The 54,558-nt window shown below is 68.3% G+C and carries 55 protein-coding genes (1 of these 55 only partly in view); 33 read left to right on the plus strand and 22 right to left on the minus strand.

The window, feature by feature from the left end; genetic code table 11:
* Positions 1 to 145: 145 nt before the first annotated feature.
* The 3 genes from FHR04_RS15400 to FHR04_RS15410 all read right to left on the minus strand — a co-directional run bounded on the left by FHR04_RS15400 (position 146) and on the right by FHR04_RS15410 (position 4,220).
* Positions 146 to 982, minus strand: a complete 837-nt coding sequence (locus tag FHR04_RS15400; protein ID WP_170213980.1) for an aminoglycoside 6-adenylyltransferase — start codon at positions 980 to 982, stop codon at positions 146 to 148.
* Between the two features lie 72 nt (positions 983 to 1,054).
* Positions 1,055 to 2,857, minus strand: coding sequence for a DEAD/DEAH box helicase (locus tag FHR04_RS15405; protein ID WP_039684150.1), 1,803 nt, complete (start codon positions 2,855 to 2,857; stop codon positions 1,055 to 1,057).
* Positions 2,858 to 3,107: 250 nt separating this feature from the next.
* Positions 3,108 to 4,220, minus strand: a complete 1,113-nt coding sequence (locus FHR04_RS15410) for a GTP pyrophosphokinase (protein WP_139404193.1) — start codon at positions 4,218 to 4,220, stop codon at positions 3,108 to 3,110.
* A gap of 76 nt (positions 4,221 to 4,296) precedes the next feature.
* On the opposite strand from FHR04_RS15410, the gene FHR04_RS15415 reads away from it, so the two are divergent.
* The 6 genes from FHR04_RS15415 (at position 4,297) to FHR04_RS15440 (ending at position 9,571) form a co-directional block, all read left to right on the plus strand.
* The gene (locus FHR04_RS15415) at positions 4,297 to 6,216 is read left to right on the plus strand and encodes an N-acetylmuramoyl-L-alanine amidase family protein (RefSeq protein WP_139404194.1); all 1,920 of its coding nucleotides are present in this window, start codon (positions 4,297 to 4,299) and stop codon (positions 6,214 to 6,216) included.
* Positions 6,217 to 6,304: 88 nt separating this feature from the next.
* Complete coding sequence (locus FHR04_RS15420; protein ID WP_139404195.1) at positions 6,305 to 6,883, plus strand: hypothetical protein; 579 nt, start codon at positions 6,305 to 6,307, stop codon at positions 6,881 to 6,883.
* Between the two features lie 58 nt (positions 6,884 to 6,941).
* Positions 6,942 to 7,286 carry an inorganic diphosphatase gene (locus FHR04_RS15425; protein WP_139404196.1) on the plus strand — a complete coding sequence of 115 codons (345 nt, stop codon included), beginning with the start codon at positions 6,942 to 6,944 and terminating at the stop codon, positions 7,284 to 7,286.
* A gap of 10 nt (positions 7,287 to 7,296) precedes the next feature.
* Complete coding sequence (locus tag FHR04_RS15430) at positions 7,297 to 7,998, plus strand: SDR family oxidoreductase (protein WP_139404197.1); 702 nt, start codon at positions 7,297 to 7,299, stop codon at positions 7,996 to 7,998.
* A complete protein-coding gene (locus FHR04_RS15435) occupies positions 7,995 to 8,945 on the plus strand; it encodes an NAD(P)/FAD-dependent oxidoreductase (protein ID WP_139404198.1) in 951 nt (316 codons plus the stop codon). Before FHR04_RS15430 ends, FHR04_RS15435 begins: the two co-directional genes overlap by 4 nt.
* A gap of 8 nt (positions 8,946 to 8,953) precedes the next feature.
* Positions 8,954 to 9,571 (plus strand): HAD family hydrolase, encoded by a 618-nt coding sequence (locus tag FHR04_RS15440; RefSeq protein WP_260170266.1) that lies wholly within the window; start codon positions 8,954 to 8,956, stop codon positions 9,569 to 9,571.
* Positions 9,572 to 9,583: 12 nt separating this feature from the next.
* Here the strand turns inward: FHR04_RS15440 and FHR04_RS15445 are convergent, their stop codons facing one another.
* Positions 9,584 to 10,723, minus strand: a complete 1,140-nt coding sequence (locus tag FHR04_RS15445) for an HD-GYP domain-containing protein (RefSeq protein WP_139404200.1) — start codon at positions 10,721 to 10,723, stop codon at positions 9,584 to 9,586.
* A 146-nt stretch (positions 10,724 to 10,869) separates the two neighbouring features.
* Entirely contained in the window at positions 10,870 to 12,096 is a 1,227-nt protein-coding gene (gene glyA / locus FHR04_RS15450; protein ID WP_139404201.1) for a serine hydroxymethyltransferase, read from the minus strand.
* Between the two features lie 351 nt (positions 12,097 to 12,447).
* Between glyA and pheS the strand changes: the two genes are divergently transcribed.
* From pheS to FHR04_RS15475, 5 genes are read left to right on the plus strand one after another with little or no spacing between them, the layout of a single operon-like run.
* Positions 12,448 to 13,479: a phenylalanine--tRNA ligase subunit alpha gene (gene pheS, locus FHR04_RS15455; protein WP_039684131.1), complete on the plus strand. Its 1,032-nt coding sequence runs from the start codon at positions 12,448 to 12,450 to the stop codon at positions 13,477 to 13,479.
* 2 nt (positions 13,480 to 13,481) lie between these two features.
* Entirely contained in the window at positions 13,482 to 13,940 is a 459-nt protein-coding gene (locus tag FHR04_RS15460) for a hypothetical protein (protein ID WP_139404202.1), read from the plus strand.
* The gene (locus FHR04_RS15465) at positions 13,937 to 14,443 is read left to right on the plus strand and encodes an NUDIX hydrolase (protein ID WP_139404203.1); all 507 of its coding nucleotides are present in this window, start codon (positions 13,937 to 13,939) and stop codon (positions 14,441 to 14,443) included. Before FHR04_RS15460 ends, FHR04_RS15465 begins: the two co-directional genes overlap by 4 nt.
* Positions 14,440 to 14,847, plus strand: coding sequence for an NUDIX hydrolase (locus tag FHR04_RS15470; protein ID WP_039684124.1), 408 nt, complete (start codon positions 14,440 to 14,442; stop codon positions 14,845 to 14,847). Before FHR04_RS15465 ends, FHR04_RS15470 begins: the two co-directional genes overlap by 4 nt.
* A 40-nt stretch (positions 14,848 to 14,887) precedes the next feature.
* Entirely contained in the window at positions 14,888 to 17,347 is a 2,460-nt protein-coding gene (locus FHR04_RS15475; protein WP_139404204.1) for a phenylalanine--tRNA ligase subunit beta, read from the plus strand.
* A 24-nt stretch (positions 17,348 to 17,371) separates the two neighbouring features.
* On the opposite strand, the gene FHR04_RS15480 is transcribed toward FHR04_RS15475, so the two are convergent.
* Both FHR04_RS15480 and FHR04_RS15485 read right to left on the minus strand, forming a co-directional pair.
* Entirely contained in the window at positions 17,372 to 18,352 is a 981-nt protein-coding gene (locus FHR04_RS15480) for an NUDIX domain-containing protein (protein WP_170213981.1), read from the minus strand.
* A gap of 10 nt (positions 18,353 to 18,362) precedes the next feature.
* Entirely contained in the window at positions 18,363 to 19,079 is a 717-nt protein-coding gene (locus FHR04_RS15485; RefSeq protein ID WP_139404206.1) for a hypothetical protein, read from the minus strand.
* Positions 19,080 to 19,109: 30 nt separating this feature from the next.
* On the opposite strand from FHR04_RS15485, the gene FHR04_RS15490 reads away from it, so the two are divergent.
* The gene (locus FHR04_RS15490) at positions 19,110 to 20,366 is read left to right on the plus strand and encodes an MFS transporter (RefSeq protein ID WP_139404207.1); all 1,257 of its coding nucleotides are present in this window, start codon (positions 19,110 to 19,112) and stop codon (positions 20,364 to 20,366) included.
* On the opposite strand, the gene FHR04_RS15495 is transcribed toward FHR04_RS15490, so the two are convergent.
* Positions 20,303 to 21,220 carry an alpha/beta fold hydrolase gene (locus tag FHR04_RS15495; protein WP_139404244.1) on the minus strand — a complete coding sequence of 306 codons (918 nt, stop codon included), beginning with the start codon at positions 21,218 to 21,220 and terminating at the stop codon, positions 20,303 to 20,305. The genes FHR04_RS15490 and FHR04_RS15495 overlap by 64 nt on opposite strands.
* A gap of 92 nt (positions 21,221 to 21,312) precedes the next feature.
* On the opposite strand from FHR04_RS15495, the gene FHR04_RS15500 reads away from it, so the two are divergent.
* The 3 genes from FHR04_RS15500 (at position 21,313) to FHR04_RS15510 (ending at position 23,704) form a co-directional block, all read left to right on the plus strand.
* Positions 21,313 to 21,612 (plus strand): hypothetical protein, encoded by a 300-nt coding sequence (locus FHR04_RS15500; RefSeq protein WP_139404208.1) that lies wholly within the window; start codon positions 21,313 to 21,315, stop codon positions 21,610 to 21,612.
* Positions 21,613 to 21,827: 215 nt separating this feature from the next.
* Entirely contained in the window at positions 21,828 to 22,496 is a 669-nt protein-coding gene (locus tag FHR04_RS15505) for a response regulator transcription factor (RefSeq protein ID WP_039684114.1), read from the plus strand.
* Between the two features lie 122 nt (positions 22,497 to 22,618).
* Positions 22,619 to 23,704: a hypothetical protein gene (locus FHR04_RS15510; RefSeq protein WP_249039156.1), complete on the plus strand. Its 1,086-nt coding sequence runs from the start codon at positions 22,619 to 22,621 to the stop codon at positions 23,702 to 23,704.
* A gap of 154 nt (positions 23,705 to 23,858) precedes the next feature.
* On the opposite strand, the gene FHR04_RS15515 is transcribed toward FHR04_RS15510, so the two are convergent.
* Positions 23,859 to 24,278, minus strand: a complete 420-nt coding sequence (locus tag FHR04_RS15515; RefSeq protein ID WP_039684110.1) for a hypothetical protein — start codon at positions 24,276 to 24,278, stop codon at positions 23,859 to 23,861.
* Positions 24,279 to 24,629: 351 nt separating this feature from the next.
* Between FHR04_RS15515 and FHR04_RS15520 the strand changes: the two genes are divergently transcribed.
* The 5 genes from FHR04_RS15520 to FHR04_RS15540 all read left to right on the plus strand — a co-directional run bounded on the left by FHR04_RS15520 (position 24,630) and on the right by FHR04_RS15540 (position 28,338).
* Positions 24,630 to 24,836: a hypothetical protein gene (locus FHR04_RS15520; RefSeq protein ID WP_139404209.1), complete on the plus strand. Its 207-nt coding sequence runs from the start codon at positions 24,630 to 24,632 to the stop codon at positions 24,834 to 24,836.
* 64 nt (positions 24,837 to 24,900) lie between these two features.
* Complete coding sequence (def, locus tag FHR04_RS15525) at positions 24,901 to 25,584, plus strand: peptide deformylase (protein ID WP_139404210.1); 684 nt, start codon at positions 24,901 to 24,903, stop codon at positions 25,582 to 25,584.
* Positions 25,577 to 26,554, plus strand: a complete 978-nt coding sequence (fmt, locus tag FHR04_RS15530; protein ID WP_249039157.1) for a methionyl-tRNA formyltransferase — start codon at positions 25,577 to 25,579, stop codon at positions 26,552 to 26,554. The genes def and fmt overlap by 8 nt, the downstream gene beginning before the upstream one ends.
* Positions 26,555 to 26,628: 74 nt before the next feature.
* Positions 26,629 to 27,453, plus strand: a complete 825-nt coding sequence (dkgB, locus tag FHR04_RS15535) for a 2,5-didehydrogluconate reductase DkgB (RefSeq protein ID WP_139404211.1) — start codon at positions 26,629 to 26,631, stop codon at positions 27,451 to 27,453.
* 42 nt (positions 27,454 to 27,495) lie between these two features.
* The gene (locus FHR04_RS15540) at positions 27,496 to 28,338 is read left to right on the plus strand and encodes a phosphotransferase family protein (RefSeq protein ID WP_139404212.1); all 843 of its coding nucleotides are present in this window, start codon (positions 27,496 to 27,498) and stop codon (positions 28,336 to 28,338) included.
* A 47-nt stretch (positions 28,339 to 28,385) separates the two neighbouring features.
* On the opposite strand, the gene FHR04_RS15545 is transcribed toward FHR04_RS15540, so the two are convergent.
* Positions 28,386 to 29,327: a YtxH domain-containing protein gene (locus FHR04_RS15545; protein ID WP_139404213.1), complete on the minus strand. Its 942-nt coding sequence runs from the start codon at positions 29,325 to 29,327 to the stop codon at positions 28,386 to 28,388.
* 57 nt (positions 29,328 to 29,384) lie between these two features.
* Positions 29,385 to 29,774, minus strand: coding sequence for a hypothetical protein (locus FHR04_RS15550; protein ID WP_249039158.1), 390 nt, complete (start codon positions 29,772 to 29,774; stop codon positions 29,385 to 29,387).
* Between the two features lie 83 nt (positions 29,775 to 29,857).
* Between FHR04_RS15550 and FHR04_RS15555 the strand changes: the two genes are divergently transcribed.
* Positions 29,858 to 30,841, plus strand: coding sequence for a DUF1517 domain-containing protein (locus FHR04_RS15555; RefSeq protein WP_139404214.1), 984 nt, complete (start codon positions 29,858 to 29,860; stop codon positions 30,839 to 30,841).
* Between the two features lie 121 nt (positions 30,842 to 30,962).
* A complete protein-coding gene (locus tag FHR04_RS15560; RefSeq protein WP_139404215.1) occupies positions 30,963 to 31,289 on the plus strand; it encodes an HNH endonuclease in 327 nt (108 codons plus the stop codon).
* A gap of 16 nt (positions 31,290 to 31,305) precedes the next feature.
* On the opposite strand, the gene FHR04_RS15565 is transcribed toward FHR04_RS15560, so the two are convergent.
* Positions 31,306 to 32,001 (minus strand): c-type cytochrome, encoded by a 696-nt coding sequence (locus FHR04_RS15565; protein ID WP_139404216.1) that lies wholly within the window; start codon positions 31,999 to 32,001, stop codon positions 31,306 to 31,308.
* Between the two features lie 99 nt (positions 32,002 to 32,100).
* Positions 32,101 to 32,937 (minus strand): phosphatase PAP2 family protein, encoded by an 837-nt coding sequence (locus tag FHR04_RS15570; protein WP_139404217.1) that lies wholly within the window; start codon positions 32,935 to 32,937, stop codon positions 32,101 to 32,103.
* Positions 32,938 to 33,091: 154 nt separating this feature from the next.
* On the opposite strand from FHR04_RS15570, the gene FHR04_RS15575 reads away from it, so the two are divergent.
* The 5 genes from FHR04_RS15575 to FHR04_RS15595 all read left to right on the plus strand — a co-directional run bounded on the left by FHR04_RS15575 (position 33,092) and on the right by FHR04_RS15595 (position 39,163).
* The gene (locus FHR04_RS15575) at positions 33,092 to 34,750 is read left to right on the plus strand and encodes an ABC transporter ATP-binding protein (RefSeq protein ID WP_139404218.1); all 1,659 of its coding nucleotides are present in this window, start codon (positions 33,092 to 33,094) and stop codon (positions 34,748 to 34,750) included.
* Between the two features lie 103 nt (positions 34,751 to 34,853).
* Positions 34,854 to 36,038 (plus strand): MalY/PatB family protein, encoded by a 1,185-nt coding sequence (locus FHR04_RS15580; RefSeq protein WP_139404219.1) that lies wholly within the window; start codon positions 34,854 to 34,856, stop codon positions 36,036 to 36,038.
* Positions 36,039 to 36,163: 125 nt separating this feature from the next.
* Positions 36,164 to 37,522 carry a glycogen synthase gene (locus tag FHR04_RS15585; protein ID WP_139404220.1) on the plus strand — a complete coding sequence of 453 codons (1,359 nt, stop codon included), beginning with the start codon at positions 36,164 to 36,166 and terminating at the stop codon, positions 37,520 to 37,522.
* A 4-nt stretch (positions 37,523 to 37,526) separates the two neighbouring features.
* On the plus strand, positions 37,527 to 38,354 hold the full coding sequence (locus FHR04_RS15590; protein ID WP_249039159.1) for a hypothetical protein: 828 nt from the start codon (positions 37,527 to 37,529) through the stop codon (positions 38,352 to 38,354).
* Between the two features lie 59 nt (positions 38,355 to 38,413).
* Entirely contained in the window at positions 38,414 to 39,163 is a 750-nt protein-coding gene (locus FHR04_RS15595) for an RNA methyltransferase (protein WP_139404221.1), read from the plus strand.
* A gap of 53 nt (positions 39,164 to 39,216) precedes the next feature.
* On the opposite strand, the gene FHR04_RS15600 is transcribed toward FHR04_RS15595, so the two are convergent.
* From FHR04_RS15600 to FHR04_RS15610, 3 genes are read right to left on the minus strand one after another with little or no spacing between them, the layout of a single operon-like run.
* Positions 39,217 to 39,618, minus strand: coding sequence for an inorganic diphosphatase (locus FHR04_RS15600; RefSeq protein WP_249039160.1), 402 nt, complete (start codon positions 39,616 to 39,618; stop codon positions 39,217 to 39,219).
* A gap of 8 nt (positions 39,619 to 39,626) precedes the next feature.
* Entirely contained in the window at positions 39,627 to 40,022 is a 396-nt protein-coding gene (locus FHR04_RS15605) for a hypothetical protein (RefSeq protein WP_139404223.1), read from the minus strand.
* 54 nt (positions 40,023 to 40,076) lie between these two features.
* Positions 40,077 to 40,949 carry an alpha/beta hydrolase gene (locus FHR04_RS15610; RefSeq protein ID WP_139404224.1) on the minus strand — a complete coding sequence of 291 codons (873 nt, stop codon included), beginning with the start codon at positions 40,947 to 40,949 and terminating at the stop codon, positions 40,077 to 40,079.
* A 145-nt stretch (positions 40,950 to 41,094) separates the two neighbouring features.
* Here FHR04_RS15610 and FHR04_RS15615 point away from each other — a divergent pair, with 145 nt between their 5' ends.
* Positions 41,095 to 42,618 (plus strand): lycopene cyclase family protein, encoded by a 1,524-nt coding sequence (locus tag FHR04_RS15615; RefSeq protein WP_139404225.1) that lies wholly within the window; start codon positions 41,095 to 41,097, stop codon positions 42,616 to 42,618.
* Positions 42,619 to 42,721: 103 nt separating this feature from the next.
* Positions 42,722 to 43,387 carry an L-serine ammonia-lyase, iron-sulfur-dependent subunit beta gene (sdaAB, locus tag FHR04_RS15620; protein ID WP_139404226.1) on the plus strand — a complete coding sequence of 222 codons (666 nt, stop codon included), beginning with the start codon at positions 42,722 to 42,724 and terminating at the stop codon, positions 43,385 to 43,387.
* Between the two features lie 38 nt (positions 43,388 to 43,425).
* Here the strand turns inward: sdaAB and FHR04_RS15625 are convergent, their stop codons facing one another.
* On the minus strand, positions 43,426 to 44,163 hold the full coding sequence (locus FHR04_RS15625) for an IclR family transcriptional regulator (RefSeq protein ID WP_139404227.1): 738 nt from the start codon (positions 44,161 to 44,163) through the stop codon (positions 43,426 to 43,428).
* 207 nt (positions 44,164 to 44,370) lie between these two features.
* Here FHR04_RS15625 and hutU point away from each other — a divergent pair, with 207 nt between their 5' ends.
* The 4 genes from hutU to hutH are packed head-to-tail and all read left to right on the plus strand — an operon-like array spanning position 44,371 to position 49,664.
* Positions 44,371 to 46,068, plus strand: a complete 1,698-nt coding sequence (hutU, locus tag FHR04_RS15630) for a urocanate hydratase (protein ID WP_139404228.1) — start codon at positions 44,371 to 44,373, stop codon at positions 46,066 to 46,068.
* The gene (locus tag FHR04_RS15635) at positions 46,065 to 46,976 is read left to right on the plus strand and encodes an arginase family protein (protein WP_139404229.1); all 912 of its coding nucleotides are present in this window, start codon (positions 46,065 to 46,067) and stop codon (positions 46,974 to 46,976) included. The genes hutU and FHR04_RS15635 overlap by 4 nt, the downstream gene beginning before the upstream one ends.
* Positions 46,969 to 48,168 (plus strand): imidazolonepropionase, encoded by a 1,200-nt coding sequence (gene hutI / locus FHR04_RS15640; RefSeq protein WP_139404230.1) that lies wholly within the window; start codon positions 46,969 to 46,971, stop codon positions 48,166 to 48,168. Before FHR04_RS15635 ends, hutI begins: the two co-directional genes overlap by 8 nt.
* Positions 48,165 to 49,664, plus strand: coding sequence for a histidine ammonia-lyase (gene hutH, locus FHR04_RS15645; protein ID WP_139404231.1), 1,500 nt, complete (start codon positions 48,165 to 48,167; stop codon positions 49,662 to 49,664). The genes hutI and hutH overlap by 4 nt, the downstream gene beginning before the upstream one ends.
* A gap of 63 nt (positions 49,665 to 49,727) precedes the next feature.
* Here hutH and FHR04_RS15650 read toward each other — a convergent pair whose 3' ends face one another.
* The 5 genes from FHR04_RS15650 to FHR04_RS15670 all read right to left on the minus strand — a co-directional run.
* On the minus strand, positions 49,728 to 50,819 hold the full coding sequence (locus FHR04_RS15650) for a bifunctional 3-deoxy-7-phosphoheptulonate synthase/chorismate mutase (protein WP_170213982.1): 1,092 nt from the start codon (positions 50,817 to 50,819) through the stop codon (positions 49,728 to 49,730).
* Between the two features lie 45 nt (positions 50,820 to 50,864).
* Positions 50,865 to 51,302, minus strand: a complete 438-nt coding sequence (locus FHR04_RS15655) for a globin domain-containing protein (protein WP_139404233.1) — start codon at positions 51,300 to 51,302, stop codon at positions 50,865 to 50,867.
* 73 nt (positions 51,303 to 51,375) lie between these two features.
* A complete protein-coding gene (locus FHR04_RS15660; RefSeq protein WP_039684084.1) occupies positions 51,376 to 52,149 on the minus strand; it encodes an ABC transporter permease in 774 nt (257 codons plus the stop codon).
* Positions 52,150 to 52,204: 55 nt separating this feature from the next.
* Positions 52,205 to 53,143, minus strand: a complete 939-nt coding sequence (locus FHR04_RS15665) for an ABC transporter ATP-binding protein (protein ID WP_039684083.1) — start codon at positions 53,141 to 53,143, stop codon at positions 52,205 to 52,207.
* A 106-nt stretch (positions 53,144 to 53,249) separates the two neighbouring features.
* A protein-coding gene (locus FHR04_RS15670) for a superoxide dismutase family protein (protein ID WP_139404234.1) crosses the window boundary here: on the minus strand, positions 53,250 to 54,558 show its 3' portion. Its footprint extends 116 nt past the window's final position; only the last 1,309 of its 1,425 coding nucleotides appear in the window; the start codon falls outside the window, past its right edge — the gene reads right to left on this strand; it ends in the stop codon at positions 53,250 to 53,252.

Here is a 54,558-nt window from a genome sequence, read left to right on the forward strand (position 1 = left end):
ATCGGCGGGTTTTGGAGTCGTCACACACCCAAAACACCGCCGTTTATCCTGCCGATTCGCAACCTGTCACACGTTCAGGGATTTCCCGTCCAGCACAGCCTCAACTCGAAGATGTCCGGTACAGAGGAGTTGGTCATCAGACCGCTCAGGGGATGACTGAGAGTTGTAAGGCAGTCAATTCCTGATGGACATAGGCGAGCGCCCTTTCTTCCAGAAGTTCTGGATACTCGAAGCAGAAAGCGTCTGCGGCGCGGCGGCCTTCCCGCCGAACCAGCTCTGCCAGTCGTAAGTGGGCGTCGGCCAGCGCCTGCTCGGTCAGGCTGTCCGGCAGGATCAGCGCTTCCAGTTCGGCCCGCAGATGCTCGGGCAAGAAGGGATTGAGATGCTTGACGCCCCGGTCACGAACGGCACCTGAAGCAGTCACCAGCAGTTCCGTCACCAGTCCCAGCTCCACCGCCAGCCCTTGCACGGCCACCAGCCGTTCGCGGCGTCCCAATACCGCAGGCAGCAGACTGATGCAACGCCAGAATTCACGGATCAGGCCAAGCAACCGCTGTGCCGTCGCCTCTGCGCTCGGTGCGGCTGTGGGCGGCTTGGCTGTCAGCGTGCCGGGGTGTTCAAACAGAACCTGAACGGCCCCTGGGTCAACCTCAACCTGCTCGCCCCCGTGCGCCCAGAGATCAATCCGTAAGCTGTCGACGGTCATGGCATTGATCATCTGGCCGCCGAACAGGGTGTTGAACAGCACCAGCGGGCGAAGCTGGCCTAACCACGCTGCGGCCTGCGCCCGGAACGCGGCCACCTCGTCTTCAGGCAGCAGAACGTGGAGGTCGACATCCGAGAACCGGTCTGCATTGCCCCGGCCCAGGCTGCCTTCCAGCCACGCGGCGCGCAGGCGGGAATCCTGCCGTACCGAGTCTGTCAGACCGCTGAGAAACGCGGCCCGCTGGGTGGGATCATCCGTGCCGGAGGTTGAGGTCATACCCGTGAGTCTAGTCCTGACATCAAAAAACGCCCCCACCATCAGGCAGGGGCACTTCTCAATCCACTTGGATCAGCGGTTGTTTACGAACTCGCGGTCGGCGAAATCCTCGCGGCGGGGTTGAGCGTTGCCGCCACGGTCATCGCGGTCACGGCTCCAGCGGCCCTGGCCGCCGCCACGGTTGCCGCCGCCCTGGCCCTGGTAGCCACCGCCACCCTGGTTGCTGCGTCCGCCGTAGCCGCCGCCCTGTCCACGGTAGCCGCCCTCGTCGCGCCCGCCGCGTCCACGGCCTCCGCCCTGGTAGCCGCCATCCCGGCGCTCGCGGGTGGGCTGCTCGAACAGTTCGGGCAGTTCCTTAGCCACTTCGATCTGAATGTCGCCTTCCAGCGGGTTGGCGGCCATCAGCTTGGCCAGGAATTCGGTGGGGATGTCGGCCACGGTGCCGCCGCGCCACTGGCGCACCTTGCCCAGACGGCGGGTGTCCACGTCGCCGTTGCGGGCCAGCAGGGCCACGGTGCGGGCCACGCTCAATCTCTCGCCGTGAATCAGGATGGTGGTCAGACCTTCCTCACCGCTCAGCAGGCTGGCGGCCTTGGCGGGTTCGGTCACGCCGCTGATCTTGGCGAGGGCGCGGGCCAGCGCTTCCAGGCCCAGTTCGCTGAACAGCATCTCGGCCTGTTCCTGGAACCCGGCGGCTACGGTGGGATCCACCTTGCGGATCATGTCGGCCCCGGCGCGGGCGCTGGCGGCGGCCACCTCGGCGGGGGTGGGGATGGGGCGCTCGATGAAGCGCACGCCGGTCACGCGCTCCAGGCCGGACATCTCGCGGTTCTCGCGGTCGCCGTACATGATGATGGCGGTGCCGGTGCGGCCCGCGCGGCCGGTGCGGCCCGAACGGTGGATGTAGCTGTCGGGATCCTGGGGCAGGTGGTACTGCACCACCAGATCAACCTCGGGGATGTCCAGGCCACGGGCGGCCACGTCGGTCGCCACCAGCACGCTGGCGCGGCCGCTGCGGAAGGAACCCAGGGCACGCTCGCGCTGGCTCTGGGCCAGGTCGCCGTGCAGCGCCTCGGCTTCCAGGCCACGGTGGATCAACTCGTTGGCCAGTTCGTCGGCCTCGCGCTTGGTGCGGGTGAAGACGATGGCCTTTTCGGGGTTGTAGACGGTCAGCAGGTCGGCCAGCACGCGGGTGCGGCTGCGGCCCACCCGCACCTTGAGGTGCTCGACAGTCTGCGCGGCCTGGTTCTTGCCGGAACCCACCATGTCCACCAGCACGGGATCAGTCATGTACTTCTGGCTCAGGCGACGGACTTCGGGGCTGATGGTCGCGCTGAACAGCAGGGTCTGGCGGTCGGCGGGCGCGTTCTGCAAGATGGTCTCGATCGCCTCGGCAAAGCCCACGCTCAGCATCTCGTCGGCCTCGTCCAGCACGGCGAACTGAATGCCGCTCAAGTCGATGTTGCCGCGTTCCAGGTGGTCGATCAGGCGGCCGGGGGTGCCGACAATCACGTCGACGCCACGGCGCAGCGCGTTTTCCTGGGGGGCGTAGGCCGCGCCGCCATAGACGGTCACGGTGGTCAGGTCAACACCGGTCTTGCTGAATTCTTCCGCCACCTGCTTGGCCAGCTCGCGGGTGGGGGTGATCACGATGGCGCGGGGCAGACGGCCACGCTCGCGGCTGCCTTCCAGCTTGCTGATGATCGGCAGGGCAAAGGCCAAGGTCTTGCCGGTGCCGGTGCGGGCGCGGCCAATCAGGTCACGGCCTTCCAGGGTCTGCGGCAGGCTGCCTTCCTGAATCGGGCTGGCTTCGGTAATTCCACGTTCGGCGAGACGCGCCGCGAGTTCGGGCGCAATCAGTTGGTCAAAGTTCATTTGTAGTCCTTTCGGGAAAGCACATTGCCCCAGTGACCACCAAATGCCTTTGTCCCAACGAGCGCGTGTCTTGTAATCAGCGCGTCACGAGCAGCATGTCCGTGGATATTGAAAATGGGGGTACCTTCCGGCTGCCAGGCCCTTCCTGGTCAGCGCACGAAGAAAAAGAATACAGGAAAGCTTGAAAGAGTGCAAGGGGCTTGAAGCCTGCCAAACCGCGCTGCCACTACCCCGTCTGAATCCCCCGACGCTACGAGTGGCGCGCGTCCACCTTGACTTCGCCTGAAATCTCTGCGTACGTGTCCAGCACGACGTCCACCATCTGGCGGGTGCTCAGCACACCGGACATGTCCAGCGCAGTGATGATCTCCTGTGGATCCAGGCTGGGGTTGGCGCAGGCGCGCAGCAGGGCGTGGTTGACCAGCCCGGTACCGGGGCGTGCGCCGCCCGCGGGCAGCCACGCCTCGGGCAGGCGCGGCAGCAGGCGGGTGGCAAAGGTCAGGATGCCGCCGGTGTTGCGCCGCAGTTCGCCCAGCAGCCCACCCACCGAATGCACGCCGACGTAGTGCAGCAGCGCGGCGAGGCGCTGGGGACGCTCCGGGTCGGGCCAGCGGGTCAGCAGCGGCACGCCCAGCGCGGCGGCCACCGCCTCGTCCAGATCGCGCACCGGGGAAACATCCAGCAGGTGCTTGATGCTCTGGGCGTCGATGAAGACACTGTCCGGCTCGGACTGAACGCGTTCGGGCAGGGTGGCGGCGTAGTCGCGCGACAGCCGGTCGAGGGCCATGAACTCCTCGTCGGCCATTTCCAGCAGCCCGGCCAGCCGGTAAAAGCGGCGCTGCACCTCGCGCGGCACCGCCTCGCGGTTCTTGTAGCCCAGGTCGTGTTCGATCTCGGCCCAGGCGTGCTGCAGGATCGAGCGGATCTGCACCTCGTAGTGCTGCGGCGGCTCGGTGACGTGGGGGATGAACTGATCGACTTCCGGCGGCACCTTCACCACGTAATGCACGCCCATGTACCCGAAGCGGTCGGGGTCGTGCATCATGCTCTTGTCCACCGAATGTTCCCAGTTGATCTCGTGGTGGGCTTCGAGCAGCCGGGACACGGCGGCCACGTCCGACTCGAAGTAGGTGATCACGCGCACGGCCACCAGATCGGTCACGTCTTCCAGGCTGCGGTACCGGCCCGGCTTGCGCCGCAGCTTGTCGGCCAGGCTGTCGGCGCGTTTCAGGCGGCCGGTGATGTTGTGAATCTTCAGCCCCGCCTCGCCGATCAACCGCGTGGTGTGCGCCAGCGCGGCGTCACGCAGGGCGGCGTACTGGGCCTCGCGCGCCCGGTAGGTGGTGACCAGGGGGTCAATCATGGATACGGCAGGATACGCCGGGCACGGCCCTGTGGCCTGAAGTTTTGCCTCACGCTCCCGTGCTACACCTTCGCGTATGCGTTCCCGCCGCGTCCTGCTCGCTCTCGCCGTGTCCTCGCTGCTGTCTGCCACACTGGCCGCCCCGAACGTGTTTGTCGCCTATCCGGAGGCGGGCCACCGCGTCGCCTACGGCCACGTCATTCTGGAGGGCAGCGTCACGCCCGGCGCGGCCCTGACGGTGGACGGCCAGCCCGTGAACGTCGGCGCGGATGGGCTGTTCATGGAGTGGTGGCCGTTGAGGCCCGGCACCAATGACCTGCGGCTGGTGGCGCGTCAGGGGGGGCAGTCGGGCGTGACCACCCTGAAGGTCATTCGCACCGTTTCCAGCGCGATTCCGGCGCGGCCCAGCGCCATCGACGCCGCGAGTGTCCAGCCCAGGGAGGTGCGCGAGTTCTGGGATCCCGCCGGGGACTCGCCCGCCGAACGCAGTATCGAGCTGAGCTTCCAGGGGTCGCCGGGGGGCCGTGCCGCCTATCGGCTGGGCCAGACCGCGCCCGCCCCCATGCGCGAGGGACCAGCCGGGACGTACCGCGCCACCTTTGTGGTGCCCACCGGGGCGCAGTTCAGGCAGGCCATCTTCACCTTTACCCTGACGGGCAAGGACGGCAAGACGGTGACGGCGGTGGCCCCCGGACGCCTCAGCACGGGCGGCGGGGTGCGGCTGGGCATGCAGAACGCCGGCAGCGTGCTGGGGTTGGGTCTGAACCAGTCCACCTTCACCGTGACCGATCTGGCCGGCGCGGCCCTGCTGTACCCGCGAGACGGCATGACCTTTGCGCTGGTGGGCCGTCAGGGCGAGGACGTGCGCGCCCGCCTGGCCCCCGGCCAGAGTGCCCTGATCACGGCGGAGCAGTTGGAGCTTGCCCCCGGAGCGGTGGCGCTGGCGGCAGGCGGGGCCATTACGTTGGACGATTCGTCCATGCCTGAACTGCCCGCCGGGCCTGTCCTTGCCGAGTCCCCTCAAGACCTGCCGACGCTCCCGCCCGGCGGGCCTCTGCCCGTTGCCGCCCCGCCGGTGCTGGCTGTCCCCAAACGCGGCCCGGGAGCGGCCCTTCCTGTGCCTGCCGCTGGCCTGCGGCTTCGCCTGCCGCTGGGCGGCGCGCGGCTGCCCTTCCGACTGGAGCAGGAAGAGGGGGGAAAACGGCTGGTCGTCACCCTCTATGGCTCCCTCGCGCAGCCGCTGACCGGGCCGGAGGGCGGTGATCCGCTGCTGGGCGGGGTGGAGATCCGCCCGCTGGCCCTGGGCGTGACACGGGTGGCCCTGAACCTCAACGCCGCGCAAGCCTGGGGCTTCACCGCCAACTACGACGGCCCCGATCTGGTGGTCACTGTTCGCCGTCCGCCGACACTGGATCCGGCGCGTCCGCTGGAGGGGCGCACCATCACCCTCGATCCGGGGCACGGCGGCAGCCAGAACGGCGGGGCAGGCAGCCTGCGGGTGCCGGAAAAGGGACTGGTGCTGCCCATCGCCCTGCGCGCCGCCGAGCTGCTGCGCGGGCTGGGGGCCACCGTCACCCTGACCCGCAGCGCCGACTTGACGCTGGGCCTGTACGAGCGTGGCCTCATGGCCGAGGCTTCCGCGTCCGATCTGCTGGTGTCCATCCACGCCAACGCCCTGCCCGATGGGCGTGACCCGCGTGGCGTGCGCGGCCCGGAAGTGTACTTTACCCACCCGCAGGCGGCGGCGCTGGCGGGCAGCATCCTGGGTCAGTTGCGCGCCCGGTTGCCGGAACTTGGCCCCGGCGCGGGCCTGAAACCCGGCACGGATCTGGCCCTGACCCGCCCCACCACGCAGATCAGCCTGCTGGTGGAAACCGCCTACCTGACCGACGCGGGCAACCTGCGAACCCTGAGCAGTCCAGAGGGCCGCGAGCGTTTCGCCGGGGCCATTGCCACTGGGATTGCCGAGTTCTACGCGGCACAGGTGGAGCGGTAGGCGCGGATGAGGGTGCGGAACGGGCAGAGGGAGAGCGCTCCACCCTTTCTTCAGACTCTCATCAACCCGGCCCGCTAAGCTGGGGCGCATGAAGCCCCGCACCCTGCTGCTGACCGCCCTGCTGACCCTGCCCCTCCTGGCCGCCGCGCAGGGCACGGAGCCGACTCCCTCCACCCTGCCGGAGATTCCCCCGGTCACCACGCCTCTGCCCAGCACGCCTCCAGCGGCGCCTGCGCCAGCCCTGCCCACCGCGCCGTCGGTGCCCGCCCCAGCCGCCGTGGCCCTGCCGGACGTGCAGGCCAACTTGTTCGTGCCGCGCACCGTGACCGGCAAGGTGGGCCTGACCTTCACCGTCCGCAGCAGCCGGAATGCGCCGATCACCTTCAGCGTGCGCCGCGACAACGATCAGAACTGCACCACCGCCCCGCAGGTGCGCGTGCTGGAGGTGGGCACCCGCGCCGTGGTGTACCCCGTTCCCGGCGCGTCTCCCCGCGTATGCGCGCAGGATCTGGAGACCAAAACCGCCCCGGCCAAGGGCAACGTGACCTTCACCCGCGAGCTGGAACTGGCCCCCGGCGAGTACATGGTGGAAAGCTGGCTGACCGGCTTTGCGGGCGATCTGCTGGTTAAGGTGCCCGCCGCCCCGATGCGAATCACCGTCAAGTAAAGGACGATTCTGCCCCCCGTCGGAGCCATGTGGCCCGGCGGTTTTCTATGCTATCCGGGTGAAACCCGATCTCCGGCCCTTCCTGGGACAGCGGGTGAATGTCGTCGTGGATCGCCCTCTGGGCAGCGCCCACCCGCGCCACCAGGACATCGTCTATGGTGTGAATTCCGGCGAGTTGCCCGGCACGGTCAGCGGCGACGGCCACCCCATCGACGCCTATCTGCTGGGCTGGCCCGAATCCGTAGAGGGGGTCTGGGGCACGGTCATCGCCGTGATTGTTCGTCACGACGACGGGGAGGACAAGCTGGTGGTGGCGCGGGACGGCACACACTGGACGGATGAAGAGATCGCCAACGCCACTCGGTTTCAGGAGCGATATTTCCACGGCACCCTGGCACGCTAGCCTCGCGGTCATGAGTTTGAGCGACACGAATAGAGCCGTCACTTTAATTACCGGCGCGTCCGGCGGCATCGGCAGCGCCCTGGCCCACGCGCTGGCGGGCACCCACGAACTGATTCTGGCCGGACGCGGCGGCGAGCGGCTGGCCGCCGTGTGTGCCGCCACCGGGGGCCACCCGCTGGTTCTCGATCTGACGCGCCCGGAGACCTTCGCGGACGCGCTGGCCGGGCTGGGCCGCGTGACCAACGTGGTTCACAACGCCGGAGTCTTGGAGCTGGGCGCGGTGGCCGAACAGGACCACGCGGTCTGGACGCACATGCTGGCGGTCAACACGGTGGCGCCCGCCGAACTGACGCGGCTGTTGCTGCCTCTGGTGAGGCAGGAGCGCGGCACCTTCGTCTTCGTCAACAGCGGCGCGGGCCTCAGCGCGAATGCGGGCTGGGGCAGCTACGCGGCCAGCAAGTTCGCCCTGAAAGCGCTGGCCGACGCGCTGCGCGGCGAGGAAGCTTCGAACGGCGTGCGGGTGACCTCGGTGTATCCGGGCCGTACCGCCACGGAAATGCAGCGCAAGGTACGAGGCCAGGAGGGCGCCGAGTACACGCCGCAGGCCTTTATCGATCCGCAGACGCTGGCCCAGACCATCGCCTTCGTCCTGAACGCGCCGCGTGATACCGCCCTGACGGACCTGACGGTGCGCCCCGGTCCCCAGCCATGACGCAGGACTACGACGTGGTGATCGTCGGCGCCGGCCCCGCCGGGCTGACGGCGGCCCTGACGCTGGGCGGCGCGGAGCGGCGGGTGCTGCTGCTGGACGGCGGCCCCCCGCGCAACGCCCGTGCCACGGCGGCGCACAACGTCTTCACGCGCGACGGCTGCGCGCCCACGGACCTCAAAACCCTGGGACTGCGCGATCTGCGGCCCTACGACATCACGGTGCGGCACACGCCGGCCCGCGAGGCGCGCGTTTTGGAGGACGGCTTCGCCATTCGCCATGACGGCGGCTGGGCCAGAGCGCGGCGACTGCTGTTCGCCAGCGGCGTGCGTGACAGATTGCCGCACATTCCCGGTCTGCGCGAGCGCTGGGGCCTGACCGTCCATCACTGCCCGTACTGCGACGGCTGGCCCAACCGCGACGCCCGGCTGGGTGTGCTGGGCAGTCATCAGGAGGGCCACCACCTGGCCCTGAACGTGCGCGCCTGGACTGAGGACGTGTGTCTGCTTACCGACGGCCCCGACGAGTTGACTGACGAGCAGCGCGAGGATCTGCGCTGTGTCGGCGTCCCGCTGTACCGCCGGCCCATTATGCGGGTCAGCGGCAAGGAGACGGTGACCGTGCATTTTCAGGACGGGCAACGGCTGGAACTGGAGGGCCTGTTCCTGAATCCCACCCAGGTCCAGAACAGCACGCTGCCTGCCGCGCTGGGCTGCGAACTGGACGCCAAGAGCCGCGTGGTGGTCAACGAGAATGGCATGACCAGCGTGCGCGGCATCTGGGCCGCCGGAGACATGGCCGGCGCGCCGCAGTACGTCGCCAACGCCGCCGCCAGCGGCATGACAGCCGCCGTCAGCCTGAACACCACCCTGATTCACGAGGACGTGCGGGCGCGGGGCGCGGCCTTCCACAAATCGCCGGATGAGGACCCCGAAGTAGGCGTCGCCTGAAGGCTGTTCTGTTCGATCTGGACGGCACGCTGCATGACCGGAACGCCACGGCCCGGCGGTGGCTGGAGGGTCATGTCCAGCGGTTTGACCTGCCCGCCGCCTACGCCGCCCGCTTTCTGGTACTCGACGACTTCGGCTACCGGCCCAAGGCCGAGGTGATGCCGCTGCTGGTGCGGGAATTCGGGCTGGCGCATCCAGCCCAGGCGCTCCTCGACGATTTCTCAGCGCACTTTATGGCTGCCCCGGTGCCCATGCCTCACGCCCACTCTGTCCTGCGGGCCTTGCGGGCGCGGGGCGTGCGACTTGGCGTCGTGACCAACGGCTGGTCGGAAGTTCAAACTGCCTGTCTGAACGGTTGCGGCCTGACCGAACTGGTGGACGACGTGGTGATCAGCCAGGCCGTGGGCCTGAGCAAGCCCGATCCGGCCATCTACCGGCTGGCGCTGACGCGGCTGGGCGCGGACGCCTCCAGCACCTGGTTCGTGGGCGACTCGCCGCGCAACGACATCATGGGGCCGCAGGCGGTGGGGTTGCGGGCCGCCTTCCTGCCCACCGGACACGTGCTGGCAGGGGAGAGACCGGACGCTACTCTGGCAGACCTGCGGGAGGTGCTGGCCCTGAGCTGAGTTCTGCTTTGCTCAGGCGGATTCCGAGAGTCCAGTCGCGTCGGCCAGCACGTTCAGCAGCGCGTCCACCACCTGCGGATCAAAATGCGTGCCGCTGGAGGCCTGAATGTGCGCCAGGGTCTCGCTGACCGTCCAGGCTCGCTTGTAAGGCCGGACGTTGGTCAGGGCGTCGTAGACGTCGCAGACGGCAAAGATGCGGGCCAGCAGGGGAATCTGCTCGCCGACCAGCCGCTGCGGGTAACCTGCGCCGTCCCAGCGCTCGTGGTGTCCGGCGATCACGTCCAGCGTGGCGGGCGGCAGGAAGGGGAGTTGCTGCGCCAGAGCCACGCCGTCGGCGACGTGCAGTTCCATCCGGGCGCGCATCTCGGGTGTCAGCGGGCCGTCGTGCAGCAGGATCGAGTCGGGCACCGCCACCTTGCCGATGTCGTGCAGGTACGCGCCCCAGCGCAGCGCCCGCAGGTCCCCCTCCTCCAGGGCGAAACGCTGGCCCAGCCGCAGCGCCAGCGCCGTGACCCGGTCGGTGTGCCCCTGAGTCTCGGCGTCGCGGGCTTCCAGCGACAGGCCCATGGCCCGCAAGGCGCCCTCGTGGGCGGCGTGTTCGCGCTCCTCGGCGTCCAGGCGGGCGGCCAGCAGGGTCAGCAGGCCAGTCACGCTGTCGATCAGGTGCCGTTCGGGCGGGGACCAGTCGTGGGGCTGAAAGACGTGGGCCAGCAGGGCGCCCACCAGCCGCCTGGCGCGGTCGTGAATCGGCGCGGCGATCAGCGCGCAGACGCCCAGTTCCGGAAATCCGCTGGCGGCAGGCTCGCCGTCCGTGTCCTGGAAATACAGGATGTCGGGCGAGGCTTCCAGGGCCGAGATCAGCGGCAATTCGCGCGGCAACCCGTGCGCCAGCAGGGCGTCCATCGCTGGCCCCTCCGGCATCACGCCGCTGGCAGCGCGGGCGTGGTAGGCCAGCGTCTGGTCCGCCAGCTGGAAATACCCCGCCCCCTCCGCCGAGGTCTGGGCCACCAGCGCGTCCAGCACCGGAATCATGGCGCTGCCCAGATCCGGCGCGTTCAGGCCCAGGCGCGTGAGCTGCAGGGTCAATTCCAGCACTCCGGCCTCGGGAGAGCCAGGAGATGCCGCTGCCGTAGGGGTGGAAGACACACTCATTGCCGCAGATTAACGGGTGGTGGCTGACAGACGTCTCACAGGACGCGAACCGGAGCGGCAGGCGAAGCTGCTCTCTCCAGGCACGAACAAAAGCCCCCTCCGGGACGAGGGAGGGGGAGGGGCGCGACGGGGCAGGCGGGGCAAACTCAGGGCAGCGGGAAGCCGCCCGCGAAGGCGTGCACCTCGGCCTTCACATCCTCGCCTTTCAGCGCCCGGTCGATCAGGTCGGCGATTTTGGGCATGTCGGCCTCCACCATGCCGCGCGTGGTCACGGCGGGCGTGCCGATGCGGATGCCGCCGCCGTGCAGGATCTTCTCGGTGTCGTAGGGCAGCGTGGACTTGGAGATGGTGATGTGGTTGGCGTCCAGCGCCCGCGTGGCCTTGGTGCCGTTCAGCCCCTGCGGGCGCAGATCCAGCAGGAACAGGTGGTTGTCGGTGCCGCCCGAGACCACGCGGTAGCCCTTGTCCTGAAAAGCGGCGGCCAGCGCCTGCGCGTTCTTCACGATCTGCTGGGCGTAGGCCTTGAAGTCGGGTTGCAGCGCCTCACCGAAGGCAATCGCCTTGGCCGCGATGATGTGTTCCAGCGGCCCGCCCTGATGGCCGGGGAACACCGAGCGATCCATCTTGGCCGCGATGTCCGGGTCACTGCTCAGGAGCAGGCCGCTGCGGGGGCCGCGCAGGGTCTTGTGCGTGGTGCTGGCGACGATGTGCGCGTGCGGCAGCGGGCTGGGATGCACCCCCGCGGCCACCAGTCCGGCAATGTGCGCGATGTCGGCGAACAGGATGGCGCCCACCTCGTCGGCAATTTTGCGGAACGCCTCGAAGTCGATGATGCGGCTGTAAGCGCTGGCCCCGGCGATGATCATCTTGGGCTTGTGCTCGTGTGCCAGCCGGCGAACCTCGTCCATGTCGATCAGTTCGGTTTCGGGGCTGACCTTGTAGCTCACGATCTCGTAGTTCTTGCCGCTGAAGTTCACCGGGCTGCCGTGCGTCAGGTGGCCGCCGTGTGACAAGTCCATGCCCAGCACGGTGTCGCCGGACGACAGCAGCGCGCCGTACACCGCGATGTTGGCGCTGCTGCCGCTGTGGGGCTGCACGTTGGCCCAGGTGGCGCCGAACAGTTCCTTGGCCCGCTCAATCGCCAGCAGCTCCACCTGATCCACCACTTCGCAGCCGCCGTACCAGCGTTTGCCGGGGTAACCCTCGGCGTACTTGTTGGTCAGCACGCTGCCTGCCGCCTCGCGCACGGCGGCGCTGGTGAAGTTCTCGGAGGCGATCAGTTCCAGCCCGGTGCGCTGGCGCTCGGCCTCCTGCGCGATCAGGTCAAAAATGGCGTCGTCACGGACGGGCGCGGGGCGTTCGGCAGTGGTCATGCTCTTACGGTAACACCGCGCCTGATGGGGAATTGGGGAGGTGTCTTGGCAGGGCAGACGGAGGGGAGCGGCTTCGCCGCGTCTAAGGGTCTGAAGGTCTGAGGGCTGGGCGTGGGTGGGGTCTTTGGAGGGCAGGGGGGCTGCTCACTGAACCCCTCCCGCCCCAACACCAACCCACCCTCTTCCACTTCTGCTACCCTTATTCCCATGACGCCCCAGGCCGGTACACATCAGTTGGGTCTACCTTCGCCGTTTACCCGCTGTGGGGTTTCGCTGACTTAATCGAGTCCAGCGCGTCACCCCGCCGACTTCAGGTCTGGCGGGGCTTTTTTATGTCAAAGGGGAGACAAGATGACAGAGAACCATCAGCAGGAAGCACTGGACGCCATCGCGCAGGCGGAGACATTGGACGGTTTGCAGGCCGTCAAGACGAAATACGTGGGCAAAAGCGGACTGGTCACCAAGGAACTGGGCGCGCTGGGCAAACTGCCGCCTGAGGAGCGCAAGGCACGCGGCGCGCAGATCAACGCCGTGCGGCAGGCCATCGACGCCGCGCTGACCACGCGCGAGGCCACCCTCAAACGCGCCGCGCTGGATGCCCGCCTCGCCAGTGAGGCCATCGACGTGACCCTCCCCGGTTTGCCGCTGCCCGCTGGCGGCCTGCACCCCATCAACCGCGTGTACGACGACTTGACCCGCATCTACGAGCGGCTGGGCTACGCGGTGATCGAGGGGCCGGAAGTGGAGGACGAACACCACAACTTCGAGGCCCTGAACGTGCCGTGGTATCACCCCGCGCGTGACCTTCAGGACACCTTCTGGCTGGAGGATGGCCGCCTGCTGCGGACGCACACCAGCCCCATGCAGATTCGCTACATGGTGGATCACGAGCCGCCGCTGAAGATCGTGGTGCGCGGCAAGGTCTACCGCTACGAGGCCACCGACGCCACCCACGAGGCCATGTTTCACCAGTTGGAGGGTCTGGTGGTGGGCGACGGCATCAGCATGGCCGACTTGAAAGGCACCATCGCCGAGATGGCACGCGGGCTGTACGGGCCGAGCGCGAAGGTGCGGTTCCAGCCCAGCTATTACCCCTTCACCGAACCCGGCGCGGATTTCGCGGTGTGGTGGGAGAACCCGCGCGGCGAGAGCAAATGGCTGGAGCTGGGCGGCTGCGGCATGGTTCACCCCAACGTCTTCAAGGCCGTGGACGACTTGCGCGAGGCCGAGGGCAAGCCGCGCGTCTACGAGGGCAAAACCGGCTTCGCTTTCGGGCTGGGGCCAGAGCGGATCGCCATGCTCAAGTACGGCATCCCGGACATCCGCTACTTCTACGCCAACGATCCGCGCGTGCTGGGGCAGTTCCGGGGGGAGTTGGGATAGGGATGGAGAGTGAGATTCTCAAGAACATACACCCCGCGCTGAGAATCGCCTGGGATGAGATGGGCGACTACGGAAAGCCAGCGTCAGAGGAGGATATTCAGGCTTTGCTTGCCGTTTTCCCAGACACGCCGCTGGATTATCTGGATATTGCCCGACAGCTTGAGATCGTCTCGCTCAACACTGTTTCCGACTTTCAATCCTCTTTCCAGTTTTTTCTTCTTTCCCCCGCCGATATTTTGGGCTGGCTTGAGTGGTATCCACACTTGCAAGAGCAGAGGCCTGGAGCCTTCTTTTTCGCCAACGATGGAGATACGGCTTTTCTGGTTGCGGAACATGGCGGGCAGCGCGGCGTTTTCAAGGTAGAAACTTCTGTTCCAGACTGGAATTACGCTAAATATCTCGCGCCCTCCATTCGGGAGCTGCTTTGCGGTGGAGTGGGCTGGGCTGAGGAGAATTCGTGAATTCGCCCGAAACCTTCGCCATCCCCTGCGTCGGCGCAATCATCCCCCGTGGAGTCGGCGGCGTGCGCTGCCTGCTGATTCAGGAGCGCCGCAAGCCGGGCGTGGGCATCGAGAACGGCATGCTGGAAGTGGCGGCGGGCAAGGTGCGCGCCTACGAGAACGTGTTCGACGCCCTGCGCCGCGAGGTGGCCGAGGAAACCGGCCTGCGCCTGACCCGCATCGGGGGCGAGGAAACCGCCTTGACCCGCACCGTGAACGGCTACGCGGTCATGAGCTACACGCCGTTTTGCACCACCCAGAACCTGTCGGGCGGCTATTCGATCATCCTCCACAGCTTTCTCTGCGAGGCCGAGGGCGAGCTGCTCGCGCAGACGGACGAAACGAGAAATCTGCGCTGGCTGTCGCTGGATGAGTGCCGAACCCGCCTGCAAACCCGTCCCGAAGAGTTCTACCCGTTGCACATCAACGCGCTCAGCCTGTATCTGGGCCAGGAGAAGCCATGAGACCCCGCGCCGTCGGTATCCTCCTCAACGATCAAGCTCAAGTCCTCCTTATGCTGCGGAACAAGGCGGGCCGCGCCTACGCCACCCTGCCTGGCGGCGGCATTGAATCCGGCGAAACTCCTGCCGAAGCCTGCGCCCGCGAGCTGCTGGAAGAGGTCAATCTGGTGGTGGCGGTGGGCGAGGAAGTCCTCACGCTGGACAATCTGGACAACCACGAACACTATTTCCGCGTGTCCCACGTCTCCGGCGAGATGCGCCTGGGCGATGGCCCTGAGGGCATCCGTAACAGCGCCGAGAACTCGTACATGCCCCAGTGGGTGAATGTGTCCGAGCTGGACGCCGTGAATCTGGTGCCGGAGCAGGCGCGCGAGGTGGTTCGGGCACTCGCACAAATCGCTGGCTGAGACTGCTTTTCTCCGATTCATCACCTTAAGAGGTTCCACCATGAAATTGCCCTATTCCTGGCTTCAAGAACTCGTTCCCAATCTTCCCCCGGTCACCGAGCTGGAACCCATCTTCGCCAACCTGGGCCTTCCGCTGGAAGGCATCGAGGACACGCCCACCCCGCCTGAAGGCGTGCTGATGTCGGTCATCACGCGGGCCGAGGCGATGGAGGGCACGCAACTGGCGAAACTGACGCTGGACACCGGGCCGCACGGCGAGCGCGTGATCGCCACGGGCGCGCCGGGTGCGGCGAGCCTGCCGGCTGGAACGATGGTGGCGCTGGTCACCCCTGGCACGGCGCTGGGTGACACCGAATATGGCGTCCGCATGTTGCAGGGCGTCGAATCCTGGGGCATGGCCGCCAGCGCCAAGGAACTGGGCATCGGCGAGAGCAGCGCCGGAATTCTGACCTTCCCGGCGGGGACGGCGACACCCGGCACGCCCATGCACACGCTCTGGCCCACCGATCACGTCCTGGATATCGAGGTCACGCCCAACCGCGCCGACGCCCTGAGTGCGCTGGGCGTGGCCCGTGACCTGGCCGCCTTCCTCAAGCTGGAGCTGAAGCAGCCCCCCGTTGGCCCCGCCGCCCAGGGTGACGGCGAAATCCGGGTCAGCCTGCCACCCAGGGGCCTGACCATCGAACGCGATCCATCCAAAAAGCTGCGCTTCGGCTGCGATCATTTCGCGGCGCGGACGGTGGGCGGCGTAAGAAACGGCCCCTCGCCGCTGTGGATGCAGCGCCGCCTGAGCCTGTGCGGCATGCGCCCCATTGACCTGATCGTGGACACCAGCAACTACGTGATGCTGGAACTGGGCCAGCCCACCGCGCTGTATGACCGCCGCGACGTGACGGAAGACCAGATTCTGGTGGCCTTCGGGCTGCGCCAGGGCGAGGAGGTGCGTGACCTGATGGGCGGCACCCACACGGTTGGCCCCGAGGATCTGCTGATTCTGGACGGACGCGAGCGCGGCGTGTCCACTGTGGCCGAGGCTTTTGCCAACGCCGGGCAGCCCCAGCCGGGCGCGGGCGTGCTGGGCATCGCCGGGATCATGGGCGGCGATCACGGCCATATTCGCGCCGACACGACGGACGTGGTGATCGAGTCCGCGCACTTCGATCCGGTGTTGCTGCGGCGCACCAGCACGCGGCTGGGCCTCAAGACCGACGCTGTGTACCGCTACGAGCGTGGCGTCGATCCATTGCTCTCGCCCGCAGCGGCGAACCGGGTGGCCGGACTGTTGGCCGAGTGCGGCGGCGGAACGGTGGAGCCGGGCGCGACGGTGGTGGGCGAACCGGAAATCCCCGATCAGATCACCGCCTCCGCCGACGCCATTCGCGCCCTGCTGGGCATGGAGATCGACACGGATGAGATGCGCGCCATCCTGACCCGCCTGGGCTGTGAGGTGGCGGGCGAGGGCGACACGCTGCTGGTCACGCCGCCGTCCTGGCGCATCGACATGACCATCTGGCAGGACGTGGCCGAGGAAGTCGCCCGTCTGCACGGCTACGCCGAACTGCCCGAAACGCTGCCCACGCTGCGAATCCACGCCAGCAACATCGGCGCGTCCGCCGCCAACGACGAGCGCCAGAACCTGCGCCGCACGCTGGCCGGACTGGGCTTTCAGGAGGTGGTGACCTACACTTTCTCCAGCGACGACGAGGCGCAGAAAGCGCGGGCCGAGGCTCCCGGCGTGCGTCTTCGTAACCCTATGACCACAGACCGCACGGGTATGAGAACGGCGCTGTACCCCAGCCTGCTGCGGGCTGCGCTGGCGCATCCCAAAGGCGAACGCGTGCTGCTGGCCGAACAGGGCCGCATCTTCCCCGCATCCGGCGAGGCCGAGCGGCTGGGCCTGCTGATGCGCGGGCCGCTGGCGCCCGACACCTACCAGGGCGGCGTGGCGGGCGGCTACCGCGCCTTCCGGGGCCTGCTGGAGGCGCTGGCGGTCAGTCAGGGCGCGGCGCTGGAGATTCGCCAGTTGCGCGGGGATGACGTGCCCAGCGCCCTGCATCCCGGTATCGCCGGAGAGGTGGTCTGGAACGGGCAGGCCATCGGCTGGATCGGCGCGCTGCATCCCGAAATCGCGCAGGAATTCGGCCTGAAAGGAGAGACCTTCATCCTGGAAGTCGCGCTGCCGCTGCCTGGAAGGGCGTGGGGCTTCCGCGATCTCAGCCGCGCCCCCGCCGCGTGGCGTGATCTGGCCGTGATTGCGCCGCAGACCGTGGGCTACGGCGAGATTGCCGCGCTGCTCCGGGCCGAGGCAGGCGAAACGCTGGAAAGCGTCGAGCCGTTCGACGTGTACACCGGGGATCAAGTTGGGGAGGGCCACCGCAGCGTGGCCGTGCGGCTGGTCTTCCGGGGCGCAAAGACCCTGACCGACGCGGAAGTCGATCCGGTGATGGACACGCTGATGGGCGCGGTGCGGGCGCAGGGCTGGGGCATCCGGGAGAAGTAGGAAAGCTTGAACAGGGGGTCAGGGCTAGGGGCTCTGGCCCCCTTTCCATACCCTCAAATTGTCCTGAATCAGCCTGCCGCTCAATTCCTCATCGTCTGGCAATTCGTCCGCGCCGAACCAGCCGACTTCCAGCACCTCGCCGTCCTGGGGGGTCAGTTCGCCCGATATACCTTGCGCCCGGTACAACACGGAAACGTTGTCCACCACGTCCCCGTGCGGGTAGGTGAAGCGGTAGCGCGGCCCGGCGAACATCTGGAGCGGCTCCAGCGTTTCAGCCCGCAGCCCCGTTTCCTCGAACAGTTCTCGCCGGGCGCAGTCCTCAAAGCTCTCGCCGGGTTCCAGGCTGCCCCCCGGCACCGTCCATTTTCCCGTTCCACCATGCCGCAGGAGCAGCAACCTGTTCTGCTCGTCCGTGACCAGCACGTTCGCGCCGGGGGCAAAGAGGGGGCGCGGCCCCACCAGTTTCCGCAAGTCCATCAGGTAATTGCCGACAGGCGGGGCGGGCGGCACGGGTTCCAGCGGCAACGGCGGCAGGCCCGCGCGCGAGCGCAGCACGTTCAGGCTCTGGCGGTTGGCGTTGTTGCTCAATGGGGGCAGCTCATCCAGCGCGAACCAGCGCAGTTCCAGCGTCTCGCCGCTGTCGTCGGGCTGGGCATGTTCCAGCGCGGAGGCCGGCAGTGTGCCGCTTGCCCGCATCCCCACGATGTAGATTTCGTGGCCGTTGGGGTAGAGGTGAAACAGTTCGGGGCCGCTTTGCAGGCCGTCGGGCAGGGGGAGCAGCGCCAAGTCGGGACAGACCAGCCCTGTTTCCTCCAGCAACTCGCGCCGCGCGCCGGTCAGGAAATCCTCGCCGGGTTCCAGCGCGCCGCCGGGTTCCCCCCACAGGCCGTCGTCGCCCCGGCGTTGCAGCAGCACGCGGCCCGTTTCGTCCTGCAGCAGCACGCCGATGGCCGCGGCCACAAGCGGGCGGTTGCCCCACACTTTGCGCAGTTCGAGGATGGACACGCCCGGCAGCTTAGCCCGGCGGCCCGGTCAGCTCGTCCGGCTCGTGGGGATCGAGGGCCAGCAGCACCATCTGCACGAGGTAGGGCTGGGTGCCCTTGATTCGGCCACTGTGTTTATTCCCGGCACTGTGTTCACTCCCAGCACTGTGCTGCCCCAGCAGTTCGCGCCACTCGTCCAGCAGGCCTGACATGCGGCGGGCAGTGGCGTCGTCCAGCCACATCACGCCCATGAAATCGCGGCTCGGAAAGGCAGCCAGCACCTCTGCCCCCGGCACTTCGGTCTCGGAATGCACCTTGCCCTGCCCGTCGCGGTAGATCAGCCGGGCGTGGTGGTCAAGGCGCTGCAAGCGGCGGCCCGAGGCCCGTGCCCGCAGCCGGTCATAGGGAGCGCTGTGCCGGATGACCTGCGCCTCCAGATCGGCAAACGGAGTCAGGGTGAACGGCACCTGCAGCCCACCCGGCGCGCGGTACAGCCGAACCGGACGGCCCGCCCGCCGTTCCTGCCCCACCTCCTGCAGCAGGCCGGCCTTCAGGAACTGCCGCACGCGGTACAGCATGCGCTCCACGCTGACCCCGGCCTCCCCGGCAGCGGCGGCGGCCCCCAGCGTGCGTCCCATGAATGGTTCCAGATGCCGGAGCGCCACCGGATCGCTGAGCAGCCGGGCCTGTTCGGGCGTGCTGGCCGTGAACCACTCGCCCCTGTACGAACCCAAAACGGTGTGCGGCATTTTCGGTAGCGTACCCCGGAAGCTGGCGTCATGACCACCCTCTCTGCGGCCCCCACCCTGCCCCGCGCATTCTGGCTGTACTGGGCCGGCGTGTCCCTAACCGCGCTGGGCGACGCCATCGTCTACGTCGCCCTGCCGTACCTGGCCCTGGCGGCGGGCGGCGGCCTGAAGGGTGCGGGGGCGGTGGGGCTAGTGGTGCTGGCCGGCAGCCTGCCCCGGTTCCTGGGGCCAGTGCTGGGTGGGCTGGCAGACCGGCTGGCCCCGCGCGGCCTGCTGGCCCTCAGCGCCGGGATTCGCGGGCTGGCGGTGCTGGCGGTGGGGCTGTGGGGGCAGTTCGGCACGTTGCCGCTGGCGGCGCTGCTGGCCCTGGCCTTCGTGAACGGTCTGCTGTCCACGCTGGCCTACACGGCGGGCAGCGCGCTGGTGCCGCGTGTCGTCGCGCCGGAAGCCCTGGCCCGCGCCAACAGCCTGAGCAGCGGCGCCCTGATGGGCGCGCCGCTGCTGGGCTACGGGCTGGGCGGCGGGCTGATTCACGCCGCCGGGGCAGCGGGCGCGTTGCTGGTAAGCGTGCCGCTGGTGCTGGCTCTGTGTGCGGCGGCGCTGGCCCTGCCCCACCTGCCCGCCGCGCAGGAGGGCAGTCGGCCCCGGCCCCTCGCCGATCTGCGTGAGGGTCTGGGCGTCATCCGCTCGTCGCCGCTGCTGCTGGCCCTGCTGGGCATGAGCTTCGCGCTGAACCTCGCCATGAACGTCATGAACACCCGCGCCCCGCTGCAGATGGCGCTGCACGGGCGCGGGGCCGCCGACTACGCCGTCTTCGAGATGCTGATCTCCGGTGGGGTGCTGCTGGGCATCGTGCTGGTCACGCCGCTGACGGCCCGCTGGTCACTCGACGCCCTGATCGGCGCGGGGCGCTGGGTGCTGCTGGCCGGAGCGCTGGGCTTCATCTTCGTTCCCATTCCCGCGTGGTGGGCCGGGGCCGCCGTGTTCGGCCTCGGCCTGGGCCTGCTGGAAGTGGCCGCCACCACACGTTCCCAGCAACTGACAGGTCTGGAGGTGCGCGGCCGCGTGATCGGCGCGCTGATGGGCGTCAACGCCGTGGCCCTGAGCCTGGGCGCGGGCCTGGCCGCCCTGCCGCTGCCCACCCCGGGGCTGATGCTGGGTCTGGCGCTGTTGCTGCTGGCGCTGATGCCGCTGTGGCCGCTGGCGCTGCGCCGGCCGCAGGGTCAGCGCCTCAGCGCGTCCTCCAGTGCCTCGGCAAAGGCGTCCTCGTCGTCCAGCCACGGGTAGTGGCCGGTGTCCAGCACGGTCACGTCGGCGTCGGCCAGATCGGCCAGGTACTGCACCTGTTCGGGGTAGCTGGTGCGGTCCTGCACGCCCACGATCACGTACACCGGGCGGCGGATTTCGGCCAGGAAGGGCAGGTATTCAAATTCCCACATGCCCTGGTGGACCAGCGCCTCCTGCACCTCGCCGCCGCCCACCAGCTGACTTTCCACGTCCACGAATTCCAGCCTCATGCGGCTGGGCGCGTCCACGAATTCCAGGGCGTTCAGCAGATCGCGGGCGTTGAGCAGCGTGAAGGCGGCCTCCACCCGCGCGCCCCCCACCTGCGGGTGCTGGCCTTCAGGGGTGCTGGCGCGAATGGCGACGGCGGGATCGTCGAGTGCCACGCCGCGCAGGGCGCTGGCCTCACTGAGCAGGGTCAGGGCCAGCGCCGGAAAATGAATCCAGGGGCCGACGACGATCACCCGCTCGGTCTGCGCCGGGTGGCGGCGGGCGTACTCCAGGGCGATCAGCGCGCCGAAGCCGTGGCCCAGCGGCACGATCTTGTCCAGTTCCAGATGGTCGCGCACGGCCTCCAGGTCGGCCACCAGCGTGTCCAGATCCAGGGTGTCGTGGCCCTGCTCGGTGTCTTCCAGCGGGCCGCTGCGGCCACTGCCGCGCCCGTCCAGATAGACAATAGGGCGCTCCAGCGATTCTCCGAACAGCTCCCGGAAGGAATAGCTGTTGTAGCCGGGGCCGCCGTGCAGGAAGACCAGCGGCGTCTCGCCGGAGTCCAGATTGCCCGAGACCTCGAAATACAGGTCGGCCCCGTTCAGGCGCTCGATGTAGACGCCCTCGCCCAGCCCATCCGCTTCCATGTCGTCCCCAAAAAAATCGTCCTGTGCTGCGTCGCCGGTCATGGGGGCAGTCTAAAGCAGCCTTCCGGGGCCACCGCGTTACGCTGGCGGGCATGACCTATTCACCCTCACCCGGCGACGTGCAGGGCATCGCCTTCACCCTGGACGGCGTGGACGAGCTGACCTTCGCGCGCATTCTGCGGGACGTGATGCATGACGCTGCTTTTGGCCGGCCGCTGCAGATCCAGGCGCAGGAGCCGCGCCCTGGCCTCAGCGCCCGGCTGACCGTGGCCTTCCGGCGGCAGGACCGCACGCGGGCGGTGGCGGCCATGCAGCGCCTGAAAACGCTGCTGCTGCGTCACGGCGTGCAGGTGGATTCGGTGCATGTTCCGGAGGCAGATGAAGCTTCCTAAAGGCTCAGCCCGTTCCTGAAGAAAATGCAAGGCGCCGTTAAGAACGCGTAAACCGTTTTTGCGCGCCCATAGGCGGGCCGCCGCCTACCATGTCCCAAAGCAGAGGAGACCTCTCAGCAGCCGGCGCGGAGTCTCACGGGCGGGGCCGCCTTCCCCTCTCGCTGACACAGCGCTTTTTTCGTGGCCTTCTACAGGTGCCTCACAAGAGGGTGATTATGGAACAACGCATTTTACTGATCGAAGACAACCCCGATATCACCCGCGTCGTGGAGTATGAACTGGAGCAGGCGGGTTACCGGGTGCTGAGCGCGCCGGACGGCGTCAGCGGCCTGACCAGCGCCCGCGAGAGCAGCCCCGATCTGGTGATTCTGGACCTGGGCCTGCCTGATTTCGACGGCGCGGAGATTGCGCGCCGGCTGCGCAAGACCAGCAGCGTGCCGATCATCATTCTGACGGCGATGGATGCGGTCGACCGCAAGGTCAACCTGCTGGAAGCGGGGGCGGACGACTACATGACCAAGCCCTTCCATCCCGAGGAACTCGTGGCGCGCGTCAAGGTCCAGCTGCGCCATCAGCAGCACGGGGAAGTCATCTCGATCGGGGCGCTGGAGATCCATCCGCAGAAGCGGCTGTGTCATTACAACGGCCACGAGGTGCGCCTGTCGCCCAAGGAGTTCGATCTGCTGACCTTCCTGGCCCGGCAGCCGGGGCGGGTGTATTCCCGCCAGGAGATCGAGCGCGAGGTCTGGAACGGCGAGTTGCCCAGCAACAGCAATGTGGTGGACGTGCACATGGCCAACATGCGTGCCAAGCTGCGTGATCTGGACGGCTACGGCATCATTCGCACGGTGCGCGGCATTGGGTACGCGCTGAAGACGTCCTAGGCTCACCCAGTCCGGGGGTGGTATCGACTGCTCCCATCCCATGCCAGCCTGGCTTGAGGACGGCGACAACATGCCCCACAGGTCTCTTCCGCTGACGCGTCTTCGTGGTTTACGCTGTCGCCATGCACCGATGGCTGTTTCCCGCTGTCCTCCTCCTGTCGGCTTCGGCGGGGGCACAGGACCTGCAGAAGTGTGGCGGCCTTTCCAACCCGCCAGCGTGGGTACGTTCCGGCGTGTATGCGGGTGTGCTGGGCGCCAAAGAAATCACGCTGGGGCTGAACCCCAGGCAGGCAGAGGGCAACCGTTACTTCTACGCGGGCCAGGCCAACGAGCTGCGCCTGACCCCCTTCCATTCCGGCGAGACCCTGATCCTGCAGGAAGAGGTTCGTAAGTCGCTGGGCGCGGCCCCGGTGGTGACCGGCTGTTTTACCCTGGTGCGGGCAGAGGGCGCGCTGCGCGGCAGCTGGAAAGCGCCGGGCACGTCCACAACGCTGAAGGTCAGCCTGGAGCCGCTGAACGTGGCGCGGTTGCCGCTGAAACTGCCGTCCTCGCCGGGCCTGCTCCGGCTGCGCGGCCGTGATCCGCTGGCGTTTGTCCGGCTCAACCATGCCTGGGTGGTGTCTGCCGACGGTCAGCGCCTGCGTGAGCCGCTGTCGGGCCTGGACTACCCGCGCCTGCCGCAGGCCACCCCTGCACTTCAGGCGGCCCTGCAGGACCGGCTGCTGTCGCACGCCGTCAATGCGTTGGCGTGCGCCATGGATCTGCCGGAAAACAGCGGCGGCGAGGGCTACGGCCTGAGCACAGACGTGACCCTGCTGACGCCCCGGCTGCTCAGCCTGCGGGAGGACATCAATTCCTACTGCGGCGGCGCGCATCCCGACACCGCCACCACGGGGCTGATTCTGGACCGGGCCAGCGGGCGGCCGGTGCCGCTGTCGGCCCTGTGGCCCAGCCTGACGGCGGCCCGGCTCAAGGCGCTGTACCTGGGTGCGGCCACCTCTGATCCGGCGTCCGAGTGCGACGACGTGTTGCGTGAGATGCAGGACCGCTTCGCCGTCTCCCTGGGCAGCGGTGGGCTGAGCCTGACACCCACCTCGCTGCCCCACGTCGTGTCGGCCTGCGCCGAAAGCGTGGTGATTCCGTTGGGGCAACTTCGGCGCGGGGCTAACACCGCTTCACGTTATTTTGCGGATCTTTATCCGAGATAGGGCGTGCGAGATGGTGATGGAGCAATCTGACGCTGAAACAGGCAGAAAACGCCAGGAGCGCAACGGGAAGTCTATTCTTCCGCTGCGCTCCTGTGGAACAGGTCTGAATTAACGGCTCTGGCAGATCAATGCCGCAGAAACAGACTGCCGATGTTTACTTTCGCTTGGTCTTGGAGCGGGTCTGACCCAGGGCCTGGCCCTTTTCATAGCTGGCCTGCATCTTCTTGCGTGTTTCGGCGGCCATTTTCTTGAAATCCACCAGTCCAGCCTCAATGGCCTCGACCGAAGGCTTGATGGTGCCGCCCTTGCGCGCGGCGGCCAGTTCGCGGTTGACCTCGTCGAACCATTTCTCAAATTTGGGCGTCACTTCAAAGAGCATTTCCTTGGTATCGCGCTGATACGTGCCCTCGCTGCCCCGACGGGTGAATTGTTTGGGCATGGTGAAGCGTTCGGGCATGTATGCGGCCTCGAATTTACCATCACGTACCGCGTCGCGGAACATCTTGACGAAAGTATCACTGCGTTGGGGATTACTGAGTTCGTGGACCTGCTCACTGAGTTTTTTATAAGCCATGTTGGTGCCTCCAGTTCAGGAGTATGAATGACGCGGCCGAGCTTTGTAAAGCCCCTGGCATTTTCGTGGGCAACCCACCCGCTTCTTAAAACACGACGCCTGAATTTGCCCTTGACTTTATTGCACTTCCTGCTTATAGGAAGACGCCACTGTGGTACAGGCTGTGTCTGGCAACTTAAGTGCCGCTGCGTCCACCAAAAGGTGCAGGCTGGGAAATTGGGCGCCAATGGCCGGCCATCGTTGCGGTTTGCCTGGAGCCCTGCCCCCCGTAGCCACTGACCCGTCGGCTCCAGCGGCTATGCTCAGCCGAATGGACGATCTGCCGGGGGGCTGGGCCTGCTGTGTCTGCTGGTGGCGGGTGCGGGCTGGGGCGTTCAGCTGTCGCGGCACGGCGTGACCTGGGCGGCGCTGGCCGTGACCCTGCTGGGCGGCGTGACTGGGCTGGTGCTGACCACCGGCGCCTTTCTGCGCGGCCACGACCTGCCGCTGGTGCTGGGGTTGACCGGAGCCCTGGGGGCAGCCACCCTGATGGTCCTGAGCAAACGGGACGGCCCGTGAATGGGGAGCGCGCAATTTGACCTGTGCCTCTGTCCCGTGCTCGCCCGTCTGGTAAAACAGCAGCATGACCGGGCAAACGACTCCCACCTGGACCCCTGCCGAGCCGCCGCGCGTGTACCCGCTGCGGCTGTACGGCGATCCGATCCTGCGCCGCAAGGCCAAGCCGCTGAACCTGACCGACACGCTGAACGTGCCGGGCGTGGGGCCGCAGAGCGTGCGCCAGGTGGCCGACGCCATGCTGGAAACCATGTTCGAGGCGCGCGGGGTGGGTCTGGCCGCCCCCCAGGTGGGCCTGCCGGTGCGGATGTTCGTGGCCGTGGAGTACGAGGACGACGAGGAGGAAAACGAGGGTCAGGAGTCGCCGCTGCGCTCGCGGGTGCTGCGCGACTTCGTGATGATCAATCCGGTGGTCAGCGTGCTGAACAAGAAAAAGGACCGGTCCTACCAGGAGGGCTGCCTGAGCATTCCCGGCATCTACGAGGAAGGGGTGCCGCGCGCCCGCGCCGTGTCCGTCAAATACACTGACCTGGACGGTCAGCAGCGGGTGCTGGAGGCCGAGGACTACCTGGCCCGCGTGTTCCAGCACGAACTCGACCATCTGGACGGCGTGCTGTTTCTGGACCGTCTGCCGCCCGAGGTGACCGAGGACTACCGCAAGGAGTTGCTGGCCTTGCAGCAGAAATCCAAGACGCTGATGGGCGATCTGGCCCGCGCCGACCGCCTGCGCCGTGAGCGTGGCGGTGAGTGACGCCTCTTCCCACGACGCGCCCCGTCTGAAGGTGGCCTTCTTCGGTTCCCCGGCCTTCGCGCTGCCGGTGCTGGAGGCCATTCGCGCGCAGTTTGAAATCGTGCTGGTGGTGGCCCAGCCGGACAAGCCGGTGGGGCGCGGGCTGAAGCTCACGCCGCCGCCCGTCGCGGCGCGGGCCGCCGAGCTGGGCCTGCCGCTGGCCCAGCCCGTCAAGCTCCGCCGCAATGCCGACTTTGAGGCTGTGCTGCGAGATTCGGGCGCAGATGTGGCCGTGACCTGCGCCTACGGCAAGATTCTGCCGGCCTCGGTTCTGGAGATTCCCAGGTACGGTTTCCTGAACACCCACACCAGCCTGCTGCCCAAGTACCGGGGTGCGGCGCCGATCCAGTGGGCGCTGATCAACGGCGAGCGTGTGACTGGAACCACCATCATGCAGACCGATCCCGGCATGGACACCGGGCCGGTGCTGTTGCAGGAGCCGTTGCCGATTGCGCCGCAGTGGACCAGCCTGGACCTCTCGGACGCGCTGGCGGGGCAGGCGGCGCGGTTGATCGTGACGGCGCTGGAGCGGCTGGGGCGGGGAGACCTGCCTCCCACACCCCAGGACGACGCGGCGGCCACACACGCGCCGATGCTGGTCAAGGAGGACGGCTTCGTGCGCTGGACCGATTCGGCGCAGGCGGTGGTCAACCGCCACCGGGGCGTGGCCGCCTGGCCGCAGACCACTGCTTTCCTGGGGGGCGCACGCCTCAAACTGGGCGGCCTGGCTGTGGAGGAAGGCGAGGGGCCGCCCGGCGAGGTTCTGGCGGTGGACGCGGCTGGGCTGCTTGTCGCCTGCGCTGGAGGTGCGGTGCGGGTGCAGACCGTTCAGCCTGAGACCCGCCGCGCCCAGCCCGCGCAGGTCTGGGCCGCTGCGGCCGGTGTCGGGGCCGGCACCCGCTTGGACGTGTGGGGGCCGGAGCAGCTTTAAGCGGCGGGGCATGGACGCCACATAAAGAAAAACGGTTCTTGCCCGTCTCCGGCCCAGCGCGGCATCATGCCGGGATGACTGCAACAGAGAACAGGACCGTGCCGCCCTTTGGTCTGGGAACCTTCCGCCTGAAAGACCAGGTGGTCCGGGATTCCGTGCGTGACGCGCTGGACCTGGGCTACCGCGCCATCGATACCGCGCAGGGCTACGGCAACGAGGCCGAGATTGGGGAGACCATCGCGCAGAGCGGCGTGAAGCGTGGGGACCTGTTCATCACCACCAAGATCAAGCCCGATAACTACGGCGAGGGCAAACTGGTGCCCAGCCTGCGCGAGAGCCTGGACAAGCTGCAGACCGACGCCGTCGACCTGACGCTGATCCACTGGCCCGCCCCGAACGGCCCGGTGAGCGCCGAGGAATACCTGGGGGCGCTGGCCGACGCCCACTCGCAGGGGCTGACCCGTCAGATCGGGGTGTCCAACTTCACCATCGCCCTGCTGAAACAGGCCCGTGAATTGCTGGGCGACGTGCCCATCGCCACCAATCAGGTGGAGATTCACCCCTACCTGCAGAACCGCAAGCTGGCCGACTTCGCGCGCCAGGAAGGCATTCACCTCACTTCCTATATGACGCTCGCAGTGGGCAAGGTCATGGAGGACGAGGTGCTGAAGGACATTGCCGGGGCGCACGGTGCCACGCCCGCGCAGGTGGCATTGGCCTGGGCGATGGGGCAGGGGTACTCGGTGATTCCATCCTCCACCAAGCGCGAACATCTGGCCAGCAACATGAAGGCGTTGGACCTCAAATTGACCGACGAGGATATGGAGCGCATCGCTGAACTGGACGGTCAGGGCGAACGCCTCGCCAACCCGGCCAGCGTGGCCCCCGACTGGGACTGAGCATTCGAGGAGGAGAAGACCACGCCCGTTGATCTTGCGTTCTTGATCCAGAAGTTCCGGCCAGGGGCGCAGCTTCTCCGCTCCTGGCCTCTATCTGGCGGCGTTTCGGCGCGGGTAACGGGGCTGGAGATTCGCAGGGCTGATGGACCCTTAGAGCGGCTGGTGGTGCGTGAGTACGGGCTGCGCGACCTGGCGGCCCATGCTGATCGCGCCCGCCAGGAGTTCAAGTTGCTGGAGGCACTTCACGCGGCAGGTCTGCCTGTGCCTCAGCCGCATCATTTCGAGGCGGGGGTGCTGGTCACCGGGTTCAGGGACGGCCAGCCCGAATTTTCGCCCGCCCACCAGGACGAGTATGTGCGCCAGATGGCCGCTTTCCTTGTTCGTCTGCACGCCCTGCCTTCCGCCCATTTCCCGTCGTTACGTCCGCTCGCGTGGCCCGGCCCACCTTCCCAAAAGCCTGACGAGTCGCTGTCCGAGAGCCGCATCCGCGACGCCCTGGAACGTTTCGAACCACCTCTAGGTCCCCTGCCTGTGGTCCTGCACGGCGATGTCTGGCCTGGAAATCTCCTGTGGTCCGGGGGCAGCTTGAATGCGGTGATCGACTGGGAGGACGCGGCGCTGGGCGATCCGCTGGCCGATGTTGGCAACGCCCGCCTGGAACTGCTGTTTTTCCTGGGACCGGAGGCCATGCACGCTTTCACGAACCGATACGCTGTCCTGAGCGGCGCGGACATGGCGACTCTTCCGTACTGGGATCTGCGCGCCGCGCTACGCCCCTGCGGGCGACTGGGTGGCTGGGGATTGGAACAGGGGGTGGAGCGGCAGATACGCCAGCGGCACCTGGAGTTCGTAGGCCACGCACTGACCCAGCTTCATTTGCCCTGAACAGAAAAAACCTCCCGCATGGGGAGGCTCTTCTCGCAAGATCCGGTTCAGAGATTGCGCTTGGTGTCGTTGGCGGCGCCTTTCACGTCGTTGGTGGTCTTTTGCGCGTTGTCTTTGGCGTCCTGGGCCGTGTTCTGCATGTTGGTCTTGACCCCCTGCGCCGCGTTGCGGGCGTTGCTGCTCAGGTCACTGCCCTGGTGGTGGGTGGCGTCCTCGGCGGCCTTGGCGGCCTGCTTCTCGGCCTGGGCGCGGGCTTCGGCAATAAAGTCGCGGGTACCGCTCTGGGCCTCGGCCGCCTTGTTCTGTGTGGTGGCCCCAGCATTCTGCGCCGTGGTTTTGGCCTGATCTGCGGCGTCGGACGCCTTGTCCTTGACCTGGGCGGCGGTCGCCTGGGCCTTGTCCTTCGCATCGGCGGCCACATCCTGCGCCTTGCCTTTCAGTTGTTCGGCTTTGTCCTGCGCCTGAGCGGCCACGTCCTGCGCTTTGTCCTTTGCCCCGTCCACAGCGTCCGTGGCCTTGGCTTTCAGCTGCTCGGCCCGGTCCTGCGCCTGGGCCGCGGCGTCCTGACCTTCCTTCCTGACTTCCTTGCCCACGTCCTGGCCGCTGGCCTGGGCGGTCTTGCCCACGTCGCCTGCGGCGTCTCTGGCCTGACCGGCCGCCTGTCCCACCGCGTCCTTCACGTCGCCGGCAACTTCTTTGGCCTTGTCCAGGGCCGCCCCTGCCCCGCCCGATGCGGCGGCGTCCTTGACCTCGCCCGCCTTGTCGGCAATCACGTTGCCGGCCTGGGCGGCGGCGTCCCTGGTCTTTTCCCAACCCTTGGTCACGCTGCTGCCCACGTCCTGGGCGGCGTCTTTCAGGCCCAGTTCGGCCAGCTTGGCGTCCAGCGCCTTGCGGTTCTGCTCGCGGCTGAAGTAGTACGCGCCCGCACCGATCAGCGCTCCCAGGGCCAGCAGACGTTTAATGGGAAAATGAGGTTTGCGGTTAGACATGAGAAGCAGCTTACGCGCCCCTCATCTGTGTGGGATGAGCCACGCTTCAGAACGGGTTTACCCGGCTGCGGCCCCGTTCATCAGACCCAGGCGGCGGGCCAGCGCCTCGGTGAACAGCCAGTCTTCCGGCTCGTCCAGACCGGTGACGCGCACCAGCACACAGCCACGCCCCTGGTAGAAGGCGACGATCTTCGCCCACGCCTCTTCCTCGTCGGCCGCACTTTCGTCGAGGTCTTCGAGCGTGCCCCACACGTCGCCGTCCACGTCGTTGCTGCGCAGCGCCTCGGCGTGGCCGCTGAGCACGTAGGGGTCCACGGCCTCGTCGCGCTTCACGGCGCTGTCGGGGATGCGAAGTTCCAGGCGGTCGTCGCGCTCGTACAGGCGGTCCTGAAAGGCCTGCCATGCCTCAGGAGTCAGCGTGATGGTCTGTCGGGGTTCGGAGGTCACAGCCGAGTCTAACCGGGCCGGCCCGTAGTGATGAACTGCCGGGTCGGGGAACCCTGCGCGCGTCTGGACCGTAGACTGCGGGTATGAACGCCTCTAGAGCCTTTGTCCGACGTTTCCGTCCGCGCGGCCTGCTGATGTGGCTGGCCGCCCTGGTGCTGGCCCTGGGCGCGCTGGGGCTGTCTGGAGACGTGCTGGCCCAGTCCGGCGGCGGCTTTGGCGGCAGCAGTTCAGGCGGGGGCGGCGGTGGGGGCGGGAGCTTTGGGGGCAGCGGCGGCGGGTTCTCGAGTGGCGGGGGCGGCTATTCCGGCGGCGGCTACTCCGGTCCGATCATCATCAATGGGGGCGGCGGGTACGGCTACGGCGGCGGGGGCGGCGGCTCTGGCCTGATCGGGATTATCGTCGTCGGCGTGCTGGTTTTCATGGTGGTGGGCTACATGCGCAGCAGCCTGAGTGCGGGCAGCGGGCGCGGCCTGGGCGCGCTGGGCTCGCTGAGCGGCACGGCCCAGGCGGTCAGCGTGCAACTGCTGCTGGCCGAGGGCGACGAGGTCAAGAAGGCGCTGCAACGGGTGGCGCAAAACGGGGACCCCGACACCAACGAGGGGCTGGCCCGCATGTTGCAGGAGGCCGCGCTGGTGGCGCTGCGTCACCCGGAGCGCTGGGTCTACGGCAACGTGGAACGCGCCCAGGGTGCGCCCAACTCCGCCGACAGTCAGGTGGGGGCCTGGGCCACTGAGGCCCGCGCGGCCTTTACCCAGCAGACCACCAGCAACTACCAGAACAAGGACCCCAAGACCGGCTTCGCCCGGCGCGACGACTACCAGTACAAGGGCGAGGCGGGCGACATGTACCTGGCCGTGACCATCGCCGTGGCCGCGCACGCGCTGGGCAACCTGCCCCCCGCCGGGGTCACCACTGCCGCCGAGGCGCGGGCCGCCCTGAGCACCATCAGCAGCGTCAACGCCTCGGACCTGATCCGCGCCGAGGTCGTGTGGAGCCCGGACGTGGAGGGCGAGTTCCTCAGCGAGGACGAGGCGATCATGAAGTACCCGAAACTGACGAAGCTGTAAGCGTGTTTTGGATTCGAGGCCGGGCAGGCATCACGCCCGGCCTCTTTCCGTGTATTGGCCCATCCTTTGCTGGCCCTGAACCACACTTGCCGCCGTAGCAGTCGGCTATTCTCCGGTTCCGATGGCCCGCCGCCTGCCCGTCTCCTCCTGGCCGCCGCCCCCGCAAGACACGCCCGCCTGCGCCCTGTGCGAGCGGGCCGCGCCGCACCTGACCGAGCATCACCTGATCCCGCGTTCTCAGGGGCGGCGGCGTGGGGCCAAGGTGTCGGACCTGCCCACGGCGATGCTGTGCGGTCCATGCCACAAATTCCTGCACCGCACCTTCAGCAACGCCGAACTGGCACAGGACTACAGCGCCGTGGACGCGCTGTTAGAGCATGAGGACGTGCGCCGTTTCGTGGCCTGGATCAAAAAGCAACCCGCCAGCCGGAGCGTGCGGGTGCGGTAGGGCAGGTCGTGTGGGCCTATTTCTGCATGCTGCTGATGTACGCGGCGACGGCCTTCAGGTCCGCGTCGGTCATGGGGCGCAGCATGATGCGCATGGCGTCGGGGTGGGGAACGCCGAAACCGGGCGCGCCCTTGAACTCTTTCAGAATCGCCAGGCCATATTCCGGCGACAGGTTGGTGATGCTGGCCACGCCCAGATAGTCATTGCCGCGCCCGTTGTCTCCGTGGCAGATGGCGCAGGCGATAATGTTGCGGCCACTGTCGCCCTTATGGAACAGCGCTTCACCCTTGGCCCGCACTTTTTCGTCGCCCACCTTCCAGGCCGACCCCGGCTTCAGGCCGCCCGCGTAGGCGGCAATGTCCGCAATGTCCTGGTCCGAGAGGTTGGCGGCCTGCTGCCACATCACCTGGCTGGGGCGCAGCTTGGCCCGGAAGGCCGCGAGTTGCAGCCGGGTGTAGCTGGGATTCTGTCCGGCCAGCCCTGGAATGGCCTTGTTCGTGCTGGCCAGGTTGGGGCCGTGACAGCCCTGGCAGCTCTGACTCAGCGCCTTGCCCTTCGCCGGGTCGGGCTTCTTGAACGTCAGGGCCAGCGGATTCTTGGCGGGGACCGCTGGTTTGGCCGCCGTTCCCGACTGCGCCAGCGCCGAGATGGCCGGCACAAAGAGGGCAAGAGGAACGGCGAGCCACAACGAAAACCGGACGGTGCGTTGCATAGAGCCTCCTGGGGAGAAAGAGCTGTTCGCTGGCCTGAATTGTAATCATTTTCGCATCTGGACTGCAAATGACACCGACCTGGAGTTCGGACAGCGGCCTCAGCGCAGCGGCGTCGTTTCCGCCTGAGACGGCGTCACGGTGGGCAATGACGTCCGCGGCATCCAGCGGCGCAGCACGGCGGGCACCCCCTCGACGGCCACGACCACCAGCACGGCGTAGCGCAGCGCCCGCACCAGCCCGACGTCCTTAACCGCCCCCGGCAGCGCCCCCAGCCCGAAGAACACGGCGAAGACGACTAGCAGGCCCACCACGCCCACGATCAGCCGCCCCGCCAGATCACGCGGGGGCGCAAAGCTGGGGCGGGCGTACCAGAACCCGGCGAACAGCCCCAGCCCGGTGCCGAACTCGCGCGGCGTGCCCGAGGGCAGGACGGCGGCAACCAGCAAGACCACCACGGGCACCGCCCAGCGCCACGTCCCGGCATCCGCGAATGCTGCGCGGCCGGCCACCCACGCCGCAATGCCGCCCAGCAGCAACCCCACGAGCACGTCCACCGGCGAATGCACGCCCAGCGCCAGCCGCGAGCCTGCGATCAGGGCGATCAGCACCGCCGCCGCCACCCACATGGCGGGCCGCCGCACCTGCGCGGCGATGCCGGCCCACAGCGTGGCCGACATCTGCGCGTGGCCGCTGGGCAGGCTCGGCCCGCCCGCCGTGGCCCGCGCGGCGTCCGACACCAGACCCGGATCGTCGGCGAAGGGGCGCGGCACGTTCAGCCCGTATTTCAGGGCGCTGTTGACCAGATAGCTGCCCGCGAAGACCACACCCAGGTTGCGCCCGCCCCCCGGATTCCACAGCCAGGTGTACAGGGCCAGCACGACGATAAAGACCTCGTCACGCCCCAGATTCGTGACGACCAGCCAGAAAGGTTGCATGCGGGCATTCTGAGGCAAGAGTGACGGTTGGCCCAAGCGAGGAACCGAAACGGTGCGGCGGTGCATCCCAGTCCGCTCCGGGCCGCCCGCCGCGCCTGCCGCCGACGCCTCTGGCCCACATCCCAGGCCCCGCGCCCTGCCTTACACTTTCAGCATGACCGCCACCCCACCCCCTGCATCGGCCACTGCGCCGGCCCCCGACGTGCTGAAAGAGGTTCGGCACCAGTCCGAATACGCGCTGGAGCTGCGGGGCATCACCAAACGCTTTCCGCTGGTGCTGGCGAACGACGACATTTCCATGCAGGTCAAATGGGGCAGCGTCCACGCCCTGTGCGGCGAGAACGGCGCCGGCAAGAGCACCCTGATGAAGATCGTGTACGGCATCCAGCCGCCCACCTCGGGGCAGATCGTGGTGGACGGCGAACCCGTGGACTTCAGCGACCCCGCCGACGCCATCAAACGCGGCATCGGCATGGTCTTTCAGCACTTCATGCTGGTGGAAACGCTGACGGTGACCGAGAACGTCATCCTGGGCGCGGAGCCGACGAAGGGCGGGGCCATCGACTACGCCACGTCGCGGCGCAAGGTGGCCGAGCTGATCAAGCAGTTCAATTTTGCGCTGGACCCCGACGCCATCGTGGGCGAGCTGCCGGTGGGGTTGCAGCAGAAGGTGGAAATCCTCAAGACGCTGTACCGGGGCGCGCGCATCCTGATCCTGGACGAGCCGACCGCCGTGCTGACCCCCAGCGAGACCGACGAACTGTTCGAGTTTCTGGTGGGCCAGTACGCGAAAAGCGGCAACGCGGTGGTCTTCATCTCGCACAAGCTGCACGAGGTCCTGCAGATCAGCGACCGCATCAGCGTGATCCGCGACGGGCGCATGATCGGCACCATTCCCGCCGAGGGGGCCACCACCGAGACGCTGGCGCAGATGATGGTGGGCCGCGAGGTCACGCTGAAGGTGGAGAAGGACGCGGCCAAACCCGGCGAGGTGGCGCTGGATATTCAGAACGTGGTGGTCAAGGGCGAACACCGCAACGCCGTGGACGGCGTGAGTTTTCAGGTGCGCTCCGGGGAGATCGTGGGCATCGCGGGCGTGGAGGGCAACGGCCAGAGCGAACTGGTGGAGGCCATTACGGGCCTGTCCCCGTACAGCGGCACCATCACGTACCTGGGCAAGACCGCCAGGGGGGTCAAGGAGGTGGAGGCCTCGGGCCTGTCGCACGTGCCGGAGGACCGCAACGAGCGCGGGCTGGTGCTGGACATGACCACCGCCGAGAACTACATTCTGGGCGAGCAGGACCGTGCCCCCTTCGCCGGACGCTTCGGCTTCCTGAATCTGGATGTGATCCAGAAAACGGCCCAGGAACTGAGCGAGAAATACGACGTGCGCCCGCGCAGCACCAGCCTGCGCGCCGGGCAGTACAGCGGCGGCAACGCCCAGAAGCTGATCGTGGCCCGCGAGATGCGTAAAGGTCCCAAGATCCTCGTCGCCAGCCAGCCCACGCGCGGGGTGGACATCGGGGCCATCGAGTTCATTCATGCCCGCATCGTCGAGGCCCGCGATCAGGGGCTGGCCGTGCTGCTGATCAGCGCCGACCTGGGCGAGGTGATGAACCTGGCGGACCGCATTCTGGTGATGTACGAGGGCCGGGTGGTGGGCGAGGTGCCGGCGTCCGAAGCCACCGAGACTGGCCTGGGCCTGCTGATGACCGGCAGCAGCGAGCACGGCGGCGCCTCTGGCGGGCGCAGCGGCGAGATCAGCACGACGCTGCAGAAAGGGGAGCGGGGACGCAGCGGGGATCAGCCGTAGGCCGCACCCAGGAGTGCATCGGGGCCGCCGTCTGCGCGGCCCTTTTTCATGCGGCCACCGCTGGAGCGTCCCCCGCCGCCGTGGTCCGGCGTATCCTTGCCGCATGACCCAGACGGAAAATCTACCCGCGTACCCCACGCTCAGCCCCGCCGAACTGCGCCATCCGGATTCGCTGAAATGGACGCTGTACGGCGAGGACGTGATTCCCATGTGGATCGCCGACATGGACTTCCCGGTGGCCCCCGCGATCCTGTCGGCGCTGCGTGAACGTCTGGATCATGGCCTGGGCTACCACCAACTGATGGGGGACAGGACGCTGGACCGTCTGTTGCGTGCCAAGCTGGACACGCACGGTCTCAAGAATCTGCCCGAAGGCGGCATCGCCATGCTGCCGGGCGTGGTGCCGGGGATTTACGCGACCGTGGCGGCCCTGACGCAGCCCGGTGAAAAGGTGCTGACCATGACCCCGGTCTACCACCCCTTCCACCTGAGCATCACCACGCTGGGACGTGAAGTTTCGGCGGTGGCCCTGCTGGACGGCCCGGATGGCTACCGCATCGACTGGGAGGGCCTGGAGGCCGCCGCGCAGGACAGCAAACTGATGCTGCTGTGCCACCCCCACAACCCCACCGGGCGCGTGTGGACCCACGACGAGCTGGAGCGGCTGCGCGATCTGGTGGTCAGGCACGATCTCTCCGTGCTGAGCGACGAACTGCACGCCGATCTGCGTTTCACCGAGGGACCCTTCGAGTCCTTCGCTGCCGCTGAGCGCGTCCGTGACCGCACCATCACCGTGACCGGGCCGTGCAAGGCATTCAACACGGCGGGCCTGGGCATCGGCGCGATGATCGGCCACGACGCCGGGCTGGTGGGGCGCGTGCGCGCCGCCGCCGGGGGCCTGATGGGCCACGAGGGCGCCCTGAGCGTGACCATGTGGCAGGCGGCCCTGAAAGACGGCGGCCCCTGGCTGGCCGATACGGTGGCCTACCTGCGGGGCAACCGCGATTTTCTGACCGACTATCTGCGCGAGCACCTGCCCGCCGTCAAATTTCATCCGGTGGAGAGCACGTATCTGGCGTGGCTGGACCTGCGCGGGTGCCCACACGCCGGGGACATCCAGAAGTTCCTGCTGGAGGACGCCAGGGTCGCCCTGCACGACGGTCCCACCTTTGCCCCCGAAAGCTTCAAACCGCAGACCCAGGGGTTCGTGCGCCTGAACTTCGCCACCAGCCGCGAGATTCTCACGGAGGCGCTGGAAAGGATGCGGCGGGCGCTGGACGGGGCATAAGAGGCTACAGGACTCCCCCTGGGCGCCCCTGAGGCCGCCTTACGGCGTCTGACCGTCCCCGCTGCCACGCCGTCGTCTGCCACCGCTCCGGCGCATCGGCGGCGCGGGCGGGTACAGTGACACCCATGCGAGTCGTTCATGTGGCGTCGGAAGTGTTTCCATTTTCCCGTTCGGGCGGGCTGGGGGACGTGCTGGGCATTCTGCCGGAGGTGTTGGCGGATCAGGGGGCGCAGACCACCGTGGTTTCGCCGTGGTACGGCTCGCTGGCCGGACAGCCCACCGAGATCTGGCGCGGCACCTCGCCGGAGCTGAGCGTCGGCCCCGCCCCGATCCACGACGTGCGGGTGGGCGAGATCGTTCAGAACGGCGTCCAGTACCTGTTTATCGGGCTGCCGGAATTTGACCGTCCGGGGCTGTATTTCGACGACGACGTGTACCGCTTCTGTCTGTTCGGGCGTACGGTCCTGTCGGTGCTGCATCAGATCGGGGTCAAGCCGGACGTGCTGCACGGACACGACTGGCAATCGGGGCTGGTGCTGGCCTACGCGCATCTGGCCGGACTGCGGACCGTGTTCACCATCCACAACCTGCAGTACCAGGGCCGCTGGAACATCGAGGAGGCCGCGCGCTGGACCGCCCTACCGGCGTGGACCCTGGGGCCGGACGCGCTGGAGTACCACGGCGATCTCAACCTGATGAAAGCGGGGCTGGTATTCGCGGACGCCGTGACCACGGTCAGCCCCAACTACGCCCAGGAAATCACCACCCCCGAGTACGGCGAGGGCCTGCAGGGCCTGCTGGTGCGACTGACGGTCGAGGGCCGCCTGACCGGGATCATCAACGGCCTGGACCAGGAGCGGTGGGACCCGCGCACCGATCCGGACGTGCCGCCCTACGGGGACGCGGCGGGCAAGGCGGCGGCCACTGCCCTGCTGCGGGGGGAATTCGGGCTGGACGACGCGCCGATCCTGGGCGTGGTCAGTCGTCTGGCCGACCAGAAGGGCATCGACCTGCTGATCGAGGCCCTGCCCGATCTGACACCCCACTGGAACGTGGTGGTGCTGGGCGGCGGCGATCCGCTGCTGACCGCCGCGCTGTCCGGCTGGTCGCAGCACCCGCGCGTGGCCTTCGTGGGCGGGCTGAACGAGCCGCTGGCCCACCGCATCTACGCCGGGGCCGACGCGTTTGCCATGCCCAGCCGTTTCGAGCCGTGCGGGCTGTCGCAGATGATCTCCATGCGCTACGGCACGCTGCCGGTGGTGCGCCTGACCGGGGGGCTGGTGGACACGGTGCCTGCCGACATCGGCTTCGGGTTCGCCGAGGCCAGCCCGCAGGCCCTGAGCGCCGCCTGTGCCGAGGCACGGAGCGAGTATGACCGCCAGGACGAGTGGCGGGCCAGAATCGAGCGCGCCATGGCGCTGGACTTCAGCTGGCAGGGGCCGGCGCAGCAGTACCTGGCCCTGTACCGGCGGCTGGGGCGCTGAGCCGGTGCCGCTGAACCTGGAGGTCCGGGCCGTCCCGCCCGCCGACCTGCTGCCGACCCTGGCGGCCCTGTACGGCGCGGCTCCGGAGGATCTGGCGTGGATGGCCGAGGCCTGCACGGCGGGATTTGTGGCGCTCGGTGACGGGGAGGAGGTGCTGGGCGCTGTCGGCACCCGCCCCAGCCCGCAGCACGGGGCGGAACTGGTGGGCGGCGTGTTTCCCGGCCCTCGGCGCGACGAGGTGGCGCTGGCCCTGGTCCGTGCGGCGCAGGCGGAGGTGGGCCGCGTCTACCTGTTCGCGGAAGGCTACCTGTTTCCCCCCGAACCCCTGCTGGCCGCCGGACTGCGCGAGGTGGGCGCGTACCGCCGCCTGAGCGGGCGCGTGCCGTACCGCCATATGGACCCGCCGGCTGGCGTCCGGTTGCTGCCGCTGGCGGAGGTGCCGGACCCCGAGACGCGGCTGCAGGCCCTGCGGACCTACGAGGACCGCGTCGGCCACCACGCCGTGCTGCCCGAGGCGGCGGCAGACGGTGCGGGCGGCTTCGACTCCCACCTGAGCGTGATTGCGCTGGATGAACATGGGCGCGGCGTGGGCGTGTGCCGCGCGGCCGTCGAGGACGGCGAGGCCCGGCTCGACGCCCCCGGCGTTGCCCCCGAGTGGCGGCACACCACCCTGCGGGCCGCCCTGCTCAACGAGGTCAACACCCGGCTGCGCGCGGCGGGCATCACGCGGGTGAACGTGGAGTCCTGGGGCGACACCCCCGAGGAACTGGCCCATGACCTGAAGCTGGGCCTGGGCGTGACCGAGGAAACACCGATCCTGACTGCCGGTTAGAGGCAGAGGGTCACCCGCGTTTCCACATCCGGCGCCGCCGCCCTGCTAGCATTCCGCCCGTGACCCTGGCAGTCGTTCTCGTTTCCCCCAAAACTCCCGGCAACATCGGCTCGGCGGCGCGCGCCATGCTGAACATGGGGGCCAAAGACCTGCGGCTGGTGGCCCCGCGCTGCGATCATCTGGATTCGGGGGCGGTGGCGATGGCCGTCCACGCGGCGGACCTGCTGCGCGGCGCCACCGTTTACCCCACCCTGCGCGAGGCGCTCGCGGACCGTGACCTGAGCGTGGGCACCAGCGCCCGCATCCGCTCGGACCTGCCCATGCCGCAGCACCCGGCGCAGATTCGCCCTTTCGTGCGCGCGGCCACCGCCCCGGCGCTGGTGTTCGGGCCGGAAGAATCGGGCCTGAACAACGCCGATCTGGAGCAGTGCCAGATGACCGTCCGCATTCCCACCGGCGACTACGCCAGCCTGAATCTGGCGCAGGCGGTGTTGCTGGTGTGCTATGAGTTCCTGCAGGGCCAGGACGAGCCGCAGGACCGCGTGCGCAAGACCGCCACCCGCGAGGAGATGGAGGCGATGTACGGCCACCTGCACGACACCATGCACCTGATCGGCTACACCGACGCGGTGCGCGCCCGCCACACCCTGCGCCTGTGGCGGGCGCTGCTAGACCGCGCGCTGATGAGCAGCGCCGAGAGCCGCCTGTTCCGGGGCCTGCTGCGGCAGGTACAGTGGAAGGTGGAAGACGCGGCGAAACGCGGGACGACGGAGCCGAGGCCAGTGGAAGACGGCGTGGCCCAGGAGTAGGGCCGTCGGCTCCTGAAAGCTGTTTCGGGACCAGCTGACAGGGGCACTCGGCCCTAACCGTCCACCGTTCCGGCGCCGAGCGAGTGCAGCCACACCTCCGCCTCGTCGGCGCCTAACAGCCGGGCGCCCCGTTCGGGAGGAAACCACGCCAGCAGTTTCGCCGACGACCCAGCATCCGCTGTACCCGCCTCCGCCGCGAAGATGACCTTGTGATCGCCGTCCAGCAGCCACAGCAGGCCCAGCGGGGCCGCCTCCAGCATCGTGCCCACAGGCAACGCCGGCCCCAGCCACACCGCGTCGATCTCCGCGTTGTCGGCGGGATTCAGGGTGCCCGGCAGGCAGCCGTAGTTGACCGGGGCGGCGTGGGCTTCGGTGCGAAGCGGCCCCAGTTGACCGTCTCGCCAGACAAAGCGTTCGCGGGTGCCGGCCGTCCACTCCACCACACCCCGGAACACGCGGGCGTTCAGGGCTGAACCTCGTACAGCTCCACCTGCCGCAGCACCGCACCGCCGAACGACAGCACCGCGCGGTACGCGCCCTCGTCCGGGGCGGTCAGCCGGAAGGTGGCCGCGCGCTGCTCGGCGTCCAGGTACACGCTGTCGCTGCCCAGGGCGCGCCCGCTGTCAAACCAGTTCACGCTCAGGTAGCCCGGCTCGAAACGGCCATCCACGCGGGCCGTCACGATCAGGGTGTCGCCGTCGCGTTTCAGCGTGGCCTCGGTGACGCGCACCGGCAGGTTTGGCGCCACCACCGGGGGCAACAGCGGCACGAAGTTGTAACGGCACCCGCTCAGGCCCAGGCTCAGCGGCAGGGCCAGCACGCACAGCAAGGCGGGGAGGCAGAAGGCACGGCGGAACATGGGCGCATCCTAGAGCCGCGAGGTGTGAGGGGGCAAAGCTTGAGACGGCTGCGCCTACTTCAGCCGGTGCGCCTCGATAAAGTCGATGACCTGCTGCCGCGTATCTCCCAGAAAGGTCAGGGGCCGGGCCATCGCCGCGATCACCGTGATGTGGTTCAGGCCCGGCAGCACCGTCCTCGTGACCGGCACCCCGGCTTCCTTGAGGGCCGCCTCCATATTGACGGCGTTGTACGGATCGACGGTGGTGTCGTTGGCGGCCACCAGCAGTAGGTTGGGCGGCGCGTCGGGACGCACGTGGCGGTCTGGCATGATGTCGTCCGGATTGCCACCCTCGGGGAACGCCACCCGGCTGGGAAACTGCCGGAAATCATAGCTGTACGGGCCGGCCACCCCGATCACGCCGCGCACCGCGCTGACTGGTACGTCCGCTTCGCGCAGCCAGCGGGCGTTGTCCACCATTTCCACCGCGTTGAAGCCGCCGGCCGAGTGCCCCATCACGAACAGGTTGTCGGGGCTGCCGCCGTAGCTCTGCGCCCGGTCTCGCAGCACTTTCAGGGCGGAAGCGGCGTCCTGCACGTAGTCGGGGTAGCGGTGTTCGGGGGCCAGGCGGTAGTTCATCACGCCGGTCACGTAGCCGGCGCGGGCCAGCGACTCGCCCACGAATTTGTGCCCCTCCTTGTCGCCGCCCTGCCACGAGCCGCCGTGAATGAACAGCACCACCGGGGCATTCTGGACATTCTGCGGCGCGTACACGTCCATCACGTTGCGCGGCGCGGGGCCGTAACGCACGTTCTGGGTGACGTTCAGGCCGCGCGTGGAGGTCACGGTGTTCAGGGCGTTCTGGGGTGAACAGGCGGCCAGGGTCAGGCCCAGCGTGGCGGCGGCCAGCGCCAGACCGGCGGCGCGGGGAAATTTACGGGAAGACATGGGGGAGAGGCTAATCCCGCCTCGCCGGCCCCGATGCCGCCGAACGCACAGTTCGCCCGTGGGTGGGCTTTAAGTTGCGTTGAGAGTCGTGGGGCGTCCGAAGCCCCACAGACCCGCGCCCGGCACCCGCGCTAGCCTGCCGCGAATGCCCGCTGAAGTCCTGTCCGATCACACAACCGACGTGCTGGTGGTGGGCGGCGGCCCCTCCGGCCTGGCGCTGGCCGCCGAACTGGCCGCCCGGCACCTGAGCGTGCGGGTGGTGGCCCCGCATCCGCCGCAGCCGTTTGCCCCCACCTACGGCGCATGGCTGGGCGAATTGCCCGCCTGGGCGCAGGCCTGCACGGCGCAGGTCTGGACGGACGTGCGGGTCTACAGCGGCCCGCAGCCCACCCCGCTGCTGCGCCCCTACGCCCTGCTGGACAATGCCCGCCTGCTGGGCACGCTGCTGAGGCGGGCAGGCGAGCGGCTGTGCTGGACGCAGGGCCGGGTGACGCGCGCGGAGCGGCGGGGTGAATTGTGGCACGTTCACGGCGAGGCGGGCGAGGTCTGGACGGCGCGGCTGGTGGTGGACGCGTCCGGGCACGGCGGCCTGCTGCAGCCCACAGCATTCGAGGGCGGCGCGGCATTGCAGACTGCCTACGGCATCGTGGCGCACTTCCGGCGTCCGCCCAGCCCGCCGGGAGCGATGGTCTGGATGGATTACCGCGCCCCTCACCTGAGCCGCACCGAGGTGCGCGCCGAGCCGACGTTCCTGTACGCCATGCATCTGGACGGGGATCGTTACTTCGTGCAGGAAACCAGCCTGATCGCCCGCCCGGCTCCCAGCCGCGAATTCATGGCCGCCCGTCTGTACGCCCGCCTGGAGGCCCTGGGCACGCCCCCCCACGACACCGAATCCGACGAGTGGGTAGCCTTTCCGATGAACGCGCCCGCGCCCGCGCCGGGAGGCGTGCTGGCATTTGGCGCGGCGGCGGGGCTGGTGCATCCGATCAGCGGCTTTCAGGTGGCCGGGGCGCTGAACGACGCCCCACGGGTGGCCCAGGCGGTGGCAGAGGCGCTACAGGCCGGGCAGGACGCCGCCGCTGCGGGCTGGGCCGCGCTGTGGCCCCCCGAACGCCGCGCCGCCCGCGAGGTGCATCTGCTGGATCTGGCCGCCCTGCTGGAACTGCCCGGAGACCTCCTGGGCGCCTTCTTTGCCGCCTTCTTCCGCTTGCCCGCTGCCGAGTGGCACGCCTTCCTGGCGCCGCAGACCGGGGTAGGGCCATTGGCCCGCAGCATGCTCCGGGTCTTTGCCCACGCGCCCAATGCGGTGCGCCTGCCGCTGGCCCGCGCCGCGCTGAGGCGTCCGGGCGTCAGCCTGCGCGCTTTGCAGCAGGCCGCCCGCATGAAGGATTCTGCCCGCTTTTCCCATCCTTCTGCCGCGCCCGCACGCCACCCTGGGGCCATGACCCCACCTGACGACACCAGCAGTGACGACACCCGACGTGAGGCAAACAGCGGCGACATCGATCAGCAGGAGGTGATCGAGGAAGGCATGCAGGGCGCTACCGGCAACGTGAACGCCGACGGCCTGGCCCCCGACGTGAACCGCCAGAAGAAGCTCGAAGAATTGCGCGAGAATGTCGCCGAGATCAGCGGCGAGGGCCGAGAGGATACCCGCTCCAGCTGAGCGCGCCGCCTGAGCTTGAGGCCCAGCGCCCCCGCTGCCCCTGTGGCAACGGGGGCCGCCGCGTTCCCGGCCGCAAGAGGGACTGGGCGCCTATACTCGGCCCATGTCCCTTCTCGACATGATCGGCCCGGTGATGATCGGCCCCAGCAGCAGCCACACGGCGGGGGCCTGTCGGCTGGGTCTGGTGGCCCACCACCTGCTGGGCGAGGCCCCCCGGCGGGCGAAGATCGGTCTGCACGCCTCGTTCGCCAAGACTGGACGCGGCCACGGCACCCATCTGGCGCTGATCGCGGGTCTGCTGGGCTTCGCGCCCGACGACGCCCGCCTGCCCCAGGCCTTCGAGGAGGCCAAAGCCGCCGGGCTGGAGTTCGAATTCAGGGACGTGGATCTGGGCGACGTGCACCCCAACACCGCGCACATCGAGCTGTCCGGCGAAACGCAGAAGGTCACCGTGCAGGGCAGCAGCACCGGCGGCGGCGTGATTCTGGTGACGCAGGTGCAGGGCCTGGGGGTCAACTTCAGCGCGTCCAGCCCCACCGTCCTGCTGCGTTACACCGACGCGGTGGGCATGATTGCCCGCATCGCCAGCACCATCGCCGCCGACGGCGTGAACATCGCCGCGCTGACCTGCACGCGCCAGACGCGCGGCGGGCAGGCATTGCTGGCGATAGAACTGGACGCCCCCCTCAGCGATCAGGCGCTAGCCTTCCTGGACTACTGGCCGGATACCAACTGGGTGCGGCTGTTGCCCAAGCTGATGGACGGCTAGACGCTCCGCGAGGGCGCCGAGGCCGGGAAACTTTCGGCCTAGCCCCGGTGCCCCAGCGTCCAGCCCACCTCCGCCGCTGCATTTTTGAGCGTCCTTAGCAGGGCCTCGGCGGCGTGCAGTCTGGCTGTGGGCAGGCTCAGGCCCAGGGCCGCCAGCACCGCGCCCCCCTCGCCGCGCACGGGCACGGCCAGTCCACTGGTGCCCGGCGCCCACTCGTCGCGGCTCAGCGCGTGGCCCTGCGCGCGAATGCTGCGGCTCTCGGCGTTCCAGGCGGCAGCGCCCGTCAGCGTTTGCGGCGTGAACGCGGCCGTGGGCTGGGGGAGAGCCTGCCCCGCCAGCGCCAGCAGCAACTTTCCGCTGGCGGTGGCGTGGGCCGGCAGCTCGAAATCCAGTTCCCCGGCGACGGGCGGCCCGTCGCGCCCCTGCACGCTGCGGGCCACGCACAGCACAGAGTCGCCGTGCAGCACGCATAGAAAGGCCAGCAGGTGCGTGCCGCGCGCCAGCCGTTCCATCGCGTCGTGGGCGGGGGCGTACCACGGCAGGCTGCCGTACAGCGCGCTGCTCAGCTTCAGCAGGCGCCAGCCCAGCCCGTAACGCCCGCGCCCCAGCCGCACCAGCAGGCCCACGCCGGCCAGCGTCTGCAACTGCTCATGCACGGTGGACGTGGGCTGATTCAGGTGCCGTGCAAGGTCACTCAGTGTCCACTCGGTGCGGTCTGCGTCGAACAGTTCCAGCACGCGGACGGCGGCCTCGACGGTGGCGTGGGTGCGCGTCATCTTGCGGTTGCGGGCAGAGACCAGGGGGCTAGCTCTCGGCCATCTGGGAGCCAGAACTCCTGGGCCGCTTCAACGTTTCGGCGCCTCTCCATCCCGCTGTAACTGCTGGCCCCGCCCCCCTTTCTCATATCAGTGATTCTACCCAGCTTTCCGCCATATCCGGAAAATCACCGCGCTTCCGCACTCAAAGAGGCCAACTATACCCTCATGACCACAACCCCGCCTGTTTTCGACAACTCCAGCGCCCCCGTCATCCGCGCTCCCCGTGGCCCGCAGCGCACCGCGAAAGGCTGGATTCAGGAGGCGGCCAAGCGCATGCTGATGAACAACCTCGATCCAGAGGTGGCCGAACACCCGCAGGAACTGGTGGTCTACGGTGGGCGCGGCAAGGCGGCGCGCAACTGGGCGGCGTTCCACAAGATCGTGGAGACGCTGGATCGACTGGACAACGACGAGACCCTGCTGATCCAGTCGGGCAAACCGGTGGCCGTGCTGCGGACGCACGAATTCGCCCCGCGTGTAATTCTCGCCAACTCCAACCTGGTGCCCAACTGGGCCACCTGGGAGGAGTTTGACCGGCTGGATCAGGCGGGCCTGATGATGTACGGCCAGATGACCGCCGGAAGCTGGATCTACATCGGCACGCAGGGCATCCTGCAAGGCACCTACGAGACGTTCGCGGGCGCGGCGGACAAGCACTTCGGCGGCAGCCTCAAGGGCACGGTCACGGTGACGGCGGGCCTGGGCGGCATGGGCGGCGCGCAGCCGCTGGCGGTCAAGCTGGCCGGGGGCGTGAGCATCACCGTGGAAGTCGACCCCACGCGCATCCAGAAACGTCTGGAAACCCGCTATCTGGACGAGGTGGCCGAGAATCTGGAAGACGCCATCGGGCGGGCCGAGAAGTACAAGGCTGCCGGAGAGGCCCGCTCGATTGGCCTGCTGGGCAACGCCGCCGAAATCATCCCGCAGCTGGTGGAGCTGAACTGGACGCCTGACCTCATCACCGATCAGACCAGCGCCCACGATCCGATGTGGGGCTACCTGCCCGTGACCACGCCCGACGAGGATGCCGCCGTCCTGCGCAAAGACCAGCCGGAGGTGTACCAGAAGCGCGCCTACGACGCGATGGCCGCGCACGTCCGCGCCATCCTGGAACTCCAGAAGCGCGGCGCGGTGGCCTTCGACTACGGCAACAACCTGCGCCAGCGGGCCAGGGAGGCGGGCGTCGAGAATGCCTTCGATTACCCCGGCTTCGTGCCCGCCTTTATCCGCGACTCCTTCTGCGAGGGGCGTGGGCCGTTCCGCTGGGTGGCGCTGTCCGGCGATCCCGAGGACATCTACGCCACGGATCGGGCGCTGCTGGAACTGTTCCCCGACGACGCCCGCCTGCAATCCTGGCTGACCTACGCCGCCGATCAGATCGCCTTCCAGGGCCTGCCCGCCCGCATCTGCTGGCTGGGCTACCGCGAGCGGGATCGGGCCGCGCGCCTGTTCAACGAGATGGTGGCCGATGGCCGCCTGAAAGCCCCCATCGTGATCGGGCGCGATCATCTGGACGCGGGCAGCGTCGCCAGTCCCTACCGCGAGACGGAGGCCATGCTGGACGGCAGCGACGCCGTGAGCGACTGGCCGCTGCTGAACTTCGGTGTGGGCATCGCGTCCGGCGCGGCGTGGATGAGCTTTCACCACGGCGGCGGCGTGGGCATGGGCTTTAGCCAGCACTCCGGTCTGGTGGCCCTGGCCGACGGCACCCCGGAAGCCGCCGAACGCCTGAGCCGCTGCCTGACCAACGATCCCGCGATGGGTGTGCTGCGCCACGCCGACGCCGGCTACGAGCGGGCGCAGGACGTGGCGCGCGAACGGGGGCTGGACTTGCCCAGCCTGGGGATTGAGGACAGGCAGTGAGCCAGCCCGCCCATTTGCCCTACGGGGGGATTGCTACTTTTGCCCGCGCCCCCATCGTTCAGCCGGACGGCGACTGGCGCGCAGACGTGGCCATCCTTGGCATCCCCTTCGACATCGCCCTGGGTTTTCGCCCCGGCGCACGCTTCGCGCCGCGTGCCTTGCGGGAGGCGTCCTTGCGCTACGTGCCGCCGTTCACCGGTCTGGACGGCGTGACCCGTTTGCAAAACGTGACCTTCGTGGATGCCGGGGACGTGGTGTTGCCCTCGCTGGAGCCTGAATTAGCCCGCGAGCGCATAACAGCGGCGGCGCGGCAGGTCAGGGCACGCTGCCGCCTCCCGGTCTTCCTGGGCGGCGATCACAGCGTGTCCTACCCGCTGCTGCGGGCTTTTGATGATGTGCCGGAGTTGCACGTCATCCAGCTGGACGCGCACCTGGACTTCACCGACACGCGCAACGACACCCGCTTCAGCAACTCCAGCCCGTTTCGTCGCGCCGCCGAGGAGCTGCCCAACCTCGTTCACATCACCACCATCGGTCTGCGCGGGTTGCGCCATGACCCGGAGGCGGTGGCGGCGGCGCGGGCGCGCGGGCACACGCTGGTGCCGATGGAGGAGGTGGAGGCCCGCTGCGCCGGGATCGTGGAGGCGCTGCCCCCTGGCCGCCCGGTGTACCTGAGCGTGGACGTGGACGCCTTTGACCCCGCCGTGCTGCCCGGCACCAGCAGCCCGGAGCCGGACGGCTTCACGTATGCCCTGGCGCTGCGCGTGATCGCGGCGTTGGCCCACCGTCATCAACTCCTGGCGCTGGACGTGGTGGAGCTGGCCCCCAACCTCGATCCCACCGGACGCAGCGAACTCGTCGCCGCCCGGCTGATCATGGAAACGCTGTGCGAGGTCTTCCATGACTGAGACCCTGTTTACCGGCATCGCTCAGCTCGTCACCCCGCCGCCCGGCCCCCAGCGCGGCGCGGCCATGCGCGAGTTGATGGTCATCCAGAACGCCGCCCTGCTCGTGCGCGACGGCCTGATCGCCTGGGTTGGGTCTGAAAACGAGGCTCCCACTGCCTCCGCAAAACATGGTCTGGGCGGCGTTGCCGTTGTCCCCGGTCTGATTGATCCACACACCCACGCGGTCTGGGCCGGGGATCGCCTGGGCGATTTCGAGGCGCGGGTGGCCGGCGTGCCCTACGAGACCATCCTGGCGACGGGCGGCGGCATCCGCTCCAGCATCGCGGCGACGGCGGCGGCCACGGTGGAAGAACTGGTGGCCCTGGCCCGCCCCCGCCTGGAGGCCCTGCACCGCTCGGGCGCGACGACGGTGGAGGTCAAGAGCGGCTATGGCCTGGACTTCGCGGCAGAACTGCGGATGCTGCGGGCCGTCCGGGAGCTGGGCCGCGAGTTCGCGGTCATCCCCACGCTGCTGATTCACGTGCCGCCCACCGAGGGCCGGGAGGCCTACGTGCGCGGCGTGTGCGAAACGCTGATTCCCGAAGCCGCCGCCGAAGGGCTCGCCACCGCCGTGGACGTGTTCTGCGAGGCCGAGTCGTTCTCGGTGGAGGAAACCCGGAAAATCTTTGAGGCGGCCCAGGCCCACGGCCTGAAGCTCAAACTCCACGCCGATCAGTTTCACGCCATCGGCGGCACCGAACTGGCCTGCCGGATGGGGGCGCTGAGCGTGGACCATCTGGAGGCCAGTGGCGGCGCGCAAATCGCGGCGCTGGCGGCCTCCAAGACGGTGGCGACGATCCTGCCCGGCGTGACGCTGCATCTGGGCCTGCCCGCTGCGCCGGGCCGCGCGCTGATCGACGCGGGCGCGGCATTGGCGCTGGGCACCGATCTGAATCCCGGCAGCTCGCCGCTGTTCAGCGCGCAACTGGCCCTGGCCCTGGCGGTGCGCCTAAATGGCCTGACCCCCGCCGAGGCCCTGACCGCCGCCACCGTCAACGCCGCCGCCGCGCTGGGCCTGACGGATCGCGGCTCCCTGAGTGTCGGTCAGCGTGCCGACTTCCTGACGCTGAACGGCCCCGACTGGCGCGACTTGCCATATACCCTGGGTGCGAACCCGCTGCGGGATGTGTTTGTGGGAGGAGTGAAACGATGATTCTTGACCGAAAGGTGTCGCTGGAAGAGTTCGTCCGCGTGGTGCGCGGCAGCGAGAACGTGGAACTGGCGGACGCGGCCCGCGAACGCATCCTGGCGGCCCGCGCCGTCGTCGAGCGCATCGTGGAGGGCGGCGCGGCGGTGTACGGCATCAACACCGGCTTCGGCAAGTTCGCCAGCGTGCGCGTGGGCAATGACGAGTTGCAACAGTTGCAGTACAACCTGATCGTGTCCCACGCCATCGGGGTGGGCGAGCCACTGCCCGCCGAGGTGGTGCGCGGGATGCTGCTTTTGCGCGCCGTGTCGCTGTGCCAGGGGCATTCCGGCGTGCGCCCGGAAGTGCCAGAGCTGCTGCTGGCCTTGCTCAACGCCGGGGCGCATCCGGTGGTGCCCGCGCAGGGCAGTGTGGGCGCGTCGGGCGATCTGGCCCCGCTGGCGCATCTGGCGCTGGCCCTCATCGGCCTGGGCGAGATCGACTATGGCGGGAGGGTTTGCCCCGCCGCCGATGTGCTGGCCGAGCTGAACCTGACGCCGCTGACCCTGCAGGCCAAGGAGGGTCTGGCCCTGATCAACGGCACGCAGCTGATGGGCAGCCTGCTGGGACTGGCCCTTGCGGACGCCCGCACGCTGCTGGGCACCGCGAATCTGGCGGCGGCCATGACCGTGGAGGCGCTGTACGGCTCGCACCAGCCGTTCCGCGCCGACTTGGTGGGCCTGCGCCCGCATCCCGGCGCGGTGGCGGTGGCCGCCGAGCTGCGCGGCTTCCTGCGCGACTCCGAGATCGCGCCCAGCCACGCCGAATGCGGCAAGGTGCAGGATCCGTACTCCTTGCGGGCGGTACCGCAGGTTCACGGCGCGACCCACGACGCGCTTGAGCAGGCCGCCCGCATTCTGGACACCGAATTCGCCTCCGTGACCGACAACCCGCTGGTGTTTCCCGAAACGGGCGAGGTGGTGTCCGGTGGAAATTTCCACGGGCAGCCGCTGGCCGTCACCGCCGACGCCCTGAAGGTGGCGGTGGCCGAACTGGGCAGCATCAGCGAGCGCCGCTGCGAGCAGCTCCTGAACCCGGCCCTCAGCGGCCTGCCGGGCTTTCTGGCCGCGCACGGGGGCCTCAACAGCGGCCTGATGATCGCACAGTACACGGCGGCGGCGCTGGTCAGCGAAAACAAGGTCTTGGCACACCCCGCCAGCGTGGACAGCATTCCCACCAGCGCCAACCAGGAGGATCACGTCAGCATGGGCGCGCACGGCGCCCGCCAGTTGCGCCAGATTCTGGGCCACGTCCAGACCGTCGTCAGCATCGAGCTGCTGTGCGCCGCGCAGGCACTGGACTTTCAGAAGCTGCGTGCTGGCGTGGGGGTACAGGCCGCCTACGCGCGTATCCGTGAAGCCGTGCCCACGATGGAAGAAGACCGCTATTACCGCCCCGATCTGCTGCGGCTGCGCGAGCTGGTGGGGGGCGGAGAATTGCTGGACGTGGCGCGGCAGGCGTAGCCCGCTCCAAAACGAGGGGGGCCTCGCGCGCCGCGAAGCCCCCCGCTCTTGCCAGAGTCCGTATCAGACGCCCGCAGGCACCTTCATCATCGGCTTCAGCGCTTCGTCGAACTTGTCGTACCCGGCGAAGTCCAGCTGCTGCTCGTTGTCGCTCAACGCGGTGGCAGGGCTGGGGTGAACCTCGATGTGGATGCCGTCCGCACCCACCGCCAGCGCCGCCTTCGCCAGCGGAATCAGCAGGTCGCGGCGGCCGGCGGCGTGGGTCACGTCCACGATCACCGGCAGGTGGGTTTCCTGCTTCGCCAGCGCCACCGCCGAGAGATCCAGCGTGTTGCGCGTCCACTTCTCGAAGGTGCGGATGCCGCGCTCGCACAGGATGACCTCGTTGTTGCCCTCCGAGAGGATGTATTCGGCGGCGTACAGCCATTCTTCGATGGTGGCCGACAGGCCGCGCTTGAGCAGCACCGGGCGGCGGGCGCGGCCCACCTCGCGCAGCAGGGCGAAGTTGTGCATGTTGCGTGCGCCCACCTGCAGGATGTCGGCGTACTCGGCCACTACTTCCACGTCACGGGTGTCCATCACTTCGGTCACGAACAGCATCTTGTTGGCGCGGGCCACCCGGCCCCCCAGAATCAGGCCGTCCACGCCCATGCCCTGAAAGCCGTAGGGGCTGGTGCGCGGCTTGTACGCACCGCCGCGCAGGATCTTCACACCTTTGCCCGCCAGGTATTCGGCGGTCTGCTCCATCTGCTCTTCACTCTCGATGCTGCACGGCCCGGCGATGATGATGGGCGGCGCGTCGCCGCCGATCCGCACGCCGTCGATGTCCAGCACGGTGTCCTCTTTCTTGACCTTGCGCGAGACCAGCAGCTGCTTCTTGTCGTTGCTTTCCTCCAGCGCGAGGCTGGCCTTGAAGATTTCCTTGAAGATGCTCTTGACGGTGGCGTTCGTGAAGGGGCCGGGGTTCAGCGCCTCCAGCTCGCGCAGCTGCTGTTCCTCGCGGGCCGGGTCGTAGTGGTTGGGGCGGCCTTCCTGGGTCTTTGCGTGGCCGATCTGGGCCACCACGGCGGCGCGTTGCGACAGCAGCTTCAGCAGGTCACGGTTGATCTGATCGATCTCGGAGCGGAGATCCTCGATGGTGCGGGGTTGTGTCATACCCCGCAGTCTAGGAAAAACGTGCATGGCCTGGCCTTCACGCGGCTAGTCAATTGAAAGGAGTTGTCCAACTTTGCCGCCGTCCTCGTCGGGGGTGTTGACCATGTGCGCGGCCACCCGTGCAAGGGCGGCGTGCAGTTCCCGCGCCTCGGCCTGCCCGATCTGGGGCGTGTCCTGCAGGGCGCGGGCCATGCACGCCAGCCACGCCCGTCCGCGCGTGGGCGTGATCGCGTGCGGCAGGTGCCGGGCGCGCAACCGGGGTGGCCCATACGTCTGGTGGTACAGAGGCGGCCCGCCCAGAAAGCCGGTCAGGAAGGCCAGCTGTTTCTCGGCAGTCTCGGTCAGGTCAGCCGGAAAAATCGGGGCGAGGTCCGGGTCCTGGGCCACCAACGCGTAGAAACGGGTCACCAGGGCGGCCAGCGCCTGCGGGCCAATGCGCTCGTACAGCGAGCCGCCTGCGGAAAGTGGCATGGGCGCAGTCATGGGGGGCAGGCTAGCAGAACAGAAAAAGGGAGGGGGACCCGCGTCCACCTCCCCGGAAAAGTTTCAAAGAACGCTACACGTCGCGGCGGTCGAAGGCGTAGATCGCCATCAGGCCGAAACCCAGCGTGTAGATCAGCAGCAGGATCAGCGGCTGCCCGATGTCGCCCTGCTGCACATATAGCCCGAAGTGCGAGGTCAGCAGGATGCGCTGCAGGGCGTCGGGCAGCACCACCAGAAGGCGCATCACGATCAGCGTGGCAAAGGTGGCCAGCGCCGAGGCCGCCGTGTTCAGAAACAGCACGCCGAACAGCAGCGACAGCGCCGCCACCGGCATCAGCACGACGGCGGCCAGAAACGCGCCGCGCAGCACCTGCCCGAAGGCCTCCCCGCCTGAGAGCTGGCCCACGCCCACGAACAGGCCCGGTCCCAGCCCCGTGCCGCCGGTGAAGCTGCCGAAGCCCAGCGGAATGCCCGCCAGCAGCGATCCGGCCACCGTGGTGATGATCAGCAGGAAGGGGAAGACCAGCGCGGCGATCAGCTTGCTGGCAATGACCCGGGTGCGGTCCACCGGGCGCAGCAGCAGCGGGGCCAGCGTGCCCTGGGCGGTCTCCGAACCGATGGTCTCGGCCACCGTCACGGCAATGAACAGCGGCAGCAGGTACTGGATGGTCACGCCGATGCTGACGGCGGGCAGTTGCCACCCGCTGATCAGATTGACCTGAATCAGGGCGCTCAGGCGCGGGGCGAACGCCCAGACCAGCGGCAGCAGAAAGGTGACGATCAGGGCCAGCTTGGCGCTGCGCGAGCCCAGCAGCTTGCGGAATTCCAGCAGCAGCAGCGTCAGCATGGGCGGCACCGGGTGGTGGGGACGACGGAAGGGGGAGGGGCACTCTCGCTGTTCATCAGGCTTGCTCCACGCGCTCGCGGTAGTACTCGTACAGGTCGAAGTGATCTGGGCTGGCCTCAAAGACCCGGATGCCTTCCTCGCTCAGGCGGGCCAGGGCGTCGGGCACGCGGGCCTCGCCGCCCAGATGCGCGATGGCAAAGGGCGTGCGGGTGCCCACCTTGCGGACAAAGGGCAGCCGCTCCAGCACCGCCGCCGCCCCCACCGGGTCGTCCACCCGGAAGCGGTAGGCCGCCTGCCGGGCGCGCAGGTCCACAGTGTCCACCAGCCGCCCCCCGGTCAGGATGCCCACCGTGTGGGCGTAGGTGGCGATCTCGCGCAGGTGGTGGGTGCTCAGGACCACCGCGCAGCCGTCCGTCGCCAGACCGGTCACGATGCGGTGGATCAGCCCGATGCCCAGGGGATCCAGGCCGCTGGTCGGTTCGTCCAGAATCAGGACTTTCGGCTCGGCCAGGATGGCGCTGGCGACGCCCAACCGCTGCCGCTGGCCCAGCGAGTACTCCTGCACCTTGCGGTCGGCCATGCGGGTCAGTTCCAGCAGCGCCAGGACCTCGCGCAGCCGGTCGCGGCCCACCCGCCGCCCGCCGGGGGCCATCGCGGCCAGGTTGGCGTGAATCTGCAGGTTCTGGGTGCCGGTGAACTGCGGGTAGAACTTGGCCGGGGCCTCCACCACCGCCCCCAGATACGCGCGGGCGCGGGCGCCGTCGGTGTGCACGTCGCGGCCCATCAGCCGCACCTCGCCGTCCGTGGGAAAGGCCAGCCCGGTCATGCAGCGGATCAAGGTGGTCTTGCCGGTGCCGTTGGGGCCGGTCAGGGCGTACACCTCGCCGGGACGGACGTTCAGGAACACCTCTTCCAGAACGCTGTGGTTGCCGTATTTCTTGTTTAGCCCACGCACCTCGATGGCGGGAATGGCGGGCGCGCCTTGCTTCGTCACCCCGGCAGATTAACGGGAGATGAATCAACAAGTTCTTACAGGATTCTGTCGGCCAGCAGAAGGGGCAGCCGGCACCCATCGCCCGCTGCCCCTGCCTGCCTCGCACTCAGAACGCTTTGAAGCGCGTCAGCTTGAACGGCGTTTCGGGAATGCCGCCCTGCAATTTATCCAGTTGCCCCTGCGTGACCACCACGTCGCCGCCCACCTTGACCAGTGTGGTGGGGAAGCGCAGGCCGTTCAGTGGCTCCTCCATGACCAGCGTGCCGCTGCCGTAGTCGGCGCCCAGGCTGACCTTGCTCACCAACCCATCCGCGTTGCGGGCCACGTATAGCGTCTGGCCGTCCAGCAGCAGACCGTCGCCGTTCTTCAGGCCGCCCATCACTTTTTTGATGACCTTCGTGCCCGTGTCGATGCGCCACAGCTCGCCCGTATTCAGTTGAATACTCAGCAGGTACTTGCCGTCCGGCGAGGCCACGATGCCGTTCAGGTTGATGCCGGGGCCGTACTTGATGGGCGTTCCAGCGAGGTTCAGCCACGGCTCCACCTGCATGTCGCGCACGCGCCAGATCACCGGGCGGGTGGAATCGGTCACGTAGACGCTACCGTCCGGCGTGGGAATCAGATCGTTCAGGTACGGGTTGGGGCTGGGCGGCGTCATCAGCGTGGCGACAGGAGCGCCGTCCTTCGAGAGGATGTTGATGGCCCCCGTCGCGCCCCCGGCCACCCACACGCGGCCCTGCGCGTCCACCTTGAGGCCTAGCGCGGTACTGCGGCCCTTTGCGCCGCCCTCCGAGAACAGGCTGGTGGCCCCGGTCTGGGCGTTGATGGCGTAAATGCTGCCGGTGGCGGCGCTGCCGGTGTAGATCACGCCCCTGGCCGCGTCGTAGGCCACGCCCTCGGGGAAGGCCTGTGGGCTGGGCAGCGGGTAATCGCGCACGCTGAAGTTGTCGCGCTTGATCACGCCACAGCGTTCGCGCGCGCCACTCTTGCCGCTGGGATCGCTCTTGTAGTCGTCCATGTTCGCGTGGATCACGATGGAGCGGTTCAGGACGCCGTTCGCGCCGGTCAGGCTGCTTTTGGCGGTGGTGAAGGTGACCTTGCCGGTGCCGTCCGCGCCCACTTCCAGCATGGGCAAGTCGCCGCCGTGGCCGTATTTGTTGCCTGCCGTGGGGCTGTCGTGGTTCTTGCTCATGCCGGGATCGAAGTGACCGCCCGCGCCGCCGAAGGGCACCACCTTGTTTTCGGCGGCGTCCACGCCGGGGGTGCAGCGCCCGAACTCGTGCAGGTGCAGGCCGTGCATGCCGGGGGTCAGGCCACTCACCTGCACCGTCACGCGCATGCCCATTCCAGCCTGCTCAAATTGCGCCTCGCCGCGCACTTCCCCGGCGGCGTCGCGCAGGGCCGCCGTCGCCCGC

The sequence above is a fragment of the Deinococcus radiopugnans ATCC 19172 genome (genome assembly GCF_006335125.1).
Taxonomy (GTDB): Bacteria; Deinococcota; Deinococci; order Deinococcales; family Deinococcaceae; genus Deinococcus; species Deinococcus radiopugnans.

What these genes read in the sequence shown, in the direction of transcription:
- FHR04_RS15400 (WP_170213980.1), bottom strand. Translation starts at nt 982, where the DNA reads ATGACCTCAACCTCCGGCACGGATGATCCCACCCAGCGGGCCGCGTTT.
- FHR04_RS15405 (WP_039684150.1), bottom strand. Translation starts at nt 2,857, where the DNA reads ATGAACTTTGACCAACTGATTGCGCCCGAACTCGCGGCGCGTCTCGCC.
- FHR04_RS15410 (WP_139404193.1), bottom strand. Translation starts at nt 4,220, where the DNA reads ATGATTGACCCCCTGGTCACCACCTACCGGGCGCGCGAGGCCCAGTAC.
- FHR04_RS15415 (WP_139404194.1), top strand. Translation starts at nt 4,297, where the DNA reads ATGCGTTCCCGCCGCGTCCTGCTCGCTCTCGCCGTGTCCTCGCTGCTG.
- FHR04_RS15420 (WP_139404195.1), top strand. Translation starts at nt 6,305, where the DNA reads ATGAAGCCCCGCACCCTGCTGCTGACCGCCCTGCTGACCCTGCCCCTC.
- FHR04_RS15430 (WP_139404197.1), top strand. Translation starts at nt 7,297, where the DNA reads ATGAGTTTGAGCGACACGAATAGAGCCGTCACTTTAATTACCGGCGCG.
- FHR04_RS15435 (WP_139404198.1), top strand. Translation starts at nt 7,995, where the DNA reads ATGACGCAGGACTACGACGTGGTGATCGTCGGCGCCGGCCCCGCCGGG.
- FHR04_RS15445 (WP_139404200.1), bottom strand. Translation starts at nt 10,723, where the DNA reads ATGAGTGTGTCTTCCACCCCTACGGCAGCGGCATCTCCTGGCTCTCCC.
- glyA (WP_139404201.1), bottom strand. Translation starts at nt 12,096, where the DNA reads ATGACCACTGCCGAACGCCCCGCGCCCGTCCGTGACGACGCCATTTTT.
- pheS (WP_039684131.1), top strand. Translation starts at nt 12,448, where the DNA reads ATGACAGAGAACCATCAGCAGGAAGCACTGGACGCCATCGCGCAGGCG.
- FHR04_RS15460 (WP_139404202.1), top strand. Translation starts at nt 13,482, where the DNA reads ATGGAGAGTGAGATTCTCAAGAACATACACCCCGCGCTGAGAATCGCC.
- FHR04_RS15470 (WP_039684124.1), top strand. Translation starts at nt 14,440, where the DNA reads ATGAGACCCCGCGCCGTCGGTATCCTCCTCAACGATCAAGCTCAAGTC.
- FHR04_RS15475 (WP_139404204.1), top strand. Translation starts at nt 14,888, where the DNA reads ATGAAATTGCCCTATTCCTGGCTTCAAGAACTCGTTCCCAATCTTCCC.
- FHR04_RS15485 (WP_139404206.1), bottom strand. Translation starts at nt 19,079, where the DNA reads ATGCCGCACACCGTTTTGGGTTCGTACAGGGGCGAGTGGTTCACGGCC.
- FHR04_RS15490 (WP_139404207.1), top strand. Translation starts at nt 19,110, where the DNA reads ATGACCACCCTCTCTGCGGCCCCCACCCTGCCCCGCGCATTCTGGCTG.
- FHR04_RS15495 (WP_139404244.1), bottom strand. Translation starts at nt 21,220, where the DNA reads ATGGAAGCGGATGGGCTGGGCGAGGGCGTCTACATCGAGCGCCTGAAC.
- FHR04_RS15500 (WP_139404208.1), top strand. Translation starts at nt 21,313, where the DNA reads ATGACCTATTCACCCTCACCCGGCGACGTGCAGGGCATCGCCTTCACC.
- FHR04_RS15505 (WP_039684114.1), top strand. Translation starts at nt 21,828, where the DNA reads ATGGAACAACGCATTTTACTGATCGAAGACAACCCCGATATCACCCGC.
- FHR04_RS15510 (WP_249039156.1), top strand. Translation starts at nt 22,619, where the DNA reads ATGCACCGATGGCTGTTTCCCGCTGTCCTCCTCCTGTCGGCTTCGGCG.
- FHR04_RS15515 (WP_039684110.1), bottom strand. Translation starts at nt 24,278, where the DNA reads ATGGCTTATAAAAAACTCAGTGAGCAGGTCCACGAACTCAGTAATCCC.
- def (WP_139404210.1), top strand. Translation starts at nt 24,901, where the DNA reads ATGACCGGGCAAACGACTCCCACCTGGACCCCTGCCGAGCCGCCGCGC.
- dkgB (WP_139404211.1), top strand. Translation starts at nt 26,629, where the DNA reads ATGACTGCAACAGAGAACAGGACCGTGCCGCCCTTTGGTCTGGGAACC.
- FHR04_RS15545 (WP_139404213.1), bottom strand. Translation starts at nt 29,327, where the DNA reads ATGTCTAACCGCAAACCTCATTTTCCCATTAAACGTCTGCTGGCCCTG.
- FHR04_RS15555 (WP_139404214.1), top strand. Translation starts at nt 29,858, where the DNA reads ATGAACGCCTCTAGAGCCTTTGTCCGACGTTTCCGTCCGCGCGGCCTG.
- FHR04_RS15560 (WP_139404215.1), top strand. Translation starts at nt 30,963, where the DNA reads ATGGCCCGCCGCCTGCCCGTCTCCTCCTGGCCGCCGCCCCCGCAAGAC.
- FHR04_RS15565 (WP_139404216.1), bottom strand. Translation starts at nt 32,001, where the DNA reads ATGCAACGCACCGTCCGGTTTTCGTTGTGGCTCGCCGTTCCTCTTGCC.
- FHR04_RS15570 (WP_139404217.1), bottom strand. Translation starts at nt 32,937, where the DNA reads ATGCAACCTTTCTGGCTGGTCGTCACGAATCTGGGGCGTGACGAGGTC.
- FHR04_RS15575 (WP_139404218.1), top strand. Translation starts at nt 33,092, where the DNA reads ATGACCGCCACCCCACCCCCTGCATCGGCCACTGCGCCGGCCCCCGAC.
- FHR04_RS15580 (WP_139404219.1), top strand. Translation starts at nt 34,854, where the DNA reads ATGACCCAGACGGAAAATCTACCCGCGTACCCCACGCTCAGCCCCGCC.
- FHR04_RS15585 (WP_139404220.1), top strand. Translation starts at nt 36,164, where the DNA reads ATGCGAGTCGTTCATGTGGCGTCGGAAGTGTTTCCATTTTCCCGTTCG.
- FHR04_RS15605 (WP_139404223.1), bottom strand. Translation starts at nt 40,022, where the DNA reads ATGTTCCGCCGTGCCTTCTGCCTCCCCGCCTTGCTGTGCGTGCTGGCC.
- FHR04_RS15610 (WP_139404224.1), bottom strand. Translation starts at nt 40,949, where the DNA reads ATGTCTTCCCGTAAATTTCCCCGCGCCGCCGGTCTGGCGCTGGCCGCC.
- FHR04_RS15615 (WP_139404225.1), top strand. Translation starts at nt 41,095, where the DNA reads ATGCCCGCTGAAGTCCTGTCCGATCACACAACCGACGTGCTGGTGGTG.
- sdaAB (WP_139404226.1), top strand. Translation starts at nt 42,722, where the DNA reads ATGTCCCTTCTCGACATGATCGGCCCGGTGATGATCGGCCCCAGCAGC.
- FHR04_RS15625 (WP_139404227.1), bottom strand. Translation starts at nt 44,163, where the DNA reads ATGACGCGCACCCACGCCACCGTCGAGGCCGCCGTCCGCGTGCTGGAA.
- hutU (WP_139404228.1), top strand. Translation starts at nt 44,371, where the DNA reads ATGACCACAACCCCGCCTGTTTTCGACAACTCCAGCGCCCCCGTCATC.
- hutI (WP_139404230.1), top strand. Translation starts at nt 46,969, where the DNA reads ATGACTGAGACCCTGTTTACCGGCATCGCTCAGCTCGTCACCCCGCCG.
- hutH (WP_139404231.1), top strand. Translation starts at nt 48,165, where the DNA reads ATGATTCTTGACCGAAAGGTGTCGCTGGAAGAGTTCGTCCGCGTGGTG.
- FHR04_RS15650 (WP_170213982.1), bottom strand. Translation starts at nt 50,819, where the DNA reads ATGACACAACCCCGCACCATCGAGGATCTCCGCTCCGAGATCGATCAG.
- FHR04_RS15655 (WP_139404233.1), bottom strand. Translation starts at nt 51,302, where the DNA reads ATGACTGCGCCCATGCCACTTTCCGCAGGCGGCTCGCTGTACGAGCGC.
- FHR04_RS15660 (WP_039684084.1), bottom strand. Translation starts at nt 52,149, where the DNA reads ATGCTGACGCTGCTGCTGCTGGAATTCCGCAAGCTGCTGGGCTCGCGC.